Origin of the sequence: Shewanella sp. Arc9-LZ (assembly GCF_010092445.1) — a bacterium.
GTDB lineage: Bacteria > Pseudomonadota > Gammaproteobacteria > Enterobacterales > Shewanellaceae > Shewanella.
This window is the reverse complement of sequence record NZ_CP048031.1, coordinates 2,825,897-2,883,567: the sequence shown is the minus strand read 5'-3', so window position 1 is coordinate 2,883,567 and position 57,671 is coordinate 2,825,897. Positions and strand designations below refer to the sequence as shown.

Annotated in this window: 58 protein-coding genes (1 of these 58 cut by a window edge); 23 read left to right on the top strand and 35 right to left on the bottom strand. The window is 40.5% G+C overall.

Annotated elements, in window-relative coordinates; translation table 11 throughout:
* Positions 1-267: 267 nt before the first annotated feature.
* Positions 268-2,019 (bottom strand): gamma-glutamyltransferase, encoded by a 1,752-nt coding sequence (ggt, locus tag GUY17_RS12350; RefSeq protein ID WP_162023322.1) that lies wholly within the window; start codon positions 2,017-2,019, stop codon positions 268-270.
* A 112-nt stretch (positions 2,020-2,131) separates the two neighbouring features.
* On the opposite strand from ggt, the gene GUY17_RS12345 reads away from it, so the two are divergent.
* Positions 2,132-3,310: a GNAT family N-acetyltransferase gene (locus GUY17_RS12345; RefSeq protein WP_162023321.1), complete on the top strand. Its 1,179-nt coding sequence runs from the start codon at positions 2,132-2,134 to the stop codon at positions 3,308-3,310.
* A 41-nt stretch (positions 3,311-3,351) separates the two neighbouring features.
* Here GUY17_RS12345 and GUY17_RS12340 read toward each other — a convergent pair whose 3' ends face one another.
* From GUY17_RS12340 to GUY17_RS12330, 3 genes are all read right to left on the bottom strand, one after another.
* A complete protein-coding gene (locus GUY17_RS12340; protein ID WP_101086908.1) occupies positions 3,352-3,969 on the bottom strand; it encodes a LysE family translocator in 618 nt (205 codons plus the stop codon).
* 103 nt (positions 3,970-4,072) lie between these two features.
* Positions 4,073-5,113, bottom strand: a complete 1,041-nt coding sequence (hppD, locus tag GUY17_RS12335) for a 4-hydroxyphenylpyruvate dioxygenase (protein WP_162023320.1) — start codon at positions 5,111-5,113, stop codon at positions 4,073-4,075.
* Between the two features lie 70 nt (positions 5,114-5,183).
* Positions 5,184-6,344 (bottom strand): homogentisate 1,2-dioxygenase, encoded by a 1,161-nt coding sequence (locus GUY17_RS12330; RefSeq protein ID WP_101086910.1) that lies wholly within the window; start codon positions 6,342-6,344, stop codon positions 5,184-5,186.
* A 219-nt stretch (positions 6,345-6,563) separates the two neighbouring features.
* On the opposite strand from GUY17_RS12330, the gene GUY17_RS12325 reads away from it, so the two are divergent.
* Positions 6,564-7,493, top strand: coding sequence for a LysR family transcriptional regulator (locus tag GUY17_RS12325; protein WP_162023319.1), 930 nt, complete (start codon positions 6,564-6,566; stop codon positions 7,491-7,493).
* Between the two features lie 179 nt (positions 7,494-7,672).
* Positions 7,673-8,455, top strand: coding sequence for a TIGR00266 family protein (locus GUY17_RS12320; protein ID WP_302476630.1), 783 nt, complete (start codon positions 7,673-7,675; stop codon positions 8,453-8,455).
* 187 nt (positions 8,456-8,642) lie between these two features.
* Here the strand turns inward: GUY17_RS12320 and GUY17_RS12315 are convergent, their stop codons facing one another.
* A complete protein-coding gene (locus tag GUY17_RS12315; protein ID WP_162023317.1) occupies positions 8,643-9,110 on the bottom strand; it encodes an EVE domain-containing protein in 468 nt (155 codons plus the stop codon).
* A 156-nt stretch (positions 9,111-9,266) separates the two neighbouring features.
* Entirely contained in the window at positions 9,267-9,680 is a 414-nt protein-coding gene (locus tag GUY17_RS12310) for a YccF domain-containing protein (RefSeq protein WP_101086914.1), read from the bottom strand.
* A 196-nt stretch (positions 9,681-9,876) separates the two neighbouring features.
* On the opposite strand from GUY17_RS12310, the gene GUY17_RS12305 reads away from it, so the two are divergent.
* Positions 9,877-10,848, top strand: a complete 972-nt coding sequence (locus tag GUY17_RS12305) for a 1-aminocyclopropane-1-carboxylate deaminase/D-cysteine desulfhydrase (protein WP_162023316.1) — start codon at positions 9,877-9,879, stop codon at positions 10,846-10,848.
* 242 nt (positions 10,849-11,090) lie between these two features.
* Here GUY17_RS12305 and GUY17_RS21105 read toward each other — a convergent pair whose 3' ends face one another.
* From GUY17_RS21105 to GUY17_RS12290, 4 genes are all read right to left on the bottom strand, one after another.
* Positions 11,091-11,264: a hypothetical protein gene (locus tag GUY17_RS21105; RefSeq protein ID WP_011637775.1), complete on the bottom strand. Its 174-nt coding sequence runs from the start codon at positions 11,262-11,264 to the stop codon at positions 11,091-11,093.
* Positions 11,265-11,947: 683 nt separating this feature from the next.
* Entirely contained in the window at positions 11,948-12,631 is a 684-nt protein-coding gene (locus tag GUY17_RS12300; RefSeq protein WP_162023315.1) for a ChrR family anti-sigma-E factor, read from the bottom strand.
* On the bottom strand, positions 12,624-13,286 hold the full coding sequence (locus tag GUY17_RS12295) for a sigma-70 family RNA polymerase sigma factor (RefSeq protein WP_101087219.1): 663 nt from the start codon (positions 13,284-13,286) through the stop codon (positions 12,624-12,626). Before GUY17_RS12295 ends, GUY17_RS12300 begins: the two co-directional genes overlap by 8 nt.
* A gap of 137 nt (positions 13,287-13,423) precedes the next feature.
* Entirely contained in the window at positions 13,424-14,014 is a 591-nt protein-coding gene (locus tag GUY17_RS12290; RefSeq protein ID WP_101086917.1) for an LON peptidase substrate-binding domain-containing protein, read from the bottom strand.
* A gap of 516 nt (positions 14,015-14,530) precedes the next feature.
* On the opposite strand from GUY17_RS12290, the gene GUY17_RS12285 reads away from it, so the two are divergent.
* Positions 14,531-15,472: a chemotaxis protein CheV gene (locus GUY17_RS12285; RefSeq protein WP_162023314.1), complete on the top strand. Its 942-nt coding sequence runs from the start codon at positions 14,531-14,533 to the stop codon at positions 15,470-15,472.
* A 25-nt stretch (positions 15,473-15,497) separates the two neighbouring features.
* Here the strand turns inward: GUY17_RS12285 and GUY17_RS12280 are convergent, their stop codons facing one another.
* Both GUY17_RS12280 and GUY17_RS12275 read right to left on the bottom strand, forming a co-directional pair.
* Positions 15,498-16,157 carry a hypothetical protein gene (locus GUY17_RS12280; RefSeq protein WP_162023313.1) on the bottom strand — a complete coding sequence of 220 codons (660 nt, stop codon included), beginning with the start codon at positions 16,155-16,157 and terminating at the stop codon, positions 15,498-15,500.
* A 64-nt stretch (positions 16,158-16,221) separates the two neighbouring features.
* Positions 16,222-16,581 (bottom strand): DUF2750 domain-containing protein, encoded by a 360-nt coding sequence (locus tag GUY17_RS12275; protein ID WP_041413601.1) that lies wholly within the window; start codon positions 16,579-16,581, stop codon positions 16,222-16,224.
* A gap of 485 nt (positions 16,582-17,066) precedes the next feature.
* Here GUY17_RS12275 and GUY17_RS12270 point away from each other — a divergent pair, with 485 nt between their 5' ends.
* The 6 genes from GUY17_RS12270 to GUY17_RS21100 all read left to right on the top strand — a co-directional run bounded on the left by GUY17_RS12270 (position 17,067) and on the right by GUY17_RS21100 (position 22,410).
* Positions 17,067-18,314: a lytic murein transglycosylase gene (locus GUY17_RS12270; protein WP_162023312.1), complete on the top strand. Its 1,248-nt coding sequence runs from the start codon at positions 17,067-17,069 to the stop codon at positions 18,312-18,314.
* Between the two features lie 84 nt (positions 18,315-18,398).
* Complete coding sequence (locus tag GUY17_RS12265; protein WP_101086921.1) at positions 18,399-18,881, top strand: peptidylprolyl isomerase; 483 nt, start codon at positions 18,399-18,401, stop codon at positions 18,879-18,881.
* A gap of 99 nt (positions 18,882-18,980) precedes the next feature.
* Positions 18,981-19,208, top strand: coding sequence for a DUF3389 domain-containing protein (locus GUY17_RS12260; RefSeq protein WP_101086922.1), 228 nt, complete (start codon positions 18,981-18,983; stop codon positions 19,206-19,208).
* 130 nt (positions 19,209-19,338) lie between these two features.
* Positions 19,339-20,007 (top strand): alpha/beta hydrolase, encoded by a 669-nt coding sequence (locus GUY17_RS12255; protein ID WP_162023311.1) that lies wholly within the window; start codon positions 19,339-19,341, stop codon positions 20,005-20,007.
* A 312-nt stretch (positions 20,008-20,319) separates the two neighbouring features.
* Complete coding sequence (ushA, locus tag GUY17_RS12250) at positions 20,320-22,038, top strand: bifunctional UDP-sugar hydrolase/5'-nucleotidase UshA (RefSeq protein ID WP_101086924.1); 1,719 nt, start codon at positions 20,320-20,322, stop codon at positions 22,036-22,038.
* A gap of 198 nt (positions 22,039-22,236) precedes the next feature.
* Positions 22,237-22,410 carry a hypothetical protein gene (locus GUY17_RS21100; protein ID WP_174839642.1) on the top strand — a complete coding sequence of 58 codons (174 nt, stop codon included), beginning with the start codon at positions 22,237-22,239 and terminating at the stop codon, positions 22,408-22,410.
* 182 nt (positions 22,411-22,592) lie between these two features.
* Here GUY17_RS21100 and GUY17_RS12245 read toward each other — a convergent pair whose 3' ends face one another.
* The 7 genes from GUY17_RS12245 to GUY17_RS12215 form a co-directional block, all read right to left on the bottom strand.
* A complete protein-coding gene (locus GUY17_RS12245; RefSeq protein WP_101086925.1) occupies positions 22,593-23,438 on the bottom strand; it encodes a D-hexose-6-phosphate mutarotase in 846 nt (281 codons plus the stop codon).
* A gap of 281 nt (positions 23,439-23,719) precedes the next feature.
* Positions 23,720-24,334, bottom strand: a complete 615-nt coding sequence (locus tag GUY17_RS12240) for a DUF938 domain-containing protein (RefSeq protein ID WP_101086926.1) — start codon at positions 24,332-24,334, stop codon at positions 23,720-23,722.
* Positions 24,334-24,996: a response regulator transcription factor gene (locus GUY17_RS12235; RefSeq protein ID WP_101086927.1), complete on the bottom strand. Its 663-nt coding sequence runs from the start codon at positions 24,994-24,996 to the stop codon at positions 24,334-24,336. Before GUY17_RS12235 ends, GUY17_RS12240 begins: the two co-directional genes overlap by 1 nt.
* A 182-nt stretch (positions 24,997-25,178) precedes the next feature.
* Entirely contained in the window at positions 25,179-25,616 is a 438-nt protein-coding gene (locus tag GUY17_RS12230) for an acyl-CoA thioesterase (RefSeq protein WP_101086928.1), read from the bottom strand.
* Between the two features lie 167 nt (positions 25,617-25,783).
* A complete protein-coding gene (locus tag GUY17_RS12225; RefSeq protein ID WP_162023310.1) occupies positions 25,784-26,050 on the bottom strand; it encodes a Rho-binding antiterminator in 267 nt (88 codons plus the stop codon).
* A 95-nt stretch (positions 26,051-26,145) separates the two neighbouring features.
* A complete protein-coding gene (locus GUY17_RS12220) occupies positions 26,146-26,691 on the bottom strand; it encodes a histidine phosphatase family protein (protein ID WP_162023309.1) in 546 nt (181 codons plus the stop codon).
* A 4-nt stretch (positions 26,692-26,695) separates the two neighbouring features.
* Positions 26,696-27,412, bottom strand: coding sequence for an SIMPL domain-containing protein (locus GUY17_RS12215; protein WP_162023308.1), 717 nt, complete (start codon positions 27,410-27,412; stop codon positions 26,696-26,698).
* A gap of 390 nt (positions 27,413-27,802) precedes the next feature.
* Between GUY17_RS12215 and GUY17_RS12210 the strand changes: the two genes are divergently transcribed.
* Positions 27,803-29,026 (top strand): HD-GYP domain-containing protein, encoded by a 1,224-nt coding sequence (locus GUY17_RS12210; protein WP_162023307.1) that lies wholly within the window; start codon positions 27,803-27,805, stop codon positions 29,024-29,026.
* 146 nt (positions 29,027-29,172) lie between these two features.
* Here GUY17_RS12210 and GUY17_RS12205 read toward each other — a convergent pair whose 3' ends face one another.
* Positions 29,173-30,237 (bottom strand): 3-deoxy-7-phosphoheptulonate synthase, encoded by a 1,065-nt coding sequence (locus GUY17_RS12205; RefSeq protein ID WP_101086933.1) that lies wholly within the window; start codon positions 30,235-30,237, stop codon positions 29,173-29,175.
* Between the two features lie 206 nt (positions 30,238-30,443).
* Positions 30,444-31,256 carry a pyruvate, water dikinase regulatory protein gene (locus GUY17_RS12200; protein ID WP_101086934.1) on the bottom strand — a complete coding sequence of 271 codons (813 nt, stop codon included), beginning with the start codon at positions 31,254-31,256 and terminating at the stop codon, positions 30,444-30,446.
* A gap of 126 nt (positions 31,257-31,382) precedes the next feature.
* Between GUY17_RS12200 and ppsA the strand changes: the two genes are divergently transcribed.
* From ppsA to GUY17_RS12170, 6 genes are all read left to right on the top strand, one after another.
* Positions 31,383-33,752, top strand: coding sequence for a phosphoenolpyruvate synthase (ppsA, locus tag GUY17_RS12195; RefSeq protein WP_101087220.1), 2,370 nt, complete (start codon positions 31,383-31,385; stop codon positions 33,750-33,752).
* Between the two features lie 130 nt (positions 33,753-33,882).
* Entirely contained in the window at positions 33,883-36,930 is a 3,048-nt protein-coding gene (locus tag GUY17_RS12190) for an FAD-binding and (Fe-S)-binding domain-containing protein (RefSeq protein ID WP_162024355.1), read from the top strand.
* Positions 36,931-36,939: 9 nt separating this feature from the next.
* On the top strand, positions 36,940-37,395 hold the full coding sequence (locus tag GUY17_RS12185; RefSeq protein ID WP_162023306.1) for a DUF1285 domain-containing protein: 456 nt from the start codon (positions 36,940-36,942) through the stop codon (positions 37,393-37,395).
* A 128-nt stretch (positions 37,396-37,523) separates the two neighbouring features.
* Complete coding sequence (locus tag GUY17_RS12180) at positions 37,524-37,940, top strand: MarR family winged helix-turn-helix transcriptional regulator (protein WP_101086936.1); 417 nt, start codon at positions 37,524-37,526, stop codon at positions 37,938-37,940.
* Positions 37,941-38,089: 149 nt separating this feature from the next.
* Positions 38,090-38,722 (top strand): 3'-5' exonuclease, encoded by a 633-nt coding sequence (locus GUY17_RS12175; protein WP_254439817.1) that lies wholly within the window; start codon positions 38,090-38,092, stop codon positions 38,720-38,722.
* 373 nt (positions 38,723-39,095) lie between these two features.
* Positions 39,096-39,581, top strand: coding sequence for a VOC family protein (locus GUY17_RS12170; RefSeq protein ID WP_101086938.1), 486 nt, complete (start codon positions 39,096-39,098; stop codon positions 39,579-39,581).
* Between the two features lie 688 nt (positions 39,582-40,269).
* Here the strand turns inward: GUY17_RS12170 and GUY17_RS12165 are convergent.
* Positions 40,270-40,707: a SirB2 family protein gene (locus GUY17_RS12165; RefSeq protein WP_302476609.1), complete on the bottom strand. Its 438-nt coding sequence runs from the start codon at positions 40,705-40,707 to the stop codon at positions 40,270-40,272.
* Between the two features lie 407 nt (positions 40,708-41,114).
* Between GUY17_RS12165 and GUY17_RS12160 the strand changes: the two genes are divergently transcribed.
* Positions 41,115-41,519, top strand: coding sequence for an NUDIX hydrolase (locus GUY17_RS12160; RefSeq protein WP_162023303.1), 405 nt, complete (start codon positions 41,115-41,117; stop codon positions 41,517-41,519).
* Here the strand turns inward: GUY17_RS12160 and GUY17_RS12155 are convergent.
* A complete protein-coding gene (locus GUY17_RS12155) occupies positions 41,481-42,503 on the bottom strand; it encodes a Gfo/Idh/MocA family protein (RefSeq protein WP_217351052.1) in 1,023 nt (340 codons plus the stop codon). The genes GUY17_RS12160 and GUY17_RS12155 overlap by 39 nt on opposite strands.
* Positions 42,504-42,506: 3 nt before the next feature.
* The gene (locus tag GUY17_RS12150; protein WP_242445139.1) at positions 42,507-42,821 is read right to left on the bottom strand and encodes a putative quinol monooxygenase; all 315 of its coding nucleotides are present in this window, start codon (positions 42,819-42,821) and stop codon (positions 42,507-42,509) included.
* A gap of 129 nt (positions 42,822-42,950) precedes the next feature.
* On the opposite strand from GUY17_RS12150, the gene GUY17_RS12145 reads away from it, so the two are divergent.
* Together GUY17_RS12145 and GUY17_RS12140 are read left to right on the top strand one after the other, a co-directional pair.
* A complete protein-coding gene (locus GUY17_RS12145) occupies positions 42,951-43,820 on the top strand; it encodes a LysR family transcriptional regulator (RefSeq protein ID WP_162023302.1) in 870 nt (289 codons plus the stop codon).
* 166 nt (positions 43,821-43,986) lie between these two features.
* Positions 43,987-45,708, top strand: coding sequence for a diguanylate cyclase (locus GUY17_RS12140; protein ID WP_162023301.1), 1,722 nt, complete (start codon positions 43,987-43,989; stop codon positions 45,706-45,708).
* A 76-nt stretch (positions 45,709-45,784) separates the two neighbouring features.
* Here the strand turns inward: GUY17_RS12140 and GUY17_RS12135 are convergent, their stop codons facing one another.
* The 4 genes from GUY17_RS12135 to GUY17_RS12120 are packed head-to-tail and all read right to left on the bottom strand — an operon-like array spanning position 45,785 to position 48,072.
* Complete coding sequence (locus GUY17_RS12135) at positions 45,785-46,186, bottom strand: CBS domain-containing protein (protein ID WP_101086943.1); 402 nt, start codon at positions 46,184-46,186, stop codon at positions 45,785-45,787.
* A complete protein-coding gene (locus GUY17_RS12130) occupies positions 46,183-46,533 on the bottom strand; it encodes a P-II family nitrogen regulator (RefSeq protein WP_011637728.1) in 351 nt (116 codons plus the stop codon). The genes GUY17_RS12135 and GUY17_RS12130 overlap by 4 nt, the downstream gene beginning before the upstream one ends.
* Positions 46,534-46,536: 3 nt before the next feature.
* Positions 46,537-47,310: a DUF1538 domain-containing protein gene (locus GUY17_RS12125; protein WP_101086944.1), complete on the bottom strand. Its 774-nt coding sequence runs from the start codon at positions 47,308-47,310 to the stop codon at positions 46,537-46,539.
* A gap of 24 nt (positions 47,311-47,334) precedes the next feature.
* Positions 47,335-48,072 carry a DUF1538 domain-containing protein gene (locus tag GUY17_RS12120; RefSeq protein WP_101086945.1) on the bottom strand — a complete coding sequence of 246 codons (738 nt, stop codon included), beginning with the start codon at positions 48,070-48,072 and terminating at the stop codon, positions 47,335-47,337.
* Positions 48,073-48,297: 225 nt separating this feature from the next.
* Here GUY17_RS12120 and GUY17_RS12115 point away from each other — a divergent pair, with 225 nt between their 5' ends.
* Positions 48,298-49,404: an energy transducer TonB gene (locus GUY17_RS12115; protein ID WP_162023300.1), complete on the top strand. Its 1,107-nt coding sequence runs from the start codon at positions 48,298-48,300 to the stop codon at positions 49,402-49,404.
* Positions 49,405-49,451: 47 nt separating this feature from the next.
* Here the strand turns inward: GUY17_RS12115 and GUY17_RS12110 are convergent, their stop codons facing one another.
* From GUY17_RS12110 to GUY17_RS12090, 5 genes are all read right to left on the bottom strand, one after another.
* Complete coding sequence (locus GUY17_RS12110) at positions 49,452-49,796, bottom strand: hypothetical protein (protein WP_101086947.1); 345 nt, start codon at positions 49,794-49,796, stop codon at positions 49,452-49,454.
* Between the two features lie 355 nt (positions 49,797-50,151).
* On the bottom strand, positions 50,152-50,610 hold the full coding sequence (locus GUY17_RS12105; protein WP_101086948.1) for a CBS domain-containing protein: 459 nt from the start codon (positions 50,608-50,610) through the stop codon (positions 50,152-50,154).
* Between the two features lie 106 nt (positions 50,611-50,716).
* Entirely contained in the window at positions 50,717-52,456 is a 1,740-nt protein-coding gene (locus GUY17_RS12100) for a lysophospholipid acyltransferase family protein (RefSeq protein WP_162023299.1), read from the bottom strand.
* Positions 52,457-52,469: 13 nt separating this feature from the next.
* Positions 52,470-53,372 carry a UDP-2,3-diacylglucosamine diphosphatase gene (locus tag GUY17_RS12095; RefSeq protein WP_101086950.1) on the bottom strand — a complete coding sequence of 301 codons (903 nt, stop codon included), beginning with the start codon at positions 53,370-53,372 and terminating at the stop codon, positions 52,470-52,472.
* A gap of 260 nt (positions 53,373-53,632) precedes the next feature.
* On the bottom strand, positions 53,633-54,664 hold the full coding sequence (locus tag GUY17_RS12090) for a Glu/Leu/Phe/Val dehydrogenase dimerization domain-containing protein (protein WP_101086951.1): 1,032 nt from the start codon (positions 54,662-54,664) through the stop codon (positions 53,633-53,635).
* Positions 54,665-54,948: 284 nt separating this feature from the next.
* On the opposite strand from GUY17_RS12090, the gene GUY17_RS12085 reads away from it, so the two are divergent.
* Positions 54,949-55,389, top strand: coding sequence for a DUF4826 family protein (locus GUY17_RS12085; protein ID WP_101086952.1), 441 nt, complete (start codon positions 54,949-54,951; stop codon positions 55,387-55,389).
* A gap of 144 nt (positions 55,390-55,533) precedes the next feature.
* Here GUY17_RS12085 and GUY17_RS12080 read toward each other — a convergent pair whose 3' ends face one another.
* Entirely contained in the window at positions 55,534-56,676 is a 1,143-nt protein-coding gene (locus GUY17_RS12080) for a cupin domain-containing protein (protein WP_162024353.1), read from the bottom strand.
* Positions 56,677-56,769: 93 nt separating this feature from the next.
* Positions 56,770-57,671: the 3' portion of an adenylosuccinate lyase gene (gene purB / locus GUY17_RS12075; RefSeq protein ID WP_101086954.1), read on the bottom strand. The gene runs 469 nt beyond the window's last position; the window shows 902 of its 1,371 coding nt (coding positions 470-1,371); its start codon lies off the right edge, out of view; its stop codon occupies positions 56,770-56,772.

Below are 57,671 nucleotides of genomic sequence, written 5' to 3'. Positions count from 1 at the left end.
GTCCATTTAACATTATGATTATAAACAAGTTTGATAGGCGATGAATATGTTATTTTTTGTGAGTTAATATAGTTTATGTTTGATTTAACATATTTTAATTGTGAACCATCAAGATGAACTTTTTATGTATTCGAAATGATTTCGAATTAGGTAAGTACCGCTAGCGTGAGAACGATATTGTTAATGATTTTTGTTACTTTATTATCAATGATAGCGGCTTTAGATTATGTAAAGCCGCTATTGCTTTAAGGGTAATGGTTAATGGTATTAATAGCCGATGGCGGCAGAACCCGCGCGTCTTGGATCTGAAGCGCCAAAAAGACCTTGCTCTGTCATCATTATCGATTGAGTACTGCCAATCGACTCTTGCACTTTCACTTTGTGACCTTTGGCTTCAAGTAATGAAATAGTATCGCGATTCAATGTATGTTCCACCCAAATAAAATCAGGTAACCATTGGTGATGCATACGTGCAGCAGCGGTTGCTTCGGCAATGTTTAAGTTATGATCTATTACATTCATGATCATTTGCAGCGTAATATTAATAATCCGCGAGCCACCAGGGCTGCCGGTAACAATGAAAGGTTTGCCATCTTTCATTACCATGGTTGGACTCATGGAGCTAAGAGGGCGCTTATTTCCTTGCACTGCATTTGCTTCCCCACCAATTAAGCCATAACCATTAGGGGTACCTGGTTTAACCGAAAAGTCATCCATTTCATTGTTTAATAAAATCCCAGTACCTTTAGCGACTAAGCCTGAACCATAACTGAAGTTAAGGGTATAGGTGTTAGCAACAGCATTGCCCCATTTATCGATAACCGAGAAGTGGGTAGTTTGATCGCTCTCATATGGTGCTAGTTTCCCCGGCTTAATTTCGCTGCTAGGGGTGGTTTTATTGATGGCGATTTTACTGGCAATCTCTTTTGCGTATTGTTTGCTAGTCAATTGTTTAACAGGCACAGTAACAAAATCTGGGTCGCCTAAATACTCACTACGATCAGCATAGGCATATTTCATGGTTTCGGCCATAAGATGCAAAGTGTTTGCGCTATTGTGGCCTAATTTATCAATGGGGAATTGCTCGAGTACATTGAGCATTTCGATAATATGAATACCCCCTGAAGATGGCGGCGGCATAGATACCACTTCGTAGCCTCGATAATTACCTCGAACCGGTTCGCGCTCAACAACTTTGTAGTTAGCTAAATCAGTTAAACTCATTACCCCGCCAGCATTTTGGACCGCAGAGACAATTTTTTCAGCCGTTTCACCTTGATAAAACCCTTTACTACCTTTCTGGGCAATCAACGATAAAGACTGTGCTAACTCAGGTTGTTTGAGCAATTCATTGACTTGATAATTACTGCCGTCGGCATGGTAGAAAATTGCTGCTGAACTTGGCCATTGAGTAATACGAGATTTAAGGCCCGCTAATGAGTTTGATAGATCTGAAGTAACAACTATACCGTCTTTGGCGAGCTTAATAGCAGGCTTGATCACTTGCGCCATTTTCATGGTGCCATATTGTTTTAAGGCCAGTTCCATCCCCATAACGGTTCCAGGTACGCCCACAGCTAGTCCATGCTCACGACTGAGTTTGTCAACTGCATTGCCTTGTTCATCAAGGAAGATATCTTTGTGCGCTTTAGCAGGGGCTGTTTCACGGTAATCGATAGCAATGGTTTTATTTTGCTCGGCTAAATGCACTAGCATAAAACCACCACCACCAATATTACCCGCGCGAGGTAAGGTTACTGCAAGTGCATATGCCACTGCTACGGCCGCATCGACCGCGTTGCCACCTTGTTTTAAAATATCAACACCAATTTGGCTAGCTATGGCTTCTTGGCTTGAAACCATGCCATGCTTAGCATAGATTGGCTGAGCCGTTGCCATTTCACTGAAGATTGAAGCTTCATTTGCTTGGCTGTCAGCAATATGAAGCGCAGGATAACAAAGTGTGAGTGTTAATGCGGTGCTCAAAAAAAGCGGTGTTAATTTAGGGAATCGTGTCACGATCAATCCTTGGTGTGTATTGAGAAGATACTGTGATAGAACATGCCACATGATAGCAATAATTGGTATGAGTTTTAGCGGTTGAGTGTTATTTATTATAGGGTAGGTGTGGGTGGAACAAACACAAACGCGAGTTTATCAATATAAATTTGTTAATAGTATTAGCAATATAGATTCTTCAATATGGAATATCTTTTTTGGATCATCTCATCCTTTTACCCGGCATGAATATTTATCCGCTCTGGAAATGAGTCGCTGCGTTAGTGCTGAAACGGGTTGGACGCCGATGCACCTTATGGTGATGGATGGCGATAATATTATTGCATTAATGCCCTTGTACCTTAAAAGTCATTCTTGGGGGGAATATGTGTTTGATTGGGCATGGGCAGAAGCTTATGAGCGTCATAATATAGGCTATTACCCTAAGCTTGTGGGCAGTATACCTTTTACTCCAACAACTGGGCGGCGTATTGGTATTGACCCAAGTTTATCAAAACACGATCAACAGCCCTTGATTGACGGTATTCAAACCTATCTGTCACAAACTGTCATTAAACAGGGCTGGTCATCTTGGCATTGTTTATTTACCAATACCGAGCAGCATCTACAGTTTGCACAAGCAGGGGTAATGGAGCGTGTTGGTTGTCAGTTTCATTGGCACAACCAAAATTATGCTGATTTTAATGACTTTCTGAGTACATTAACGTCACGTAAACGCAAAAACATCACTAAAGAACGAATTTCTGCAAGACAACAGCTACAATTCCGATTTATCGATGGCGATAAGGCGAGTGCAGAGCAATGGCAGGATTTTGTGCGTTGTTATCAAAATACTTATTTAAAGCGTTCTGGTCATAAAGGGTACTTGTCGGCAGCATTCTTTGAGCAGATAGCAGCAACAATGGGCTCAATGATCCGATTATTATTGATTGAAAATAGTGACGCACAATTAGTGGCATCAGCATTATATTTTGTGTCAGACACGCATTTATATGGTCGTTATTGGGGGGCGTTAACAGAATGCGACTATGTCCATTTTGAAGCATGTTATTACCAAGGTATTGAGTACGCTATCGCTAATCAATTATTAGTTTTTGATGCAGGAGCACAAGGCGAACATAAAGTGGCTCGAGGTTTTCGTCCTGTGAAAACCACCTCAAGCCATTTTGTTGCTCATGAAGGTTTTAATGATGCCATCGGTGCTTTTTGTCAACAAGAGCAAGCTCATATCGACATTTATATACAGCAAATGTGCGAACAACTGCCGTATAAATCGATTGAAAATACATAAAATAATATGAGGTTAATTACTCATCAAATGTGCTTTCTGGGTTAGCCTAGCGCTAGCCAAATACCAACCAGTATCATTAAACTTCCGGCGATACGATTCATCCAGCGGATATTATCGCCTCGACTTAAAAATAATCGTAAACTCTTACCGCCGCTGGCATAAGCCAGCATCGACACACTTTCGGTGACCATTATAATACTAAGCAAAACGGCGAGTTGTGGCCCAACGGCATTATCAACATTAATAAACGGCGGTAATAGCGAAATCATAAAAGCCCAACCTTTAGGGTTGGCAATCGCGGTAATAAATCCTTGGCTGATTAAGCTCATGCGACTGGCTTTAACTTCAATACCAGTGATGATGGCCATTTTGCCTTTAGCACGCCACATATTAATGCCAATGTAGCCAAGGTAAGCGCCACCCACCCACTTAAGAATATCGAACACCTGTGGGTAATTTAGCATGATGCTAGCAACCCCAAGTACTGCTGCAATGGCGACCAACGCCACGCCCACTAATTCACCTAACATCATCCATAAGGTTCTGCGTACACCAATACTCATGCCGAGTGTCATGGCTAAAGTCATGCACATACCGGGGGTGATAGACACAAAAAAGAACGTTGGAATAAACACAGCGAGTACGGCGTAATCTGGCATTAGAAAGGTCTTTGATTAGAATGTAGATGGCAGAGTGTAAAGGCCTAAAATGATAAAAACCAGCAATTTGCTGGTTTTTATGTATCACTTCGTGTCTATAAAATTACAGCACGCCGCGTTTCATTTGATCGCGTTCAATCGATTCAAACAACGCGGTAAAGTTACCTTCGCCAAAGCCAAGGTTATTTTTACGTTGAATGATTTCAATGAAGATAGGCCCAAATAGATTTTTGGTGAAAATTTGCAATAAATAACCGTCATCATCGCCATCAACCAAAATCTGGTGATGCTTGATACGGTCGTGATCTTCGGTCACTTGTGGCAACTTCTCGAAAATGGTGTCGTAATATTCAGGAATAATATCCAGTGTTTTGATTGAGGTGCCTTCCATAGCATCGAGTGAGGCCACAATGTCACGACTTCTGAATGCCAGATGTTGAACACCTGGGCCATTGTATTCACCTAAGTATTCATCAATCTGATTTTTGTTATTACCTTTACCTTCGTTAATCGGGATGCAGAAACTGCCGTCTGGAGAGCGTAGCGCATAAGATACCAAAGCAGTTTGAGCGCCGCTGATATCGAAATAACGCACTTCGGTAAAACCAAAAATGTCTTTATAAAAGTTAGCCCATTTTTCCATGGTGCCTTTGTAGACATTATTGGTTAAATGGTCGACTTCCATAAAGCCTTTCTCAGGCGTTACGATAGGCTGTTCTAAATCGACAAAGTCAGTTTGATAAATATTGTTTTGTTCACCAAAAGTGTCAATAAAATAAATCAGACTGTCGCCGATACCGTAAATAGCTGGGTAGGGCATGTCTTTATTGGCATCATCGGCTGGTTTTGCACCACGGGCAACGGCTTCTGTAAATGCAAACTGTGCATCTTCTACACGCCAACCCATTGAACAAATAGCCGGACCATGAGATTTGGCGAATTCTGCAGAAAAGCCTGCACGGCCTTTATTCAATAGAAAGTTAATGTCATTTTGTTTGTAGTAAACAATGTCATTATTTTTGGTTTTTTTTAACATCGAAAAACCAAAATCAATGAATACTTGGTGCATGTATTCTGTATCTGGGCTAGCAAATTCGGTGAATTCAATGCCTAAAAGGCCCAGTGGATTTAGTTCGCTTGCCATTTTGTTTTCCTTTATTTTATGTCAACACGCAATCACTCTTTGGTGACTTGGGTTAGCTATAAATGTGGTCTTAGTTTTCTAACCAAGAGCGGTTGTAATCATCACTCATGCAATTTTTGACATGAGCGGTTAAATTCAGTGGGGCGAAGGTATCAACCATCACCGCATATTCGTATGTTTCGGTTTTGCCGATAGAGGCTTCTGTACGACCAGGTTGAGGCCCATGCGGCACACCTTTTTGGTGTAACGTCATATAGCCCGCTTCAATACCTGTACGGCTCATAAAGTCACCATCGACGTAATACAAGACTTCATCGCTGTCGATGTTGTTGTGGTAATAAGGTGCTGGTATCGATTTCGGATGAAAATCGTATGGGCGTGGCACAAAGTTACAAATGACAAAATTGTGTGCAGTAAACACTAAATGCTCAGACGGTGGTAAATGAATCTTGCCGACTTTGGGTGCATATTCACTGATGTTAAATGCCCAAGGATAAACGCAACCATCCCAGCCTACTAAGTCAAATGGATGCCATTGCAGTGTCATTTTTTGATAGCGATCACCAAATTTACACATTAACGGAAACGCACCTTTTTCAACCACGGCATCAGCCAAGGTTGGCGTACGAATGTCTCGTTCACAGTAAGGTGCAGATTCAAGCATTTGGCCGTATTCGTTTCTGAAATGCTTTGGCACTTCGACCATTGAGGATGATTCAATAACAAACAAGCGTACATTTTGATAATCGTTAAATTTAAGTTGGTACGTGGTCCCGCGTGGAATAATTAAGTAATCCCATTTATTGGTTTCAATGACACCGTATTCACTCAATAATTGGCCTTCACCCTCGTGAATAAACACCACTTCGTCAGCATAGGCATTTCGATAAAATTCATTGGTGTCTTCAGTCACTTTCGCGGTGTACATGGCGACATCATTATTGAAAAATATTTTATTTCGGGCGCTAAAAAAGTTGCCTTGGCAGTCGGCTTGACGCGAGTCTAATTTGTAATTTTGAATTAATGAGTCTTGCCATTGTTCACCATGAGATAACGAGTAAGGTTGAACGTCTATCGCTTTGGTTGGCATATTGTGATGATATTTATTGGAGTAGATATTCGAAAAGCCATGGGTTGAAAATAATTCTTCACGGTACAACTCGCCATTGTCTTTTTCGAAGGCAATGTGACGTTTGGTCGGGATCTGACCTTGTTTAACATAGAATGGCATCTGATTGTCCTAAGGTGAATCGACTGCGAGTGTCGTGGCGTTTATGTTATTTGTTGTTATGGCCTAATCGCATTGGGCAAACCAATATGTGATCTAACTTACAATTTAGTGGTAAAGATCAACAAAAAAAAGAATAATAAATAACTCAACACAATCTATTTTTTAGATTGTTATGTTAACTTTACATTTGTGTATGGATAACGGGACAGTGGAAATCTTATGCGAATAGATATCGATGCCTTTAATGTACTGCAGGTACTTGTTGAAGAAGGAAGTTTTGCAAAAGCTTCAGAGCGATTACACAAGGCACAATCGGCAGTAAGCTATCAGATTAAAAAACTAGAGCAACATCTCGGCGTGACATTATTTAATCGAGATCATTATCGAGCGGAATTAACACCCGAAGGTAAGGTTATTTTGGCCGAAGGGCAACGGCTGTTACAGCATTTAGCCAATATTGAACATCTTGCCAGTCGCTTTAGTCAGGGTTGGGAGCCCAAACTTGAGTTAGTAATAGACGGTGCTTTACCGATGGAACCGATCATGACCGCGCTTAAGCGCATGTCAGAACACAACATACCGACTAAAGTGCAGCTTAATATGGAGTTTTTAGGCGGGGTACAGCATCGCTTTGAGCGCGACCAGGCCGACTTAATGCTGGTTAAGGATTATCGTACTGGCCCCTCTTATCATCCTAAACCGCTACCTGCTATTACCAGCGTGCTTGTCGCGTCATCACAACATCCATTAAGTCAGCTTAAAGACATTAGTTTGCCTGAATTGCAACAACATGTTGAGTTAACCATCGAAGATTCATCTCCTGGTAAACGTGACCGCGATGAAATGCAATTTGGCGGCGATAAAGTCTTTTATTTGTCAGGCTTTATCATGAAAAAAAATGCTTTGCTAAAAGGTCTGGGTTTTGGTTGGATGCCGGATTTTTTAATTGCTGAAGAATTACATCAAGGGCAACTGATCGAGATTGATTTTATTGGTGGTAATCGGTTTAGTTTTACACCGCAATTAGTCTCTACACTTGAACGTCCGCTTGGGCGAGCTGGGCAGTTATTTACCGAGCTTATTTTGCAAGAATTTGCTCAATATCAATTACACCAACAATCAGGATTAAGCGGTGCGGGTTTAGGTTAACGATGGACACAATTGGTAAACAAATGCAGTGGCAACAGAACGCGGATATTTTATTGAAATGTTGTCATGTTAAATGGATGATCATTTTGTTACCTTAAATCATCCATAAGGAATAATGCCTTAATACTGAATTGGGCAACTGCAAACATTAAATAAATTTTTAAGGAATGAAAATGAGCATGAAAAGTCATGAAGTAGATTATGAAATTATAGGTTCTAGTATGCAGCTGGTTGAAGTTGAATTAGACCCAAATGAGTCTGTTATTGCTGAAGCGGGTGCGATGACTTACCTCGAAGAAGACATTATGTTTGAGGCCAGAATGGGTGATGGCTCTGAACCAGAATCCGGTTTTTTTGGCAAGCTACTTGGTGCAGGTAAACACGCCATTTCGGGTGAGGGTATTTTTATGACCCACTTTACTAATGAAGGTCAACAAAAACGAAAAGTGGCATTTGCTGCGCCATTTCCTGGCACTATTTTGGCGATAGACTTAGCTCACCATCAAGGCGAACTTATCTGCCAAAAAGACAGCTTTTTAGCGGCAGCCTTAGGCACGCAAGTAAGCATGAAGTTTAATAAGCGATTAGGCACCGGTTTCTTTGGTGGTGAAGGATTTATTCTACAAAGCCTTAAAGGTGATGGCATGGCGTTTGTGCATGCTGGTGGGACACTGATTAAAAAAGAATTACACGGTGAGACATTGCGAGTCGATACAGGTTGTTTAGTTGGATTCACTCCCGGGATTGATTATGACATACAGCGTGCAGGCTCATTAAAGTCGATGGTATTTGGTGGTGAAGGTTTGTTCCTTGCAACCTTAAAAGGCCATGGGACTGTGTGGTTACAAAGCTTACCGTTTTCTCGTATGGCTGACAGAATTATTGCTCATGCACCATCAAGTGGTGGCAAAGACCAAGGTGAAGGTTCTGTACTTGGCGGAATAGGGCGAATGATTAACTAGTATGGGCATTGCGTGATCTTATCACTGTGCCGTTAGTATTTGAGCTCAGACTATTTATAGCTAATAGTGTTTACGTAGTCTGAGCTGTCTTTAGGAGGCTGATTTAAAGAAGATGTTTACTGGTCGGCTGACAAGCTGGTCTGTTTTAATTCAAGGTTACCGATGCAAGGTCATCAATCTAACGTTATTATTCTAAGGTTGTTAGTTGCATAATGTGTTGGTATTGCAACTGTGTGACGGGCTGAATACTCAGGCGGGCACCTTTAGCCACTAATACCATATCTTGCAGCGCGGGATCGGCTTTCAATTGCTTCAAGCTCACAGGCTTAGAAAATTTGGCCATAAATTGAATATCGACTTGCCACCATCGAGGCGCATTAGCGTTAGATTTTGCATCAAAATACGGTGAACGGTTATCAAAAGCACTGCTATCAATTTGAGCTTCACTGCTAATTTTTGCTAAACCCACAATGGCAGGAACTTTACAACTAGAGTGGTAAAACAACACTACATCGCCAATTGTAATTTGATCGCGAATATAATTACGTGCTTGATAGTTACGAATACCTTGCCAAGCAACAGTTTGCTGCTTACTCATCTGTAGATTATCAATACTAAAGTCGTCTGGTTCAGACTTCATTAACCAATAGTTCATGTGATCCCATTATTGTCTTTAAAGTGACTGAATAACCTTTCAGTGCTTAAGAATGGCAATGTACACGTTGCTGATACGATTAGGCAAATAAAAAGCCGACAGCATTATGCTATCGGCTTTTTACAACAGTGGTCATTCAGCGGTTATTAACGAATGTTAATAAGTCGGTTTGGCAATAACGGTTTGACCGATAGGGGTTAAACTTAATAAGGCCAACTTAAGATGTTGTAACGCGAACGGAATACCTATAATCGTTACAAAACAAGCCAGAGCATGGACTAGATGACCAATCGCGAGCCAAATACCAAAGCATAAAAACCATATTACATTACCCACCAAACCTAACGTGCCAGTGCCAATATCTTCTTGGCCTGAAATGTGTTTCCGGTTAACGGTCTCTTGTCCAAATGGCCAGAAAGCCAGTTCGCCAATAACAAAACAAGCACGACCAAATGGGATGCCAATGATACTGATAAAGCACAGTACTCCAACAAACCACCAAGCTAGTCCCATAACAAAACCACCCATTAAAAACCAAGCAATATTAAAGATTAAGCGTAAAAGAGACATTTTCATTCCCATCAATAGTCAATATTCTCAATATAAAGCCATTTCCATGCCATGTTTTCAATTTGTTGATTATTAAGAATTAAGTGTTGCTGTGGTATTGTATAAATAGAACAGTGCGAGGATTCACGCAAATGAATCGATGAGATTTATCATTTTTTAGTTAAAATGCTCATATTACAGTTGATTGAGACAATTCATGTTTTCGATAAGCCCAGTGCAAACGATGAACTTTGCTGGCCGCAGCATCTACATTAAACGAGATGATTTATTACATGCTGATTTTAGTGGTAATAAAGCACGTAAATTTTATCATTTTTTGCATCATGATTATTCACATATTACCCAACTAGTGGCATCGGGTTCGGCCCAAGCCAACTCATTATATTCCATGTCAGTATTGGCTAAGCGGCAAGGGTGGAAATTTGATTACTATGTAAGCCATATCAGCGAGTTTTTATTACAACATCCTCAAGGCAATTATGCCGCTGCGATACAAAATGGCGCCAATATTATTGATGTTAGTCATTTGACCGATGTTGAAAATCTTCAAAGTATGCATTTAGACGATGCTATGCAATATATTGTTTCATCGAATCCAAGCTACGCAGATAAAAAACAATTACTTTTTATTCCTGAAGGTGGGCGTTGTGAGTATGCCGAAACCGGGATAACACAACTTGCCTGTGAAATTATTCAATGGGCGCAAGATCAACAAAAAAATAAGCTAAAGGTATTTTTACCCTCAGGTACGGGGACCACTGCGGCTTATTTAAATAAACAACTTACTCAACAATTGGCTCATTTATCATTAACGAAAGTTTTTACCATTGAGGTGTTAACTTGCAGTACCGTGGGAGGGGATGAATATTTACGTCAACAATTCTCACAATTAGTCGATGAGGTTTATTTTCCTACAATTATTAATGATGGTCATAAATATCATTTTGGCAAACTATCACGACGTTGTTTTGATATGTGGAATACAGTATGCCAGTCGGGAATTGAATTTGAATTATTGTACGACCCGGTTGGATTTCTAGTGTTACAACATTATTTGAATAGTAAAACTGCCAATGCAACCGATATTCTCTATATACATCAGGGGGGAGTTTTGGGAAATAAAACAATGTTGCCAAGATACCAACGAAAATTTTCGCACTCGGTTTGATTACAGGATGAATGTATGGTTTCTTGTTGTAAGTTGTTGATATTAAGCCGATTATTTCTAAGTGGTAGATTTGGGTTTAAAAAGTTCGATTGGAGTTTAAAACTGAAGAATAACTTAAAATGATGCGAGTGAGTTATTCATTTTGCCCTGTTTTAATAAACATCGGTAAGTGAGAGGAGAATACCGAGAAATGAGTTTATTAAATAACAGAGCAAATGATTAACGCAAAGCGTTAGGGGGTATTACTTATTGGCAGAGATTAACCATTTCATGAAGTTTAATGCTTCAATACGTTTTGAAAAGGTTTTTTTGTTTTTACCTAGGCTGTCGGTAAAAGCAATTGAATTCTTGTTTGACGAGATAGAGTTAACCGGAAAGCTAACTGAAATTTCGTGTCCATTCATGTTGTATGACATAGGTCACACTCCTTCTTATATATTCACCATTAGGTGAGAAAATTGTTCAATAAAATATCCTTGGCATTTTTTAGTGTTGCAAAAGATTAATGTTTCGAGATTTAACTTAACCTATCCTTTACTCACTAATCAAGTGTTGATATGTAAATAGTTGATTAAGGTCTATTTTATGCTTGCAACATTGATGTTGTCACATGACATATAGCCATAAAAAAATTAATACATATTTAGTACTTAACTTTGTAAGTTAAACATAGTTTTATGACAACAAGATGACGTGAATATAATTTAAATTATCATATCAACAGAAATCAATTGAAATCAAAAACGATGTACAGAAGCTTGTCTTGGGTTTATTTACGAAGTGAAGTTGAGCAGACTTACAGGTAGGTAACCAAAATTAACAAGAAAACTAAATCTGTGTGGATAATATACTGAGTGTTTGCATATGGCAATAGTCTTTTTCAATTTTTAATCAAATTAATGCAGTTTTCGATTAAAAAATAGCAATTAGTGACTAATTATCGACAATTCTCACCTTGCTCGGATGTCGATAGTGTTAAAAGGGATGACGAAAATTCACTCATCATCCCTTATTGCTGGTACAACTTAATGATAAATAGCGGCCAAGTTGTCGATACACAAACGTTATTCGTTAACATTTTAAGAAACTAACGTAATGGTTAGTAAAGTAAATCGCCAATTGGGTTTAATAGTTTGCTGAACCCTTTAGTGAAGTATAACGGGGCATCGACAATGGTATAGCACAAACAACCTTCAAGTGTTTTTGGTGAATGTTGGTGCTCTTTATCAAGCAGCATAAAATCACCAGGCTTGTAGGTGTTGTAACAGTCGCTGAACTCACCTGCGAGCAGTAATGTTAGCTCTGCACCTTTGTGTGTATGTTCAGGAATTTCACCATTGGCTGCGATATGCAACAAGCTTGCTCTTGCTTGTGGCTCTCCGGTATCGAGTCTCAAACGGCTGACTTTACCAATACCCTGCCAAGAAGCATTAATTTGCTTACGAAATACCTTAGGCAGCGGATAATGCTGACCTTTAATACTAACGCTATTGTCTTCAATCGGATCAACTGTACTAGCTTGTTCAACCTCTAAAGTATCTAAGGTTGAATTTAATAGCTGCTCGAGTAGTGCGTCTAATTGATTATTATTAGTGTCTACCGACTGAGTTTTTACGGCCGACTCAAACTGTTGCTCAGACAACGCAATTGTCACCTGGTCAAGTTGTTGCTGGCAATGAGGACACAATTCAGCATGAGCGGAGATAGCAATCGACATCGATAGCGGCAACTCGCCTTTAGCATGGAGAGACAGCAAATGCTGGTCTGGGTGGTAATTAATCATAGTGTTTCTCCATAAAGCTTTTTAATTTTTCCAAGCCAAGTCTGAGTCGTGATTTAACCGTTCCAATTGGAATGTTAAGTTTGTCTGCTAACTCTTGTTGAGTAAGCTCTTGCATATAAATACCTTGTACTACTTGGCGTTGTAGAGGAGGTAATTCTTCTACATGCAGCAATAAAGTTGCCGATAATAAAAAATCATCGTCGTTGTTTTCAGCTTCATCAGACTCAAATAAAGGCCAAATATCATCACCGAAAGAATCTTCACGGTTATGTTGTACTTTACGGAGCATGTCAAAACATTGATTACGCATGATGGTAAATACCCAAGTACTTACCGCTGCTTTGTCTGCATTGTAAAGATGGGCTTTTGTCCATACTCGAGTCATTGTCTCTTGAACTAAATCCATGGCTAAGCCCTGTTGGCTTAAGCGCTGAACACCAAAAGAGTTAATTTTTGGGCCAAAATGCGAAAAAAGTTTTGCAAAAGATGCTTTGCATCGATCATTAGCCACCTGCATCATTAATGACGCAAGCTCATCAGCCATTGGATTGGGTTCGTTTGATTTCATAGCACCGCTTAGTTTAATTAGGGATCTTTGTGCAAGATGCCCCTTATCATAACGACTTTGTGTGCTTTGTGATTGAACATTTTCCATTATTTCACCCGCATCCAATAAATAACTCATTGAGCATAAGAGATTACGTCATTATGCTGTGGCTATCCTGAGCTCAAACAAGCTGCAGTATCATTATCTTATACGTGGCATTATTGGGTTCGGATCACAGTTCTGTATTATTTTATTATGTCGGCTAAGAATGATTTAGCTAATTGATGATCATGGCTATTGATACACTGATATTTTTCTTTGGAACTCAATGGGATAATTTCAAGCCATCGCTGACAAACCCACGCAATATCATTAAAGTTTTCTTCAGAATAGTGGGCAAGATGCTGTGGGTATTGCTGTAAAATTTGCTTTAACGTATTGCTAAGTGCTTTATCTTTTTTACGCTCATCAGTGTGATCGTGGCTCTGTTCAGTTTGTCGTTCAATGATATCGCACGGCCAAGAATCAATTAAGCTGACATCGGCGCGCTTTAAACCGTCACTATCAACACTTATTTTGTTAATAATGAACGTTTTTTGCCCTTGCACACTAATACCTAATAAGCCATCTTCAAGAGTTTCAAAGTCGATAATCTGGGTTAATGTGCCCATGGGTAATATGGTTTTTTTATCATCAGCCAACATACATAAGCCAAAACCAACACCACTTTTTAGCGATTCTGATACTAAGCGTTTATATCTAGGTTCAAAAATACGTAACTGGGTATATCCTTGAGGTAACAAGCAAATCGGTAATGGGAATAATGGGATGATCATAACGGCCCCTGAATGACTTTTAACGAATAATCTACACTGTTGTACGTACACAAACAGGTTAATGATCACCTTGATCTGTGGTTTAAACATGCCAAATTATATTGTGTTATGTGTGAAAAGTTATGCTCAAATACATTATCAAGACGGGCTATTCATATGAACGTCTTAAGTATTAATTGAGTTAAATGGTTTTACAACAGTAACAGGCTTATCTATTAGGATAACAGCCGACAGACTTAACAAAGCAAAACCGAGGGTGAATTGATGCCGCGGTTTCAGGAGTCTTTTTATTGGTGTTAACTTTAGTAGGACGTTTATGAGATGAAATAATTCGAGTTTCGAATTAAACATTTTACGTATTAGGGGTGTTTTTTGATCTTGTTTATATATATTTTTTATTTTTGCGGCATAAATCCTGATTCAACACTGTTTAATGATATTTTTTAAGTATAATTACCCTTGTTAATGATGACGCATTTTTGATGTTGCTTGTATGTTTTTAGGTGGAACCTGTTCATGAGAAAAGTGCTCGATACGGTAGATCAAAGAACTAAGTTAGTTGGCGAAAACCGTTTAGAATTGTTGTTGTTTCGCATTAACTCAACCCAGTTGTTTGCCATTAATGTATTTAAAATCAAAGAAGTGGTTAAGTTGCCACCCTTACATAAGTTACCCGGCAGTAATCATAATGTTTATGGAGTAGCCAACATTAGAGGGATGTCGATCCCAGTGATTAATTTACGACAAGCGATTGGTTTCTCGCCGATGCCAGTGAATGACGATTGTAACTTGATTATTACCGAGTATAACCGCAGTGTGCAGGCTTTTTTAGTCGGTAAAGTCGAGAATATCGTTAACATGACCTGGAGTGATATTATGCCGCCGCCCAAAACCACTGGCGGACATAATTACTTAACCGCAATAACGAAAATTGAAGACCAAGGACACTTACGATTAGTGTCTATTATTGATGTTGAGAAGGTATTAGCTGAGATTATTGATTACGATGTGAAGTTATCTGACGGTGTGTTAGATGAAGCGCTCGTTTCTTACATGCCTGGTCGTAAGATATTAATTGTGGATGATTCGTCAACGGCGCGTAAACAAGTAAGGGACACTCTCAATCAACTTGGTATAGAGATTATTGAGGCGTCAGATGGATTACAAGCTTTGCGATTATTACAATCGTGGGCTGATGAAGGCAGACAGGTTGCCGATGAATTGCTAATGATGATTACTGATGCCGAAATGCCCGAAATGGATGGTTATAAGTTGACCTTTGAGGTGCGTAACGATCCTCGAATGGCGGCACTCTTTATTACCCTCAATACTTCTTTAAGCGGTAGCTTTAACCAAGCGATGGTGAAAAAAGTCGGCTGTAATGAGTTTATCTCTAAATTCCAGCCCGACTTATTAGTCAGCGTTGTTCAAGATCGTTTACGGAGTATTCTTAGTTAGGCCACAATTGAATGATTACGTGGTTTTATTGATCCATATCTTCGATTAACTCGTCAAGAATACGACGTTGATGCCCTGGGGTAATACCAATATTGAGTCTCGCTATTTTGACTGCATGGCCAAATTGAGCTTTACCAAGTAAAGTCACCAGTTGTTGTAAAAAACCACTGTCTAAAGATAAGGTCTTGCTATAGTGGCTAATGGCTTTTGTTAAAGAGGTAAACATTATATCGTCAAATTCGAAACCGGTATGATATTGACTACTGTCACCCGCTATTTCGCCTTCAAGTAAAACCCCGTCCAGACTTAATGGCCAGCCCCGTGCATTCATGCGACTTTGGGTTATTTGATACATCATCCAGGCACTTTTTTTAAATCCACCAAAAATCATACAATCAAAATCTGATTCTTCGAGTTCTTGCTCAGTCCAATTAATGCCAATCGCCAAGTCTTTGCTATATAGATGCATTAAATTATCTTTAACCGCATCTCGACAATCCCAAATAGAGGTCAGCAGATTTTTCTTGGCTAACATATGGCATTCTTTACAAGCAGGAATGGCTAGAGAGGGGTGGGGGGTGTGAGTCATTCTATAGTAATCAAAAATATGATTACTGGGTTCGTTGCAAAACCAACAGGTGTGGCGTTTGTCAAAAGGAATATCAATCAGTGTAGGCATGGGCATAATAATATCAAAAAGCTGTTCAATGGCTGAACAGCTTGGGTAGTAAGATCAAATCAATTAATGATTATTCTTTTTCAAAATCAACTAATTCTTTAGCCAATACGATAGGGTCAATTTCTAGGCATTCTTGTTCAGCTTCCCAATCAACACCTATTAATACACCGTCATCATTTAAATCACTTACCCAGTATTCTAAAAACTCAGTCAGTGTAATAGTCACTGGGTTGTAGTCTGCCCACTCATCAGTGCAATGGCTTTTTGCAGCAGCTTCACTTGACCAAAGTGGCATAACATCAGTTTCTTCAAATTCTGATGAGTCACATACAACCCAACCTTCACCTGTTTCATCTTGTAAGCCCCATAAGACTTGATGTTGTTTTACGCTTTCGATAAAGCCTGTTAGTGCTGCTGTTTGTTCTGTCATGATAAATCGCTTAAATGAGTGAGAATTAACATCATTATACGGACTCAATGAATAAGGAAAAGGCTTAATTAATGACAATTTTGTTTATGAGGATCCTTGGTGGTCATTTAGAAACTAAATTGCCCCAGAATCTAGACGCAAATCGGGCATTTAGTCTCTTATTAGAAACTAACACGATTAAATGCGTCAATGTTGTAACTGTATTCGCTGTCGTTCGTTGGGTCATTTAAATCAATCGATAGTCTTGGCGTTATTGACCCGCTTATTTATCAAGCTGTTTGTATGACTCAAATCAAGTGCAGCGATTAAGACGAGTGTCTGTGGTTTTGAGTGACGGCTTCATTATTAATCACTTGTCATCGGTGTTGTTATTTTTCACTTGAATTTGGCATAAATAAACAGGGTTTAATGTTAACAGGTCTTGTTTACTGAAAGCCGATGCGTCACGATATTCAATATTCATTTTTGTAAAATAAGTGTTGTTCATGGCTCATAAAAGACGTTTTTCTGTGTTTATTGCTTCAATGTTTGTATCTAGCACCTTATTGAGTGCCTGTGCTGTGTCGGCATCACCCGATCCTGTTGTTGATGTTACTCCAGTTCAAGAGCATCCCGATTTTGCTACCTGTGTGATTAATTTACAGCAAAAAGCAAAAACGGCAGGGATTTCACAGCAGATTATCGATACAACGGTGGCAAATTTAAAGTTTGTCCCTAGGGTGATTGAATTAGATAATCAGCAGCCAGAATTTACCACAAGCTTTGGTGATTACTTCGACAAACGCGTCACACCATGGCGGGTTGAACAAGGCAGAAAAATGATGGCTAAACATGAGTCATTATTAACTAAGCTAACAAAAGAGTATGGCGTGCCTGGGCAATATATTGTTGCTTTTTGGGGCCTAGAAACCAACTTTGGTAGTTACAAAGGTAGCATGCCAGTGCTCGATTCATTGGCAACGCTAGCATGCGATCCAAGGCGTAGCGATTATTTCACTGGCGAGTTATTACAAGCGTTGAAGTTAAAGCAGCAATATAATTTCGCAGATAACAAAATGGTTGGATCGTGGGCTGGGGCGATGGGGCACACCCAATTTATGCCAACTAACTATCGTAAGTATGCAGTAGATGGTGACGGTGATGGTATTGCCGATTTATGGAATAGTGAAGTGGATGCATTAACTTCTGCAGCTAACTTTCTACAACACCTAGGTTGGAAAGCAGATGAGCGATGGGGACGAGAAGTATTATTACCTGTTGATTACCCGTTTGCTTACTTGGGCGGTAAACACCCGTTACCATTAGTAAAATGGCAAGCGCTTGATATTAAACAATCTAATGGTCAGCCGTTATCGACACCAGATATGCAAGCCGCTTTATATTTACCAGCAGGGCATACGGGTCCAGCTTTCTTAGGGTATGACAACTTTAATGTGATTATGCGTTGGAACCGCTCTGAATTTTATGCCATAGCAGTCGGTCATTTAGCCGACAGAATTAATGGCGGTGCGGAATTAACACGTGCGGTTCCTAAGCAGCCAAGGTTAAGCCGAGAAACGGTAAAGCAGTTACAACAAAAACTGAATGATGCTGGGTTTGATGTCGGTAAGCCAGATGGCATTTTAGGTCGTAATTCAGTGCTAGGTTTGCAAGCTTTTCAGCAGCAAAAAGGGCTAATTGCGGATGGATTTCCTGACGAACAAACATTTAATGCATTAGGCATCAAATTATAATGGCCACCTAAAAGGCTACTTTTTTGTGGATGCATTAGCACGCTTTTGCTAAGCTTCGGCAAATTTTAGAGTTAAGGAACGATAATGATCATTAAAGACGATATGGTAGTGCAGTTTAATTACACGCTACGTGATGAAAAAGGCGATGTGCTTGAATCAAATGAAGGTCGTGAGCCGATTGCATATCTGCATGGGCATGACAACATGATGCCTGGTATCGAAGCTGCTATTAATGGTAAAGAAATTGGCGAAAAGTTTACTATTACTCCGCCAGCCGCTGACACTTATGGTGAACGCCAAGAAGATTCAGAGCAGCGTGTATCAGTTAAACATCTTGTCGGCGCAAAAGTATGGAAACCTGGCATGGCTGCAGTGGTGAACACTGAACAAGGTCAACGTCAAGTTACCATCATTAAAGTGGGTAAATTCATGGCAACGGTTGATGTTAATCATCCACTTTCTGGCCGTGAATTAACATTCGACATCGAAATTGTCGGTGCTCGTGATGCGTCAGATGAAGAAATTGCTCATGGCCACGCCCATGGTGCCGGTGGTCATCACCACTAATGAGATTGATTTGCTGTTAATTCTTAATTTAACAGCAACTTAATTCTTGTATAAATCCCAAGTGAATACTTGGGATTTTTGTTTTTACAGTGAGTTATTATGGTTATTGATTTTTCTTTGGGTAAAATTATTGTCACTGTGCATGAGATTCAATGCCGGTTTCATGATAGTCAACTGGTGCTTGCTGCGTCAGTAGATGATATTAGCTGTTTTCATCAAGGTTTAGTGATTGTTGCCGATGCGGGGACGGTGCGGTGGAGTCTCAAACTTGATAATCCAGCGCAATTAGAGGCGTTACTTGATCACACCGGGATCCACGCACAATAGCCATTAGTCATAAATCTATCTGAATACACTAGATTATTTATGATGTTTAAACGTGAATCGTTCGATGTTAAAAATCAATTAACGTAAGATAGCCACTAATATTGTGACTGTATTGATAGGATTAATAAATATGACTGCTCAGTTAGATAAAATCGTGATTGAACCGCAATCACCTGCAACATCTTGTGTCATTTGGTTACATGGTTTAGGCGATTCTGGTGCTGGTTTTGCACCAGTAGTACCAGTATTAGGCTTAAATAGTCAGCATAGTATTCGTTTTATTTTCCCTCATGCACCAGAGCAAGCTGTGACGATTAATGGCGGGTTTGTGATGCGTTCATGGTACGACATCAAAAGCATGGATTTGCATGACCGTGCAGATATCCAAGGTGTTATGGCGTCTGAGCAAGCAATACGTCAGCTAATCGTCGATCAAATCAGCAGCGGTATACCAGCAGATAAAATAGTCTTAGCGGGTTTTAGTCAAGGCGGAGTAATGAGTTTGTTTACCGGTCTGCGTTTTGAACAAAAACTGGCAGGTATTATGGCATTATCTTGTTATTTACCTGGTGGAGAAGCATTGCCAGAGCAACTTGCTGACGCCAATATTCATACTCCCATCTTCCAAAATCATGGTGAGCAAGATGATGTAGTCCCTATGTTTGCCGGAAAAATGGCAAATGATGCTCTGATAACAGCAGGTTATCAGAGTGTTTGGAAAACCTATCCTATGGCTCACAGCGTATTACCTAATCAACTTGTTGATATTGGTCAATGGTTACAACAAGTTTTGAAATAATGCAAAATAAGTATTGTTCTTGTTTTGGGATAATCGATGGTGTTACGTAGTATTTAAAAAATCAATCTATTTAAATGGCTTAGCAGTAAAAATGCTTAAGCCATTTTTTTACTTTGCATTAACAAGCCCGTTAACATGGTTATTGTTTTTCTCAGGGAATTGTTAAAGGGTAAGCTGCTGTTAAATAGTGTATTTAAAATCACATTCTGTCATAAAAGTGACATCAAAATCCGTCAATCTTTGTTATCATTCTGGCCGTGAATAGGATAATTCACGGATTTAAAAATATAAATTATAACATCGGGGTAAATCATGACAAATATGTTAATTAAAGGATTAGTCGCAACGGCTGTACTAGCAGCGTTAACCGGTTGTGGCAGTGACGACGACAATACAGCAGTCGTAGCACCAACAACATGTGCCGAAGCAGGTGCAGATTGTAAAATATTCACAGTATTACACACCAATGATAACCATGGCCGTTTTTGGTCTAACAGTGATGGCGAATATGGTATGGCAGCGCGTAAGACGTTGATCGACCAAATTCGTGCTGAAGTCAGTTCAAACGGTGGCGAAACGTTATTGCTATCTGGCGGTGACATCAACACAGGTGTTCCAGAATCTGATTTACAAGATGCATTACCAGATTTTATCGGTATGAACGAAATTGCCTATGATGCAATGGCTGTCGGTAATCATGAATTTGATAACCCATTAGCAGTATTAGATTCTCAACGTTCAGTAGCAAACTTCCCAATGCTTGCGGCAAACATTTATAAAGCAGACGGTACTCGTTATTTTGATGCTTATAAAGTGTTTGACGTTAACGGTGTTCGTGTTGCTGTTATCGGTTTAACCACCGAAGACACGGCTAAAATCGGTAACCCAGAATTTATTAAAGATTTAACCTTTACTGACCCAACAACTGAAGCAGCTAAAGTGATTGCAGAAATTAAAGCTGCAGATACCGCTGATTTAATTTTCGCAACGACTCATATGGGTCACTATGCTGATGCGCAAAATGGTAGTAATGCTCCTGGCGATGTAACATTAGCTCGCGCACTAGCTGCAGGTGATTTAAGTGCCATTATTGGTGGTCACTCACAAAACCCTGTATGTATGGAACCAGATACTAACGACTATGCAGAGTTTGCTCCTGGTGACGCTTGTACTCCTGACATGCAAAATGGCACTTACATTATGCAAGCTCATGAATGGGGTAAGTATGTTGGCCGTGCTGATTTTGAATATTTCAACGGTGAGCTTCATCTTGCAAGCTACAAGTTAATTCCGGTTAATTTGAAGAAAACGGTTGAAGATGCTGAAGGTAACAAAACTAAAGTTTTAGTTGCTGATGAAATCACAGCCGATGCAGATTTAAAAGCACTACTTTCTTATTACCAAGAACGTGGTCAAGGCCAACTTGATGAGATTATTGCTACTACAGATGCATTATTAGACGGTGAGCGTGCAAATGTACGTAATATGCAAACTAACTTAGGTCGTTTAGTTGCTGAAGCACAGCGTACTAAAGTGGGTGCAGATATCGGCGTGATGAACTCTGGTGGCGTACGAGCCTCTATTCAAGCTGGTGATATTTCTTATCGTGACGTGTTAACTGTGCAGCCTTTTGGCAACATGGTAACGTTGAGCACTATGACAGGTGCAGAAGTGACTGAGTATCTTAATACTGTAGCATCTTTCCAACGTGGTTCTGGTGCTTATGCCCAAATCACTGGTGTGAAAATGACGGTTGATTGTACTGCGCAAACAGTCGCTATCAGTGAAATTAATGGTAAAGATTACAGTGCCACTGATTCATATAGCTTCACTGTACCAAGCTTTAATGCTGCTGGCGGTGACGGTTATCCAACATTAGACCCAATCCAAACAGGTTATGTTGATGCTGAAGTGTTATACACTTTCTTCAAAGACAAAGGCACTATTGCTGCCGCTGACTATGCGCCAATAGGTGACATTGTTTATGAAAACTCAAACAGCCCACTAGGTTGTGAAGTTACTGCAAACTAATTAAACTCAATTTAGGTTAATAGATGGGGTACCCATTTATTATTCCGAGCTAAGGTTAGATTGCAACAAAGGCAGCTTCGGCTGCCTTTTTTATTGGCGAGAGTTTAGTTGACTCGTGGTTTAATAAAGCGGTAATGTAATCAATAGGTTTTGTTACTATTGTTGAACAGTGCATGTATAGGATTGAGAGAAATTAATATGACAGGTACCTACAGATTATTGTTGTTAGTCACTTTAATTGTGCTTGCACTAACGTGTTATCTAGCCGGTAGCCAAACGGGAGCGGTGACTTTTTTTGTGGCAGGTGGATTGCTTGAAACAGCCTTTTGGTTTGGCTTGTTTAAAAAATCTAAAAATAGAAGCATTAGTTAATATTAACTTAAACAGTTATCGGTTATCAGAGGTTGCTTGTTGAATTGCTTATGATGGTATTGGGCAGAGTATTGAAATCGTAAATGGATATTTGAAAGTAACAAAGGCAACCTAGGTTGCCTTTTCTATTACAAAGCTATGACGTTCTCTGAATGGCTGTTTATCTCACTCAATTAGGTGTGTTATTTCCAGCCAATATGAGTGGTTAATGTATGACTTTGTCCAGGTGCTAACACCACGCAGTCCTCCAACACGTTAGCGGCTTCTAAGCACACCATGGTTAAGTAATCGTCTGCATTAAAGCGTGAAAGGCGCATCGACTTGTCTATCCAAGGGTTCCAAAGTACCGCTGATTGACTGTTTTCGCGACTGACTACAATGGTGCCATTTTGTGTATGTAACTCCTGAGTATCACCTAATAGGGTATAAACCCTGTCGGTTTCTCGTTCAAATTTAACGACATCATCGACTTGTTTAAACGGCCCTTCACCAAATTCAATGTATTGTGACCCGCTAAAGCCACTCGCTTGCAATTGATGAATATCTTCAATAGGAAAGTAGCTATGCAATGCTTGGGTAAGCTTCACGTTATCATTTCCATTATTAGTATTCACCAAGCTGACTGATAAGGTTTCGCCTAAGGTGAATAACACCTTTACTTGGGTATTATGGGGCCAATATTGTTTATCCATTTCACTGGCGGGCAGGGTGAAAACTAAATCTACTAATTGGTTACGCATTTTGACTGATTCAAGCGACCAGGTTTTGTTTCGTGCAAAACCATGCTGCGGAAACCCTGGAGTGTCGCTCATACCAAACCAAGGCCAACAAATGGGGATTCCTCCTCTGATACCATTACCAGGTTGGTAATCATCTGCACTTGAAACCCATAATAGTGGTGCTTTACCTACAGGTATAAATTGATCTATTTGTGCACCTTGCATAAAAATACGTGCTTGGCAAAGTGCTGTGTCAACAGCAACATAATCAAGACCATTGGGATGTCTTTTAGTGGTAACCGAACCCATAGCGAGTGTCCTTGTGTATTTTGATTCTAGTCGATAGCTTACAAGGTTTTTGGCAAGTAAGTCACTAATCGTTTGGATGATTTACGGGTGTGAACGGTCAACTTTAGTCAATAAGTAAACATCAAACCGCTATTGATTCAGTACCAAGCATTGCATCACTTGCCATAGATAAGCGATTACGAGTTCAATTCGCCTTGTGAGCAAAATAACGCGCTTTGATATTACAGATTTGAAATCATCACACTGTATCGATTTAACCCATCTCTAATGTAGAGTTGAGGTTATTTACTAAAATGTAGCAGACGGTTATTGGCTGGCATGGCGATGTCTTCTTGAAGTATTAGCCCTTGTTGTTGTGCTAACTGGCAGATCCATTCAATATCACGGATACCACTATCAGGGTTGTTGTGTTGCAGCCATAAATTGAATTGTTGATTACTGTCACTGGTAAATTGGCCTTGATAATTAAAGGGACCATAAACTGCTAATGAGCCTGAATTAAGCAATACACTACCAACACCAGCAAAGAACGCTTCAACCATTGGCTTACTCATAATGTGCAAGGTGTTAGCACTGAATATGGCATCTATATCAGATACAAGCAGGGGCCATGGTTGAGTGACATCAAGCCCGATTGCCTGTTGTAAGTTGGGTTGTGTTTGCAAATTGAGCCGAGCTTGTAGGGTAGGTAAATAATGTTGTTGGTCACTTGGTTGCCAGCGGACATGAGGAAGGTGTTCAGCGAAATAGACGCTGTGTTGGCCTGTGCCACTGCCTATTTCGAGTATATGTTGCCTATTGGCAAACCACTCTGCCAATAGGGTTAAGATAGGCTGTTTATTATTTTCACACGCTTGTGAAAAAGGCAGCTGTTGTAGCGATAATGATTGAGGCATTACGAGATATCAATTCTGTCCATTTCTAAGTGCTGCAATGCTATCACCGCTTGAGTGCGATTGCGAACACCCAGTTTTCGGAATATCGCCGTGGCATGCGCTTTGATGGTTGCTTCTGATACCCCAAAATCATAAGCAATTTGTTTGTTGAGTAACCCTTCTGCAAACATCTGTAACACGCGATATTGTTGCGGGGTTAAGTCTGATAATCGGCTGGCCATTTTATCGGTTGGGTCATCAGAAACTGGCACGATTTGAGTACCTTTTGGCAACCAAATATCACCGTATAACACCGCATTTAATGCTTCTGCCAACGCTTCCATTGACGCAGATTTAGGAATGAATCCGCTACTGCCATAATGTATCGCTCGGCTGATGGTATTGATGTCTTCATGGGCAGATATCACCACTACGGGGATATCTGGATAATGAGTTCTAAGGTGGATCAGGGTTGAGTAACCGTGCGATCCAGGCATTTGTAGGTCCAGCAGGATTAAGTCAAATGGGGTCTCTTTTTGATCAAGAACCCTTTGTAACGCTTCGGCACTATCGGCCTCAAACCATTGAGTTTGTTCAAACGCATTACTCAGCGCTAGCCTTAAGGCATTACGGAATAATGGATGATCATCTGCAATGATGATGTTTAAATTTTCGAGCTTCATGGCGTTTTTTATTCTATGTTGCACGTGAAGATAAACTCAATGTAACAGAAAAGTAATCGAGTATTCTATTGCTTTATGTCACATTGTGATTGATTTGAATAAAAACCGTAAAATTATAGACTTTAGTCGAGTAAATAAAGTGCTAATGCAGCCATCTATCTGACTACATTAGCAAGGGTGTATTAATTGTGTGGCCACACTTGGGTTGGGTTTCTGTTTTCATCTACCGCAACAAAAGTAAATACTCCGCGTATTGCATGTTCTCGATGATCGTTGTACATATCTTCGACATAAATGTTCACTTCAACTTTGAGTGATGTATTACCAACATGAATCACATTAGCAATCAGCTCTGCTAAGCTGCCTGCGGGTATCGCTTTTTTAAAATCGATACGGTCAGAACTGACGGTCACTAATGATTTACGACAAAAACGGGTGGCGGCGATAAAGGCTGTTTCATCCATCCATGCTAAAGCATCACCACCAAATAAGGTGTTATGGTGATTGGTATTAGACGGGAAAATAGCCTTTATAACGCGCGCTTCTGATTGAGCAATACGTGCAGCAATGTCATCAGGGAAATGGTTTTGAGTTTGAGCAGGGTTTTGAGCAAGGGACATACAACTACCTAATGTTATGCAGTTCAACAAAGAATTCAGCGAAAAAAGCCGCGTATTATACTGTATTGCGCGGATCTCTGTCGATGTCGTAGCGCCTGTTTAGTCACCCAAGGGCCAAATTTCGCGGGCCTTTAGGGTACATATTCCGATGAGTTGGGTAGAGTAAACTATTCGATTAACGAGATATGGCTAAATGAGGCATTTTTGCTGAGAACATCAATTGAAGTGATATCGGTTAATATCACTTCAATCGCTTGCTGTTGTTGATTAATGCCCGCAATGGCTTCATGTTTTTGTTGATTGCGACTGACATACAATGTTCGATCAAATTGACCTTGAAGATGGGTTCCATCTGTTAATGTTAGTTTGACCCTATAGCGATACAAACAGATGATCTCAATATAATCGTAAATCTCACATTTAATTGGGTTCATGTCCGTCTCCTATTTGTCTGCTCTATATTTTGCTAAAAACCATCACTCACTCACAATCATTTACCAGCTATCATTTACTCACTTTCAATGACCCGTTAATAGCGTAACAACACAGTAGAAACCATTTGCTTGTTGGCATTGAGGGTCACTATGTATAAGCGATCAAACTCACTTGCATCTGCAATGGGTATTTGTTTTTCTGCCCCGAGACCTTCAACTAAATCTGTTGAAGTATTACTGTGTCCGACCACTAAAATACTACCCTGTTGAGTTAATAGATGTTGGGTAAATGCCGCCATATCACGTGGGTCATAAACACTTAAATCCACTTGCTGATCTTGCGTTACGGCGGTGGCTGTCTCACGGGTGCGATTATAGTCGGTTGTGTACACTTTATCTAAATGCGTACTGGACAGTACTTTAGCTAAACGCAGGGCTCTTAATTGTCCTTGTGCGGATAAGCTAGGGTCTTTGCCTGCAAGTTTTTCGGCATGTCTGACAATAAAAATAACTTGATTGCTCTTGCTATCTACGGCGGTATTGTTAAGCGCAATCGGAGCAACGATTGGCGTCTGTGCCATTAGTGATACGCTGATTAAACTCATACAGCCGAAAACGGCTCTAATGATTGATTGTTTCATGGTGTTAATCCGCTAAATAATATTCGATGGTAGATACGACCCGTACCTGTTTAATATATGGCGTGTTTTTATCTCTATTGTTAATGCTGAATTGTCCTTGAGTCGCTTTTTTTATCTTACCTAATCGGCTTTGTGAATCGGTAGCAAATTTTTCAGCAACTGAACGTGCATTAGTGGTCGACTCTTCGATCATTTTCGGTTTAACGTCATTTAAGCGGCTGAAAATATATTCGACTTGGGCATCATAGTTATTTTGTGAGAAAACAATTCCCATTTTACCTAGCTCAGTTAATTGAGGCATAGCCCCGCGAACTTTATCTATGTCATTAGAATATACCGTAATGGTTTGCGACGCCGTATAGCGCAATTCTATTGGTTGATTTCCACCATACTGTTGCGCCAATTTATCGGTAATAGTGGGCGCGGCGAGAGTGATCTGTTTGGGATCGATATTTTGTTCGGCTAAAAAGTTAACCACTTGGTTGTTTTGTGTTTCAAGCTGTTTGTAGAGTTCATCGAGATTATTATTGGCTGCGGTGAATTGTATCGGCCAAATGACGATGTCGGCAGGATATTCATTTTCTGCCAGGCCTTTTACCGTGACGCTGCGGTCGAGTAACTTGTACTCAACAATGGCTTGTTTGAGTAATACGCCTAATGCGCCTAAGCCCAGTGCAATTAATATTCCGAAAATAGCAGCACTACGAGACGAACTTTGCATAACAACATCCTTATTATAGGTGGGGAGTGATGGAGTAACGTTGGCTTTGTGGCTAACGTTACTTTTTGTTATAGCGTGTTAATTGTCGCATCACACCGTCATGAAACGTCAATATTTTCGCTAATATTATGGATTATTGGCAATGGTAAGCACCCAAATTAATGACAATCATAATCGAATATGAGTTGAATATTGGTTTTATGGATTAATTTTAATCCTAGTTTTGCTTAATGCTTGTCTAGCAACAATACTTAGGTTGGCGTATTACTGACTCATATTGTTATTTAAATCGATCTGACATTTATACGACTCGGTCATCTAAATAAGTCTGTTTGCGCGATTAATGGAATGTAATGGTGTTAGATTTACATCGTTTTAAAAGGAATTAATATGTCATCTCGGTTAACAGCACCGCTTATTCAACATGGTTTTGATGATGGTTTACCAATATGGCGTCGGATCATTTTCACGCGACTGTTTAGTGTGTTGGCTTTGTTATGTATCCCGATTTACATCACCAGCGTATATCTGTGTATTGTTCAAAACCTTTGGGGCATGGCACTATTTGATACTGTGGCTTACGGGGTATTATTATTCATTTTGTTTTATCCACGAATTAGCGATACACAAAAATTTACCATAGGGTGTTATCTTGCATTTGGTATCGGCATCGGGTTTTTACTCGCTATTGGCCCTTCTGGGGCAGGTTTTTTCTGGTTATTCGTTTTCCCTCCTTTGAGCAGTATTCTTCTTGGCGAAAAAATGGCGGTATGGGCCCTGGTGGCTAATGGTATATCGTTATTATTAATCGGTATCGCTTATCATTATGAGCTTGTTGTATGGCCTGATATAAACGGGTTTTCAACCTTAATTTGGTACGTAGTGGTGATTAACTTTCTCGTCACTAATGCAATAGTGACTCAGTCGACCTCTTATTTATTGGGTAAGTTAACTCACTCATTAGAGTCCACTTTAGCCTCTCGTACGGCAACGGTTATGGGCTTAGCTAAATTGGCAGAGTATCGTGATAATGAAACCGGTGCGCATCTGATTAGAATGCAGCAGTATGCCAATATGCTGGCAAAACAAAGATTAACCGATGAACATGTTCCAGAAGAGTTAACTGACGCTTTTATTCAAGAAATTAGCCTCTCAGCCATTTTGCATGATATTGGCAAAGTGGGTATCGCCGATCATATTTTGTTAAAACCAGGGCGCTTATCGGTAGAAGAATTTGAGCAGATTAAGGCTCATCCAGTGATTGGAGAAAAAGTGCTTAACAGTTTATTAGCGTATGCCCCTCAGTGCACATTTATACGAATGGGACGTGACATTGCCGGCGCTCACCATGAAAAGTGGGATGGCAGTGGTTATCCTAATGGGTTAGCAGGCGAATCTATCCCGTTGTCAGCCAGAATTGTAGCCTTAGTCGATGTGTACGATGCATTAACCTCACCACGATGTTACAAAAGGCCTTTTAGTCATGAAGAAGCGATGGCGTTGATTCTTGAAGGAAAAGGCAAACACTTTGACCCTAAATTGGTCGATAGCTTTATGGTCATTAGTGAACAATTTTCTGTGTTGTCAAAAGCATCTTTACTCGAAGAGGATTAACGTTATTGATAGAGATGTATAAACAACAATGCCAGTCCTGGGGACTGGCATTGTTAAACAATATTATACAGTGTCGATATCAGCCGATATATAAACAGGATTGAGTTAGCTTTGGTGTGCTAGCCCATTAACCGGTAGTAGGGCGATTACTGTGCTAGTAAGGCTTTGCGTTCTTTCGAAGCTTGAGCTAAATCACGTAAAAGTTTTTCAGAATCAGCCCAATGCAAACACGCATCGGTAATACTTTGGCCATACACTAATGGTTCGTCTTTAACCACTTTCTGGTTGCCTTCAATCATAAAGCTTTCTGCCATAATACCAGCAATTGCGGTACTACCACTGCGCAGCTGCGCCATAATGCTATCGGCAACATTTAACTGATTTTTATGCTGTTTCTCACTGTTACCATGGCTAAAATCAACCACCATACGTTGAGTTACGCCCACTTGTTCAAGCTGTGCGCGTGCAACTTCAATATCTTCAGCTGAATAATTTGGGGTTTTACCACCACGCAAAATAATATGTCCAAATGGGTTGCCGTGGGTACGGTAAACCGCCATAGCGCCGTCTTTATCTGGAGAGTAAAAAATATGCGGCGCCTGTGCGGCACGTACTGCATCAACAGCGATATTGATGTTACCGTCAGTACCATTTTTAAAGCCAACAGGGCAAGACAATGCAGAAGCCATTTCGCGGTGAATTTGGCTTTCAGTAGTACGTGCACCAATAGCACCCCAGGTAATAAGGTCTGCGATGTACTGGCCGTTCACCATGTCTAAAAACTCAGTGGCGATAGGTAACTTGAGTTCAGTGATTTGTTGTAATAACTGACGTGCCATACGCAAGCCTTTATTCGGGCTAAAGCTGCCGTCCAAATCTGGATCTGAAATTAAGCCTTTCCAACCAACAATGGTACGAGGTTTTTCAAAGTACACCCGCATTAAAATGCACAAGTCATCTTTTAGTTCGTGATGTAAGGCCGACAAACGCTCTGCATATTCGAGTGCTGCTTTAGTGTCATGGATTGAGCAAGGGCCAATGATGACCAGTAAGCGCTGATCTTCTCCGGCAATAATTGCTTCTACTTCACGACGTTGCGCAACCAAGTAGTCTGCAGCATTTTGCGTTAATGGATATTCTGAAGCCAACTGAGCAGGAGAAATAACTTTGCTTAATAAGGTTGTTCTGAGTTCATCTGTTTTAATTGTCATGCATATTACCGAGAAATCGTGAGATGCATCTGCATCATATTGAACGGGATTATATACCCAAAGAAGTTCAAGATGCGAGGCTTAGCCTCGGATTCTAACGGTTAAAAAACAGATTGCCGTAAAAGGCAAAGACGAATCAACCTGGGTTAAGTTCGTCTTTTGGTGGTTTTTCATTCTATTTCATGCAAAAAATGATTGTTTATAAATTAGAACATATGACGTTCTAAACCGGTGATATCAAGAATTTTGGTGGCAATTTCTTCAACCGAATGGTTGGTGGTATTTACAAAGGGAATACGTTCTTTTTTATACAGCATTTCGACTTCTTTCACTTCAAGTCGACATTGTCTTAATGAAGAGTAGCGGCTATTTTCCATGCGGCTTTGACGTATCTCATGCAAACGATGAGGATCGATGGTTAAGCCAAAGAGCTTTGATTTGTTGCGTTTCAATGCTTCAGGTAACTTGAGGTTATCCATGTCATCTTCAGTAAACGGGTAGTTTGCAGCCTTTATACCAAACTGCATTGACAGATATAAGCTTGATGGCGTTTTACCGCAACGAGACACGCCTAATAAAATAATGTCAGCTTTATCCATGTGTTTCATGGTTTGGCCGTCATCATTCTCCATGGTGTAGTTAATCGCATCGATACGTGTTTCATAACCATGGTTACTTTTACCATGAGTTCGGTGTAATAAAGGCTTAGCTTGTACCCCTAAGTGTTGTTCTAGTGGCGCAACAAAGGTGTTCAAAAAGTCATAATCGACACATTCACTCGAAAAAATCACATTGCGGATCTCAGGATTAATGATTGAGTGGAACACAAGCGGCCTTTCGCCTGTTGTAATAAAACAATCATTTATTTGTTGCTTAACTTTTTGAGCTCGCTGAATTGTTTCAACGAATGGAATCGTAAGTGCTTCAAATTCTATAGGAAATTGCGAAAGTACGGCATGTCCAAAAACCTCTGCTGTGATCGCGGTCCCATCTGAAATATAGAATACTTTTGGTGTCATTCTGACCTCTTGTAGTAATAAAATTACAAATAAAATTATAGATTTACGCTTGTTGTATGGGAGTGTAAGATGCTCTTGCCCTCGTGTGAAGTGGCCACTGAAATAAAAACTTGCGGAGATAAAACTGTGCAGCAATACGTACTCTGGTATCAAGAATTAGGCATGGGCGATGTAAACAAGGTTGGCGGTAAAAATGCATCCCTTGGAGAGATGATCAGCAATCTGGCTAATGCAGGGGTTCAAGTTCCTGGCGGTTTTGCAACGACCTCGCATGCGTTCAATGAGTTCCTTGAACAAAGTGGAGTTAACCAGAAGATTTTTGACATTCTGGCGACATTGGATGTTGATGATGTCAATAAACTGGCAAAAGTAGGTGCGCAGATCAGACAGTGGGTTATTGAAACCCCATTCCAGCCGGCATTAGAAGACGCTATTCGTGAAGCTTACGAGCAGTTGTCAAGCGAAACTCAAGAAGCGTCATTTGCAGTGCGTTCATCAGCTACCGCTGAAGACATGCCAGATGCCTCTTTTGCAGGCCAACAAGAAACATTCCTAAACGTTAAAGGTTTTGATGCGGTCATGCTAGCAATTAAGCATGTTTATGCCTCACTCTTTAACGACCGTGCAATTTCTTATCGTGTTCATCAAGGTTACGAACATCAAGGTGTGGCTTTATCTGCTGGCGTACAACGTATGGTACGTTCAGACAAAGCAGCTTCTGGTGTGATGTTTACCATGGACACTGAGTCAGGAAACAATGACGTTGTCTTTATCACTTCATCTTTTGGTTTAGGTGAAATGGTTGTACAAGGCGCAGTTAACCCAGACGAATTCTATGTGCACAAACCGATTTTAGCGCAAGGGCATAAAGCTGTTGTGCGCCGAAATATCGGCAGTAAGTTGATTCAGATGGTTTACTCTGATGATGCTGGCCATGGCAAGCAAGTTAAAATTGAAGATGTTTCTGCTGAACAGCGTCGTATTTTCTCTATTAACGATGACGAAGTCATGGAGCTTGCTAAGCAAGCAATGGTTATTGAAAAGCATTATGGCCGTGCGATGGACATTGAATGGGCAAAAGACGGTAACGACGGTAAGTTGTATATTGTTCAAGCTCGTCCAGAAACGGTTCGTAGTCGTGAAGATGTCCAGTTAATTGAACGTTATCACTTAAAAACGAAGGGTGACGTGATCTGTGAAGGTCGTGCAATTGGTCATAAAATTGGTACCGGTATCGCGAAGGTATTAACCTCGATTGATCAAATGGACCAAATTGAACCCGGTGACGTGTTAGTGACCGACATGACAGACCCAGATTGGGAACCTATCATGAAACGTGCTAGTGCGATTGTGACCAACCGTGGTGGTCGTACTTGCCATGCTGCAATTATTGCACGTGAATTAGGTGTACCCGCTGTAGTAGGTTGTGGTGATGTTACCGACCGTATCAAAACGGGCGACATCGTCACAGTATCTTGTGCAGAAGGCGATACCGGTTTAATTTATTCAGGTAAGCAAGATTTTGAAATCATCACTAACCGTGTTGATACATTACCTCCTTTGCCAATGAAAATTATGATGAACGTGGGTAACCCAGATCGCGCATTTGATTTTGCACGTTTGCCTAACGAAGGTGTCGGTTTAGCGCGTTTAGAGTTCATCATTAACCGCATGATTGGTATTCACCCTAAAGCTTTGCTAGATTTCAACGGTCAGACTGCTGAACTGCAAAATGAAATCAACGAAATGATCGCGGGTTATGACTCGCCTGTTGAGTTTTATGTTGCGCGTTTAGTTGAAGGTATTGCCACTATTGCATCGGCTTTCTATCCGAAGAAAGTTATCGTACGTATGTCTGACTTTAAGTCGAACGAGTACGCAAACTTAGTGGGTGGTGACCGTTACGAGCCAGATGAAGAAAACCCAATGTTGGGCTTCCGTGGTGCTAGCCGTTATATTTCTGAATCATTCCGCGATTGTTTCGCGCTTGAATGTGAAGCGATTAAACGTGTTCGTAACCAAATGGGCTTAACCAACGTTGAAGTGATGATTCCATTTGTTCGTACCGTCAATGAAGCATCTCAAGTCATTGAGTTACTGAAAGAGCAAGGCTTAGAGCGCGGTAAAGATGGCTTACGCGTTATCATGATGTGTGAACTACCTTCAAATGCCTTGCTAGCTGACCAGTTCCTTGAGCATTTTGATGGTTTCTCTATCGGCTCAAATGACTTAACTCAGTTAACATTAGGGCTTGATCGTGACTCAGGAATCATCAGTCACTTGTTTGACGAGCGTAATGATGCAGTAAAAGCATTGCTTTCAATGGCCATTAAAGCGGCTAAAGCAAAAGGTGCTTATGTGGGAATTTGTGGCCAAGGCCCATCAGATCATTCCGACTTTGCTGCATGGTTAGTTGAACAAGGTATTGATTCTGTATCACTTAATCCTGATACGGTCATTGACACTTGGTTATATTTAGCCGAAGCACATGGCTAAATAAGAGTAAAAATTACAGGTTTATTTATTCTCCAACCTGTATTTTTATCAAGTTGTAATAAAAGCCGCTTTTTAGCGGCTTTTTTTTGTTTATAATGGTTACAATATGCCAATAAATAATAAGTCCTCTATGTTACCTTTGCTATCACATAAACAAACATTAGAACCTATCTATCTTGAGTATCTTGACGCGCTTGAACAAAGCGAGTTTGAAGGTGAAATAGACAAGCGTTACAGTGCGCGGCTTATTCAGGCAACCGATAATTCGGTGTATCAATTTTTGCCCCAAGCGGTGATATATCCTCTACATCAACAAGATGTCGAGCTGGTATTATCGTTAGCGGCACAACCACAATATAAACAAGTGACCTTTAGTGCGCGTGGCGGCGGAACGGGGACAAATGGCCAATCGCTTACCCACGGATTAATTTTAGATGTGTCACGCCACTTAAACCAAGTGCTAGAAATTAATGCCGAGGAAGGTTGGGCTAGGGTACAAGCCGGTGTGGTTAAAGATGCGTTAAATGATGCTTTGCGCCCGCACGGCTTCTTTTTTAGTCCAGATTTATCTACGTCAAACCGCGCGACAGTTGGCGGCATGGTTAACACCGATGCCTCTGGTGCGGGGTCACTGGTTTACGGTAAAACATCGGATCATGTGTTAGGACTGACCAGTGTTCTCATTGATGGCAGTGTACTCACTACTACGCCGATAGATCATGACAAAGTTGATCAACACCCTTTTGCTGCTAATCAACTTGGCAATGCCATTGCTAGTCAAGTAGCAGCTTTATGCTTACAAAAACGTGACACCATTATTGAACGTTTCCCTAAATTGAACCGATTTTTAACTGGTTATGATTTAAAGCATGTGTGGAACGATGATTTAAGCCAGTTTGATTTATCGCGTATTTTAACGGGCTCAGAAGGTACGCTTGCGGTGATCACTGAAACCAAGCTAAACCTGACCCCATTGCCGAAAACCCGCATGATGGTCAACATCAAATATGATTCATTTGAATCTGCGCTGCGTCATGCCCCATCATTGGTACAAGCTAAAGCAACGGTAGTCGAAACGGTTGACTCAAAAGTACTAAACCTTGCCCGCGAAGACATTATTTGGCATTCAGTTGCCGAGCAAATTAAAGCGGTACCTAATAAGACCATTGAAGGGCTTAATATGGTCGAGTTTGCTGGCGAAGATGACGATGTGAAACAGAAAGTCGCTTTGCTAGAAGAGATGCTCAGTGGGCAGCTCAGCCAACAACAATTTGGTTTAGTGGGTTTTCAAGTTATTACCGACAGAACGGATATTGACAGTATCTATGCCATGCGCAAAAAGGCCGTTGGCTTATTGGGTGCAACAAAAGGCAGTCGTAAACCATTAGCGTTTGCCGAAGATACCGCCGTACCACCTGAAAACTTAGCCGACTATATTATGGAGTTTCGTGCACTGCTCGATAGCCATAATTTACAATACGGTATGTTTGGTCATGTGGATGCAGGTGTACTGCACGTGCGACCAGCATTAGATATGTGTGATGTTGCCGACGAGCAATTGCTGAAAGTGATATCTGATCAAGTTGCCGCCTTAACGCTTAAGTATGGCGGTTTAATGTGGGGCGAACACGGTAAAGGTGTCCGTGGTGAATATGGCCCTGCGGTATTTGGTGATGAGCTTTATGCTGTGCTTGAGCAAATCAAAGGCTTGTTTGATCCTGATAATCGCCTTAATCCAGGTAAATTAGTGGCGCCTCCTAAATCTGGCCCATTAATGTTTAACGTCGACAGCGCAAAACGCGGCAGTTTCGACAGACAAATCCCCGTTAAAGTACGTGATGCTTTTCCAGATGTGATGAACTGTAACGGTAATGGCTTATGTTTTAATTACAGTAGTTATTCACCTATGTGTCCGTCATTTAAAGTGACTGGCGATAGAGTGCAATCACCTAAAGGCCGTGCTGGATTAATGCGCGAATGGTTACGTTTACTTGAAGCCGAAGGTGTTGATGTTGACGCGTTAGCAAAATCTAAACCACTAGGGTGGATGCAGCGTACTCAAAATACCCTCAATAACCAGCGTGACTATGATTATTCGCATGAAGTCATGGAATCACTTAAAGGCTGTTTAGCCTGTAAAGCCTGTTCGGGTCAGTGCCCGGTTAAAGTCGATGTGCCTAAGTTTAGAGCCCAGTTCTTTAATATTTATTACAAACGCTATTTACGCCCAGCCAAAGACTATTTAGTTGCAGGTATCGAAGATTCCTTACCACTGATGGCCGCGATGCCTAAATTGACTAATTTGGCCTCGCAAAATCCGCTGAGCAAGTGGGTGATTAAAAAAGCCATTGGTTATGTCGATGCGCCTAAGTTATCCGTGCCGACACTAAAACAGCGTTTAGATGGTCATGCTAGCCGTGGTTACGATTTAGAAGCCTTGTGCGCAATTCCGCAAGCGCAGCGCAGTAAACATGTATTAGTAGTGCAAGATCCATTTAACAGTTTTTACGATGCAGGTTTGGTTTATCGGTTTATTCAATTAATCGAAAAGTTAGGCTTTAAACCCGTATTACTGCCATTCAAGCCCAATGGCAAACCGACTCATATTAAAGGCTTTTTAGACAAATTTGCTAAAACAGCGCAAAACAGTGCCGATTTCTTAAACCGCGTACATGCCCTTGGCATGCCGATGGTGGGGTTAGATCCTGCATTAGTGTTATGTTATCGCGACGAATACAAAGAGGTCTTAGGTCAGCGTCGTGGGCCATTTGAGGTGCTATTGGCCAATGAGTGGTTAACCGATGTAGTAGTAAACCGAAGTGAAGCATCTGCTTTAGCAACAGATGCACCGCAATTCACCTGGTTTAGTCATTGTACTGAATCGACAGCCAAACCTAATACGGCTAATGAATGGAAAGCGATATTTAGCCACTTTGGTGCCAAACTAAGCAGCGTTAATTTAGGTTGTTGTGGTATGGCGGGCACCTATGGCCATGAACTGGAAAACCTTGAACGCTCAGAGCAGTTATTTGAAATGTCTTGGCAACCAAGCATTGAGAAAATTGCTGAGCATAGCCAAGTATTAGTATCTGGTTATTCATGTCGTAGCCAAGTTAAACGCTTTGCTGGTTTTAAACCGCAACACCCTATAGAAGCGCTACTTAAATTACTCGGATAGGTAAGCATAATGACAGATGAAACAGCAGCATTAGGTTCGTATACTCACCCTCAAGGTGTGGCACTTTGCAGTGATGAAGCGCTGTTTCATATTCAAGCTAATGGCGATTGGCTTTACCTCAATAGTCCGTTGCCTGCAAAGTTTGCGGCTTTGTTCAGTAGTATTTTGCACTGTATCGACAATGAGTATTTATTAATCACCCCGGTCGAAAAAGTCAAAGTCACCGTTGAAGCCTATCCATTCCTGCTGGTGGACTACCATCAAGCTGCATCAACGGAAGTTCAGGTAAATGATAGTCAATTGATATTTACCAGCAGCATAGGTACGCAGCTCTCAGCTATTAATATCGCAGATATTATCGTCACAGATGATGGCATATACGCGCCATTAATCAGAGGCTTGGTGGGGCAATTAAACCGAGCCTGTTATTATCGTTATATCAATGAATACTTATCTTTTGACTAAAAGAGCTTTTCTTAACGTATAGAGATGGTAATCTAAAATCTGTTCAAGTGTGGTTGAACTGCAGTGTAGGCATTAGTATTTGTCTTAACACAGTCAATTTATCTCACTGACGATGTAGGAGGTATCATTTGAAACGCTTTGAAAGTTTAAGTTACCTGATTTCTCATCTTAATATTGCCTTGCAGCAAGAAATTGATACGCGCTTAAAGCGCTACGACTTAGACAGTAAACTTTGGCCGGTATTATTTACCTTATGGCAAGAAGAAGGTTTAAGCCAAACTGAGTTATCTAAACGTTGTGATGTGGCTAATTACACCATGACTCGTCTGCTGGACCATCTGCAAGTCCAGGGATTTATCACCCGTCATCAAGAAGCGGATAACCGCCGCGCATTCCAAATATTTTTAACCGACAACGGTAAAGCGCTTCAACAAGATTTAATTCATGAAGCTGAGTGGGTCAATCAACGTTTTTTAGCGGCATTAGCTGATGACGAGCAAGATGAGTTTATGCGGCTGTTGAATAAAGTGAATCAGTTTAGTTAATAATTTTTTAACGGTGACTAGCGCTCTTTATGGCCTAAGATCATGCAATTTGTCGTGTAAAGTAAGCAGGTTAAGTAAACCGTTACCTAATAATTTGGATGTGGCATCGGGCAAATCCAAGAAGCGATTTATGCCTTGTAAATAGCACAATGAATACTGACTCTCTGGAAAATAAGGATCCAATGGAAAGGCCAACAAAGGAACAAATTCGTGATTTACCCATTTATAATGGTATTAGTCTAGATAATATAATCGTTGTCACAAACAAAGCAGACTCGATAAGTGCAATAGCGGAGTTAAGAACACACTCTTGTTTAGGGTTTGACACAGAGAGTAAACCTTGTTTTATAAAAGGTGAGGTCAGTGATGGACCTCATCTAATTCAGCTAGCCACAAAATCTAAAGTATTCTTATTTCCTACTAAATTTTATGAAAACTTTACTGCAATCGCAGAAATATTATCTGACCCAACAATTAGGAAGGTAGGTTTTGGGTTGAAAGAAGATAAAAAAATTCTTTTTAGAAAATTTGGAATTAAATTAGTCAATACAGAAGAACTATCTTCAAAAGTGATGCGTTTTACGCAAATTAAACAACGCGTTGGCGCTAGAGTTGCGGTTGCGATATTTTTTAATCAACGGCTCTCAAAGAGCGCACAACAATCAAATTGGTCAATATTTCCTCTACACGATCATCAAAAAAAATACGCAGCAAATGATGCACATACCGCACTATTAATAGAACTAGAAATAGAACTAGAAATAGAAAGACAGAGCCATTAATCTCCCTAAAGCATGTGAGTCTCTCACCAATCAATAGACAATATACTGACCTGGCCAAGTGAATATAGCTGATCGCGATGAGTTAGGTGCTTATAAACTGTCCGCTTTGGCTCTGCGCTTACCTACTCATTTATAAAACCTGCTATTTGATTTCTACTTGATTGCTTTCAAGCTTCTTTGCTGTGCTGAATCTGTCATATTAACTCTGGCTAAGCCATTACTTGATAAAACTAACTTTTTTGACCAATCAATTGTCATAAATTTAAGTTATTAATTTGATAATATTTGATAATTTTTATTTATTATTAGTTCACTGTAAGATTACTCCATCGAAACAAATGACGAATCAATCAATAGTTTTTAGGGGTAAGTTATGAAAATGAATCACGTAGGTTTGATGGTTGGCGACATGGATAAAGCGGTTGAGTTTTATACTAAAGCGCTGGGTCTAAGAGTGGTAATGGGTAACACTAAGGTTCAAGAAGAACGTGAAACGGCTATTGGCAGAATGTGTGTGGCAGTATTTGGTGAAGGCTTCAAAGGCTTTAACATTGCACATTTAGTCACGACTGACGGTATTGGTGTTGAGATGTTTGAAATGAAAGATCGTCAAGAACGTCATGAAGTTGATTTCACCCGTCTTGGTATCTTCCACTTTTGTTTGCAAACAGATGATTTTGAGGGAGCAATTGCACGTACTGTGCAATATGGCGGTAAAGCTCGTATGGATATCATGCGCTACCACCCAGAAGACGACAACAATCTAACCCAAATGGTGTACTTAGAAGATCCGTTTGGTAACTTGTTTGAACTTTACTCGCACACCTATGAAGAAACTTATTCTACTGATTACGAGTAATTTTTTAAGCTTCTCTGCGCAACATGAAAAAGTTACCAAAAGGTAGCTTTTTTATGTCTGGCGGTAAATTTTCTAGGCTACATTGGAGTATTTCAGGATTAGAAACTCCGTTCACATTAACCCATCAAGCAAGTGGTAAAGCTTAATTAAGGTAATGCTTAGCTTCTCATCGCATATAAACCGAAAACTAACATGGCCAACGAAAGCTAGCCTGACTCTGATACGCAGGATGCCTTGAAGCACAGGGTCAATGATGTTCCCGATATCATAACGACATTTCCAATATCCATATAGGTCAGATGTGCGAGAAAGGCCAGTCCGGCTCATGCATTCTATTGTAAAGAGTCTTCAACGTCCTCAAATTCACAGTTGAATTTGTCCATTTCTAAGTCAAGCAAACTAACTCGTTTATGTGCAATTCTGAGTTTGATGGCTGACACATTTATGTTCCTAAACGTGTTTGGACTATGGCCTGCTATCACTATCGCCGTGGCGCTTCACCCACACCAGACCAAGAGGAAGCCCACAGTTGTCCTAAATACTTGCGTAGACGTGACACACTCATGCCTAAAACAAGTGACTAATTATTATAAACATCTTAAATCGGCCTAATGAATAAACACCGAGCGCATAAGCATTTGTCTTATTAATAGTGGCTAAAATTAATTAACCACTTTAATAAAACAGCTTAGCAAATAGCAGTTAGCATAGACTGGCCTAAGTCATAAAAAATATTAGCACCTTCTTCAATTCCTTTTGATTTAAGATGGTCGGCAAAACCAAGTCGTGCAGTCATTGCTAACCAAAATATTGTGCTCAGTAAGCCGACAATACGCCACGGTGTTGACTTGGCCCACTTAAGTGCAAAAGTAATAGAGAGCACATACAGTACGAAACCACCTAATTTAGATGAAGCCCAACCATTCACAAAGGGGTACAGGTTAAGTGGATTTGTTACAACCAGATAAATAAAGGTGCAGATAAAGAGAGTATATAAAACATGCGGCCCGATTTTTAGTAATTTATGATTGACCTTGTCAGACCCTTTCATCGTTAACACAAAGTTAATCATAAAAAATATAAACGTAATCGCAATTATTGTTAGATGGGTGTGCTTAACTATCATGTACATATTGTTGTTTCCTAAAAGTAATTTTCATTTAAGACTTATACCGTCTCTAATTTAAAGCAAACCTTGTAACAAACAAGCGTTAGTAAGGTAGCTACTTTTTAAGCATCTTTACCTTTTTAATTAAAATTAATGCCATATGATTACGCAAAATGCTGAACTTAAGATTAATCAGGTTGACTTGTCCTAATCAACATACCATGAGTATCGAATATGTGTATGTTTAGAAAAGAAATTCTTTCATAAATGTTAGTTGTTTTTATCTATATTACTATGTTCTCAATTACTTATTGAGTAGAGTTGATTTGATGTCGTATTCTGAACGATAGATAAAAGTCTAATGCGATTGTTTGAGTGTAGTAATCATCATCGCAATCACAACTAATTTAAAATGGAAAATCATCATGGCATTTAATGATTTATTTAGACTCAGTTCCCACGCTGTTATCACCAATGACGATGGGCAAGTGCTGTTGTTAAAAGCCAATTATGCTGACAAACATTGGGGCTTGCCGGGTGGTGGACTTGACCCTAATGAAACGATTCATCAGGCATTACAGCGAGAATGTTTAGAGGAGTTGGGTTGTGAGGTTGATGTGCAATATCTGTCTGGAGTGTATTTTCACAGTGCATATCAGTCGCAAGCGTTTATCTTTCGCTGTCAGTTACCGCAAGGCGTGCAAATACAGCTTAGTGATGAACACAGCGAATATGCTTACGTTGCTGTTGCTGAATTATCGACGATTCAGCAACAGCGGGTGAACGAGTGTTTATCGTTCAGTGGTGTTGTTCGCAGCGCAGCTTTCTAACGCGGCTTGATGCCATGTGGTTAGCATTTGCATGACATCCACAGAGTCACTGAGTTGTACCAAAGGTCTTGGTACTGTGTATTGCTTAGTGTCTAATGCGTTAAGCACAGCTTCAACTTGATAGTAAAAACCATTGCCTTTGGCTTCAACGTCTACTACTTCAACATCTTGTTCATATAACCTAACGGTAAAATGATTACCCTGAGATTCTGGTAACCAAGGGTTTGAGGTGAACTCAATACATCCTAAGCTGCCCAAGATAGTAAAGCCTGCGTGCAGACCATAGTCTTCAGCGGTGTGAAGATGACATTGCACGCCATTGCTGTAACTGACGATGGCAGTCGATTCGCAAATATTACCGTCTTGACCACGTCTTCCGGTCGCTTCTATGTGGTATTGCTGGCTCAGCTCGGTGCCAAATTGTTGCTGCATCACTAGCTGCATTAATGATGCAGGGTAACAACCTAGGTTAAATAATGCCCCAAGGCTGGCAGGGTTAACAAACTGGCTAATGGCAGCGCAATATTGGCCGCGGATACTTTTAACTTCACCTATTACACCACTTGCTAGCGTTTTGCTTAGCTGTTGCATAAATGGGTGAGCTAGATACATTAAGCCTTCAAGGAAAAACACCTTGTTTTGATCTACTGCCGCAAGACTTTCGATGGTTTTTGGCATATCTACGGACAGTGATTTTTCACATAAAATCGCTTTGCCAGCATTAGCCGCTTTTACCACGTATTCATGATGTAAGTGATTTGGCAGGGCAATGTATATAACATCGACTTCAGGGTTGTTGATTAACGCATCAAAATCAGTAAATTGATGTGGAATTTGATACTGATTCGCAAACTCTGCCAATGTTGTGGTGTTGCGTCCTGCAACGCCATAAATTGTACTTTGACCTTGTGCTTTAATCGCATCGGCCATTACACCAGAGATAAAACTGGTGCCTAATATTGCCCACTTAATTGATCCAGACATTCATTATCCCTCAGTGGTTAATAGTTGATAGTCAAACGCTTGCTGTAGATCGGTTAATGCCGATTTGATAAATGCTTGGGTATGATCGGCTGCAAAGTGGGCATCAAACGCAGCTTGGTCATCATAACGTTCCCAAAAAACAAACTGTTTAGGGTTGGTTTTATTTTGCAGCGCCATTGCAAGCGAACAGCCTGGTTCGCTATTCATATCCACACAAAATTGACGGACAGCTGCGATTCCCTGTGCTAATGGCACTTGGTCTTTAATGTGAATTTCGGCGGTGATGAACACGCCTTGTTGATCCAGTTTGTTATCCATATCGACCCCTTAATAATAATGGGTCATCGTAAACCAGTTCGGCGCAAGGCAAAATGGCTTGATGGTGTTTACAGAAAACACCATAGGTTTATAATTAACACTGGTTTGATGCAGGATTAGGGATATTCAGTGGATAAATTAACCGCGATGCAGGTGTTTAGTCATGTGGCTGAGCAGGGCAACTATGGCACAGCTGCGCATAAATTTAATATCAGCCGGACTATGGTCAGTAAACACATTAATCAGTTAGAGGCCTACCTTGGAATTAAGCTGATTAACCGTACCACCCGCCAGCAAGAACTCACTGAGTCTGGGTTAGTGTATTATCAAGAATGTAAAACGATTTTAGCGTCTATTACAGAAGTTGAAAATACCTTACAGACGATGACAGGCACGCCGCGAGGTAGTATTAGAATTAATGCGCCTGTCAGCTTTGGTAATACCGTGTTAGCACCGATAGTGAATCAATTTTTACTGCAATATCCTCAAATTGATGTGGAATTACGCCTTGATAATCATCTCATCGATCCTATTCACAATAATGTGGATTTAGTGGTGAGAATAGGTGCGTTGGATGATTCGGCGTTAATTGGACGCCATATTATGAATTATGAAATGCAATTTTGTGCGTCATCGCAGTACTTAGCACAACATCCAGTAATACAATCGCGTGACAATTTACGCCACCATCAGTGTCTGGGCTTCAGCTATTCTACCAATGGGTCATTGTCTATTGCACATCAACAAATTTTTGGTAAACGTCATTTCAGATTATTATCAAACAGCGGTGTGGTACTCACCCGGGCAGCCATTGATGGCTTAGGGGTTATTTTACAACCGACTATTGTCGTGAGTGAGGCGATAGCTGCGGGCTTACTGGTGAATATTGATTGTTTAATCCCGCCAGAAGCCATGCCAATTCACTTACTGTATAAAGACAAAAACCTGCCGCTTAAAACCAGAGCATTAATTGATTTTATTGTGGAGCAATTAGCCTAACGGTTGGTATCTAATGGCTCCTTTAATGGCATTATTAATCATATTAATATTGTTTATAAGATCGAACAAAAATATGTTTGATGTTGCCTGTTTGTTAGACAAAAAGTACATCAGAGGCTAATCTAATATCAAACAATTCGATTGAGTATTTACTATTCGCTTCTTAATGATCTTTTTATTCTTTTATAGTTTTCACGTTACAAGTAAACCTATTGAATTATCAGATGTTGTTGAAGAGTTATTCATTAACGAACACGTCAGTATTCTGCAGGTTGCGAGTGATGATGTTTCGTTTGAGAATGCGTTTATCCAATACCAGCAAGGACAGTTTGCTCCAAATATTGACGGAAAAGTCAGTTTTGGTTTTACTCATGATGTACTTTGGGTGTCTGCGTTGATTAATAATTCAACAAAAAAACCACTAAAAAAGTTTTTTTATCTCGACTCTGCTTGGTTAGATCATGCAGATTTCTATTTTATTCGACAGAGTCAGGTAATAGAAAAAGCATTTACGGGTGACGCCATCCCCTTTAGCCTGCGAACAAATCAAACTCGAATGGTAGCTCAACCGCATGTATTTAAACCCGGTATAACTCAGGTGTTAATGCGGTTTGAGTCAAAAGACCCTTTGTTGATCCCACTGTATTTAACGACCGAAGAAATCATTCAAAGTAATTTAGACGTGACGAATTATTTTTATGGTTTTTTATACGGCGCTTTTTTTATCTTATTCGTTTATAACATTGTGCTTTCTGTAAGCTTAAAAGACAGTAGCTATATATATTATTCTTTGTATTTATTGTCATTTTTAAGTTTAAATATCGCTTACACGGGCCATGGTTTTAAAGTTATCTGGCCAGAAAATTTGTTTGTGCAGCGCTGGGCAATGATACTTTTTTTATATTGTTACATCATTTTCGGTATCGCGTTTTGCTTTGAGTTCCTTAAATTAAAAGTCTATTTACTTAACGTATATCGTTTTAATAAAACGATATACGCCTGTCTGGTGTTGTTAGTTGTGTCGCTGTTTATATACGCAGATCAATTACTCGCCGTTAATGTTGGTGTGGCATTGACTTCATTATTAGTCGTTATTTTTATTAGCTTAGGTTTTTTAGCCTTAAGAAATGGCCATGCAATGGTCAAATTTTTTATCCCTGCGGTATTTTTAGGTGCGGGTGGTGCAGCCCTTTCTGCCGCAACAACTTGGGGTGCTATTCCGTATAACACGATGTTATTTCACAGTATTGAAGTAGGCATGCTGATTGAAATGTTTATTTTAGCCTTGGCGTTAGCGTTTAATTTAAAACAAGTTGATAAAGCGCGGATTACAGCCGAAGTCATCGCGCAAGTAGATCATTTAACCGGGTTATATAATCGTCGTGCTTTTATTGTCAATGCCAGTCCTCTGTGGGATCTTGGCATGAGAGAACAAAAAACATTTTCGATGATCCTGTTAGATATCGATTGGTTTAAAACAATAAACGATGATTATGGTCATGCTGTAGGTGATGCCACCCTTAAAAGTATTGCCGATACACTAAAGCAACATATTAGAAATAGTGACGTGTTAGCGCGTTGGGGTGGAGAAGAATTTATTATTTTTTTACCTAATACCGACAAATTAGCGGCTATTCAACTGGCTAATTTTATTCGTAAAAAAATTGAAAAAATGGTTGTGTTACATGATGGATGTTCGTTATCAATAACCGCAAGCTTTGGTGTTGCAGAGTGTAATAATCAAATGACAAAATTAGAAGACCTCACCAAAATTGCCGATATAGCATTATACAGAGCTAAAAATAGTGGACGTAATATTGTCTGTGAAATACCGGAAAATTTAACAAGCATAGATCGAGTTGTAGGGCAAAGTCAGCCAATCAGTTAGGTTGCGGTTAGGCTCACTGATCATGAAGTCTGTTCCGCTTCATCATGCTAAAATGCCCCGCTGTAGTATATTGATATTATTTTTTAATCATGCCCTTAAGTACAATATTGTCATAAGTGACAAAACCTAAAATCTCACCCGCTTCAATCACCGGCGCTTTATTGATATTAAAACGTTCAAAAAGTCGAGCCGTGTAGCGTACGTCCATATCAGCAGACAATGAAAGCACTGGCTTTATCATGATTTCGTAAATGTTGGTACGCTCTGGTGACTTGTCTTTGGCTAACACTTTGCGGGCGATATCGCTCATGAGTACCATGCCGAATTCGTCATGCTCATTGCGTTTATTTACCACTAATATATTCACGTTATTGCTAATGGCTTCTTGGATCGCTTCGGCCACTGTGTGCATACCATCAACCATGACGTACTGGTTATTCATGACGTCGCGGTTACGTATAGGGGTTGTGCTACTCATATTTGATCCTCAATGTCTTTACTCAACTTTTGAACCTGATGGGCCACACCAACGGCATCCTCAACATCAATTTGTATCGCAATACCTTTGCCTGAATTAGTGTCAAATTCACCTACATTTGAAATGGTTTCGAGAATGTTGCGGCTCATGTGTTCTTCTACCAACCATAAAATCACATCACGCTGAACATCTAAGGTAAGCCCCATAAAGGTTTTCTTTTTTTCTAAGCCTTCACCGCGAGCATGATTAATTACCGTGGCACCCGTTGCACCTGCAACACGCGCTGCATCAAGTACCTTATCGGTACAGTCATCGTCGACAAAGGCGACAATTAATTTAAAGCGCATAGGTTACTCCTTAGTGGCTTTTCGTTTGGATAAATAGTCAACCGCTTGGGCGTAACCCATTACAGTGATCATCGGAAATAAACTGGCAAAGGCAATCAAGCCAAAGCCATCAATTAATGGATTACGGCCTTCAACATTGGTGGCAAGCCCAAGTCCTAATGCCGCGACTAACGGTACCGTTACCGTTGAGGTGGTTACGCCACCAGAGTCATAAGCTAAAGGGACAATCATTTTGGGGGCATAAAAGGTTTGAATGACCACCACAACATAGCCGGCCATAATGTAATAGTGAATGGGATCACCAACCACAATACGAAAACAGCCTAACGTAATCCCAATCGCCACGCCAAATGCCACTGACATTCGCAGACCTTGAATGCCAATGGTGCCACCAGAGACTTGGTTGGCTTTGATGGCCACTGCAATTAATGACGGTTCTGCGATGGTGGTGCTAAAACCGATTGCGGCGGCAAACACATAAACCCAAAAGTAGTCTTGCCAAATATACGGCTCATTGCCACCATCAGGGTGTAAAAACTCGCTGGTGGTCAATTGATTGGCCATGCTCTCACCGATAGGGAATAGCGCCAATTGTAAACCCACGAGAAAGAAGGTGAGGCCAATAATGACATAAACAAATCCGAGCAATACTTTACGCCATTGGTTTATTGGGCGTTTAAGCACGCCCAGCTGAAAGCCAAATAGAATTATCGCAATAGGTATGACATCACGAGCAGTCAGTAATAAAGTGCTAATCAGTTCATTGAGCAAAACCACTCCTCATTTTATTGGCGATAGTGATCACTGCAAAAACACCATGCCGTATAGCAATACAAAAATCATTGGACTAAGGCTTGCAAAAGCAATTAATCCAAAGCCATCTACCATCGGATTACGGCCTTTAATGACGCTTGCCAGGCCAACCCCTAGTGCAGTGACTAAAGGCACCGTAATGGTCGATGTGGTGACGCCACCAGAATCATAAGCGATACCAATAATGTTGGCTGGTGCAAAGCTGGTGAGGATCATCACCAACACGTAACCGCCAATAATGAGGTAATGGATTGGCCATCCCTTAAGAATACGAATGACCCCAAGTAAAATGGCCAGACCAACCGAGATAGCGACGGTTAATCGTAAGCCCATTGCATAGGAACTCATGGCTTGTTGGTTTGACTCTATCGCACCAGCATTCGCGGCAACCTGCGCTGCTTCGTTTGCAACAGCCGTAAGAGCAGGTTCCGCTAATGTGGTGCCAAAACCTAACGAGAATGAGAAAATAACTAACCAAAATACACTGCCTTTTCGTGCTAATGCTTCAGCCAGTGATTCGCCAATCGGAAATAAACCCATTTCCAAACCAAATACAAAAAATGTCAGTCCCAATACAATAAACACCACACCCACAAGAATAGATCCAAGTTGTGCAGGCGCTTGATGAAGCACAAATATTTCAAAAAAACTGACCACTAAGATAATGGGTATAAGGTCTTTGAAGCTGCTTAACATCGCTTGGAGCAATTTGATGATGGCTGACATCTTAGCTCCTGTAATGGTTTCGCTGACATAAATAGCCAGCAACTAAATTAGTGTGCCTATGGAACAATATTTCACAACATATTGTTTACAATTATTTGCAGTAAGTTGACGTAGGTCATAAAAATGGGTAAAAGTGGAGGGCTGTTTATTAAAATATTACTCGACCAGTATTTTGCGAAGTGCGAGAAAAGGTTAAGGATAAAATCAAAAAGGATTTAGAACGTTATGAAGACACTTTTACGCTTATCGATAGCAGCGGCTTTTATGAGCCAATTTGCTTATGCTGAACCAGCAAATACAGAAGCTTTTTCACACGCTTACCAGCAATACAATGTTTCTGTTGAAAACCACAACAACCAAGATACGCTGAAATATGCGCAGCAAGCCTATGAGTTAGGTCAAATTAAATTCGGTCAAGACAGCTTTGATAGCGCTAAGTTAGCCATTAATTATGCAAATGCGGTAATGGTTGAACCTAAGAAAAAGAATCAAGGCCGTGTTATTGAAGATGAAGCGACGCTTAAGGCGCATCAATTATTTACTTCTGCATTAGCTGTATACCGTGAAAACGTGACCGATAATGGTATCGAGTTAATCGATCCTTTGATTGGGTTAGCTGAATCGACAACAGATGATAAATACGCGAAAACGTTATTATTTGAAGCAATAGAGATTGCAGAAAAAGCTGACAATGAGTTAACGGTTGCCGAAGTAAAACTCATTACGTTTCATCGCTTATCGCATACCGAGTATTATACCCGCACAGTGAGAACTTTGGCGTTTGACGCTTACGATATTTATACCAGTAAGTTACCAGAGGATGCCATTAAACGAGTTGATGCTACTTACCTCGTTGCTGCGTTATATGATTCCATGGGTAAGCCAAGTCAAGCTATTACGAATTTAGTTGAAGTTATCAAACAATATCAGGCATTACCTTATAGCCATCCCTATGAACTTCGTGCGCATGCCTTGTTAGTGAAACTGTATGAGCAAAAAGGCCTAGGAGATAAAGCCACTGAGCATTGTATTGCGATTGGTAAAATGACGCCATGGAATGACCAACAAGAACAAACCCCGTTATTTAGAAAACCACCAAAATACCCGCAATCATATGCCCAAAGAAGAAAATCTGGTTGGGTGCAAGTTGAGTTTACAGTTGATGAAAATGGTTTTGTTAAATCACCTGAGATCATTGACTCTAAAGGTGGCACCCAGTTTGAAAAAGAATCGATAGAAGCGCTTAGTCAATGGCGTTATGCGCCTAAATTTGTTGATGGTAAGCCAACAGAAGCAAAATCTACCGTTCAGCTTGATTTCACCATAGGTTAATACCTAAGTCAGCTTGTGTTATACCAATCTCATTGGTTATGTTTAACTTAAGTTAACCAATACAAGCTGAGCATGCCAACACACACGACAACGAAGCTAGTTTCGATTAGGAACTGGCTTTTTTGTAGCTGTTTTTTACCTTGATTTAAAATAGTCACCAATTGGTTTTGTTTGTAAATACGGCAAGAGACTAATTCTGTTTGTGGATCGACTATTAATTGAAAACGACACTTTTTGCCATTATTAAGCAGTACATCATGCATGCTTTGTAAACCAAAGTTGAACTTGCGTGACACCACTTTGCCATTAATAAATACTCGTTCTAGTCCGCACCAATTACTCGCTTGCAACTCAATGTTGTCTTGATTGAGGTGGTATGTAAACTTAATCATAATGCTGTCCTTATCACATGATAGCCACGAGCCCTGTGTCTAATAAAAGCAGAGTAATGTGACATTTTCCAGCATATAAATATGAACAATTTACGAAATGAAGCTATCTAGTTGGCAAGCTTAGTAATATTTATTTTTTGGAAGAGCTATTGCCAAAATATGATTTTTCGGCATTTAAATATTAGCGGTTGATGATAAATGAAGTAGGGTTGTATGTCGGAATATACGGATAATATACGGAACTTATACATGAGTATTCGATCAAAAGGACAGTTCAAAAGAACAGTTCAAAAATACAGTAGTAACAGGCAGGTTGTTTTGTTGTTAATGATTAAATAGATGAAAAGCAGACCATTTACTTCACGTAATAGGCCTTCAATAGATCTTTCCAAGTAATAATGCCCACGATGGTGTTGTTGTCTAATACCGGTAAACACCCTATATCGTGGTCTAAAATAAGTCTGGTTGCTTGGTTGATATCGCAATGAGGGGCGATAGTGAATGGATTGTGAGTCATGACTTGATGAACCCTTTTATGCAGGGTTTCAGTGTCTCGAATTAATTCAGCAGCGGTACCGATATTAGGACTGAGCGCCCGTAGAAAGTCCCGATGAGACAATATGCCACTCAATTGCTCGTTATCAACCACGAGTAGATGATGAAAGCTGACATTGTCAAAAATTTCTTTGGCCAGTGTCAGCCGATCATCCATCTCTATGGTAACCACTCGCGTAGTCATGATGTCCGCGACACAGAGATGTTTAGTCGGGTTATCAGGTAATGTCTCTGTCAACAATTCAGTAGCAGTTGTCATAAGCGATTCTCCACGTATTTATTCTTTTATATCAGATAAATATCAGTGTAACAATCATTTAACGGCCAATGACAACGACTTACTCACGTTATAAGCTTGTATCTGGTCAAGATGCAATTTTGTTTTCAGGTAAATGACCAGCCAAGTATTTTTGATATTTTATCGGCTTTAACTGATGAATATCGACTAACACTAAACCATCGATACAGTCACCAAACTCTGCATCAATACCAAAGTCGAGAAACTGTACGCCATTGTTGTCGCACAATTCGCCATATTGCTTAAATAACGTCGGTACTGATACACCCATATTCGATAGCGTCCGTTTGAGTATTTTAAAGTTCTCAGCATAGTCATCGCCATTAAATAACTGATGCAATTGATGCTGACGTTCGTCGGTGAATTGATATGAATTAAATGAAGTCGCTAAAACGTGTTTGGTGGCGAAGTGGTGTTGGTAAAAAAACACCAGCATCTCTTTGGCGGGGACAGGTAGACTATCGCTTAGCGACACAGGCCCAAAGAGGTAACGATACTGTGGGTTTTTAATCAAAAACGCACCAATACCTTGCCACAAATATTCTAAACTACGGCGGCCCCAATATTTAGGTTGCACAAAGCTGCGGCCAAGTTCGAGTCCTTGGTCAAAATAGGGAGCAAACGCATCGTGGTATTCAAATAGTGATTGGCTATACAGCGCATTTTTACCAATGGATTCGTGGAGCATTTTGGCACTGGCAAAACGATAGGCACCCACAATCTCTAATTCGTCTTTATCCCATAACACTAAATGAAAATAGTGATTATCATATTTATCGGTATCGCGACGTTTACCGGTACCTTCGCCCACGGCTCTGAAGGCGATTTCACGAAGCCGGCCAATCTCACGCATAATAGGACTGCTGTGAGTATGCTTGTATAAATAGATTTGTTTATTGTCTTGGGTTTTACCGAGCAATTCGCATTGTTGTAATGCTTGTTGTAGCTCACTGCGTTTTTCAGGATGAGCAATGGCATTTTGGGTAATGAATAACGGACTGCGATTTTTACCAATGCGATATAAATGATTTTTAAGCAGATTCACTTTAGTTTTAAGCGGAAAGTCTTGAGTGCTGACAACTTCTTTTGCTATTAATTGGCCAATCCGCACTGGCATCACATGATCCATTTGTTTAAACATTTCTTTGACCAGCAATAACGTCGCTAATGGTTTGTAAATCATTGAAGCACCATAAAATGTAGCGGAGTTCTTTGCATCAACATACATAGGTAAAAGCGGCGCATTACAGGCGCGAGCCATTTTTAAAAATCCGCTGTGCCAATGTAAGTCAGTGACACCCGTAGGGCGTAAACGCGATACTTCACCTGAGGGGAAAATCAATACCGCACCTTCATTTTTGAGGTGATGATGAATTTCATTTAAGTGCTGTTTCGGTGTTCCACCAGTCATGTTACGTACTGGCAATAAAATGGAATGAAGCGGTTTAATGGCCATTAGTAATTCATTGGCAACGACCTTGATGTCTGGTCTCACCTGACTAATCAGTTTGATTAATGCCAGCGCATCAAGTGAACCGATAGGGTGATTGGCGTAGATCACCACTCGACCTTCAATGGGAATATTTTCAATTTCGTTATTGGGGACGCTGTAACTGAAATTCAAACAGGCAAGAATTTGTTCAACAAAATCGACCCCGGATAAATGCGCATGTTCGTTGGCAATGTCATTACACTGCTTTTCATGAAGCAAGTAACGCAACATGGCTTTAGTCGGCACGGCTAACCAAGGCTTGTTATGCACATTTGGCAGGTTTTTTTCGACCATATTATCAACAGTAAATATCATATTTTAGCCTTATTTATGCAACGTGCTGTTTTTGGGGCGTGATGATTGATGTAGCCTCTGAACTGCCAAAATCAATCGTGTTTACTGCTGTAGCTTGCAACGTTTGTTCATCCCACTTAAGCAACTGCACATCTCCAGATTCTGTCTCTGCTATGAGAGTACAATTTTCAACCCAATCACCATCATTTGCGTAAGTGATGATGTGGTTATTAATCGTATGCTGTGATAATTCTGGCTGATGAATATGGCCACATATCACCATGTCGACTTGTTTTTTAATGGCATAGCGCAGTACGGCATCTCGGTATTGGTTAATGGCTTGCTGAGCTTTGTTGACGCGGAGTTTTATGTAGCTGGCTAGTGACCAATATGGATATCCTAGGCGGCTTCTTACTCTGTGTAACTGACGATTTAGCCACAACAACACATCATATAAATGGTCGCCTAATTTTGCGTAGGTACGACTAACACATACTTGTGAGTCAAATTGATCGCCATGAAGTATTAAAAAACGTTTACCACTCAGAGACTGATGAATATGCTGTTTAACGAGGGTAATACCTCTGAAATGACTGTCGGCATAATCTTTGAAAGCCTCATCATGATTACCTGGTATGTAAATAACTTGGGTGCCACTACTGGCCAGTTCGAGGATTTTTTGTATCACTTTATTGTGGCTGTCGGGCCAATAAACACGTTTTTTCAGTGCCCAGATATCGACAATGTCACCGACTAAATACAAGTATTGGCATTGGCTATGATTGAGGAAATGTAATAAAAAGTCTGCTTTACAATCAATGCTGCCTAGATGAACATCCGATATCCACAACGCATGAAAATGCTGAATTTTGTCACTATGCGTTAAGTGAGATAAAGGTTGCCGTTGTTGATTGCTTTTTTTGCTGTGTGAGATCATCCGTCATTCACCCTAATACACAGATTGCGTCAGTGTTGATGTAGAGTAGGGCAGTTATTTGACGCTAAGGTGAACGATTTGTTGCAACTTGATGAACCCGTAACCAGCAATATCTGGAGGGAAGAGTAATAAAAAAGGAAATGCACAGGCATTTCCTTTTAGCTTTTTTTATAAAGTTATGTTTATAAATTGATTTTTATAAATGCATGTTTATAAAGTTATATTAAGGGATTCAAAAGCCTTAATATCAAGCTGATTAACTATCTTGCGGCATCAATAATTGCTTTAGCCATTTCATCGGCTACAGAACCGGTAGTGCGGTTCTCGCTATCAGCACGTTCAAAAATAGTCAGCAGGGTATTGTAAATCTGCTCAACCTTGGCGGTAGAGGCTGCAGCGTCATAGTTTTTCTCAAATGACACATTGATAATACCGCCAGCATTAATCACATAATCTGGCGCGTACAGAATACCCATTTGCTTGAGTTTTTCACCGTGGCGAACTTCAGCTAACTGGTTATTGGCACAACCGGCAACAATGGTCGCTTTTAGTAATGGCAAGGTTGTGTCGTTAAGTGTTGCACCTAATGCACAAGGCGCATAGACATCAACATCCTGGGTATAGATATCTTGTGGAGCAACAACGGTTGCACCAAATTCGGTTGCAACACGGTCAAGCGAGGCTTGATGAATGTCGGTAACAATGAGTTCAGCGCCTGCATCATGTAAATGCTTACACAAGTAATAACCAACGTGTCCCACGCCTTGCACAGAGACTTTAATTCCCTTTAGGCTATCAATGCCGCGTTGATGTTTTACGGCGGCTTTAATGCCAAGGTACGTGCCTAACGCGGTAAGTGGCGATGGATCGCCTGATTTACCTTCAAGTCCAGCAACAAATTCAGTTTCACGACTGGCTATCATGATGTCTGATGTCGATACGCCAACGTCTTCTGCAGAATAATATTTGCCACCTAAACTGTTCACAAAGCGCCCAAATGCAAGGAATAACGCTTCGCGGTCGGTTGTTTTAGGATCGGCGATGATCACTGCTTTACCGCCACCCATGGTGAGACCGGCTAACGCATTTTTATAAGTCATTCCACGAGAAAGACGTAATACGTCTGTTAAGGCTTCATCATCCGATTGATAGTTCCACATACGACAACCACCTACGGCAGGGCCTAGGTTAGTGTTATGGACTGCAATTATGGCTTTTAAACCACTTTGTTTATCATGACAAAAGACCACTTGTTCGTGTTCATCGAACGAAACATGATTAAAAACTGCCACGTGACATCTCCGCTTGCTAGCTTGTTAAAGTAAAGTTCTCACACCTTCTGTTAATTGAGTACAAAAGGCGCAAACGACTGCTTGTTATATTTATTGCAGCACGATAGCATTTAGCGATACTCTCAACAAAGCATGATTTAGTTATTTTTGTCATTGATGTGGAAATTTAGCTTGCCACCTTACGTAAACGTAAAGTAACTTATGTTGCATCAGTGTTTTTGAGATTGAATATCAGGTTGCATTTTTGTTCTAACCTGTAATATAACAATAAGATAGGAAGTATTATGACTGAAGAAGTAGCAGAGCCGGTTGCACAGCCAACACCAGAGCCTGAGGCATTAAGACAAGAGTGGGTTCGTACTCAATTTCAAAAGGCGAACCGTTTTTTGGCTGAGAAAGGGGTGATCCCAAGTAAAGTACTTGCTGACGAAAGCCGTTATCTTGCTCCTTATTTAGCCATTTGGAAGATGGAATCGAAGCAACCTAAAAAACAAACATTTTGGGTAATGTCTGGTGATTTACCTTCGGATTATGTTGATGTGAAAGTCGCGGCAACAGCTCGTGATGCGATTAGACATTTTTCAATGATGTGGCAACTTAAAGCAGAGAACTTGCACAAGTCGGGTGTAACCAAAGATCCTACTCAACTTAAGTTTGCACAATTATTGGTGTCGCGAGCAGAAAGCTTATATAAAATGAATCAAGATGAGAAACTGTGGGGGTAATGCCCTAAGCCACTAGTAACTTGACGTAATAAACATAAAAAAGGCACTCACAGTGCCTTTTTTTATTATCTTGAGCTTGATGGATCATATCGATGAGCTCTTGTTGATAGCCGCCATCAAGCTCAGTGACTTATATGCTAATGATTACTCGCAATCGTCTTCGGCTAAATAGAATAACCCTTGATTGAGTAATTCGGTTAGAACATCCATTGCCGCTGGGTTGGCTGTGAATAAACCAGCCTCTTCAGGCGTGATCCTTACCTGGTTAGCCAATAGTTGTAACATGTCATTTGTAACATTAGTAAAGGTGTACACTTCACCATTAATAAACAAACGCTGCTCATTATCATTTTCTAACTGCAATACTTTCAAACCACCAATGCGTTGAATTATCGCGCCTTGCTCAATCGCTTCCAATAACTCATCGGCCGTTAATGGCTCTTCGCCTTCACAGATATCAAGTTCGAAACGATTTTGACTCAGTAGCTTACCTAGCATGGTTTGATAGCTGGCTGGATCTTGAGCCAATTGGGTCAATAAATCCATAATACCCTGCTGGTGTGATTGGCTAATCATCCCTGGTGTTGCTGGCTCATCCACAGAATTAAAACGTTTTTGGCCTTGGTTGCTGTCGATTAAACTATCCGCGAGTTCAGTTAATAATTCTTGTTGGCTAGGCGCTCTAAAACCAATCGAATATGACAAGGCGAGCGATAGTGTTTCGCCGCAATGTGGGTATCCTGGTGGAATGTAGAGCACGTCGCCTTTTTGCAATACCACATCGATAATCGGTTCAAAGTCGTCAACTAGCGGTGAGTTAGGGTTATCGCCGCGACGCTTATGTTGACCTTTGTCGCCCACTTTCCAACGACGTTCGCCATCGCCTTGAATGATAAACACATCGTAGTTATCGATATGCGGCCCAACACCACCACCTGGCGTGGCAAATGATGCCATTAGGTCATCAAAGCGCCAGTCTGGTAAAAATCGAAATGCTTCGACTAAAGCCTGTGAGTCAGGGTACCAATGGTTGACGGCTTGAACTAATAGCTGCCAGTTGTCTTCACCAAATTGGTCATAGTCTTCAAATGGACCTTGGACTACGTCCCAGTCATCACCTTTTGTGACCACAACGCGTGATGATATTTCTTCTTCACAGGCTAGGCCGGCAAGTTCATCTGCTGCGATAGGATCTTCAAAGTCGATAAAAGCCTGTTTGATAACAAGTGGTTTTTGCTGCCAATGCTGTTTAATAAAGGCTTGGGTATCAATATTTAATGTGTACATCATTGACCTCAGGTCGAGATAATTAACGAGTGGTAATACAATAAAAAAGCGGCCACATATGCGACCGCTAATGTTATGTATAAGCTTATAAGACTATTTTAGCTCATCAACAAAGGCTTCTGCGCGGCCAATGTAGTTTGCTGGGGTCATCTTTTTCAATTCAATTTTTACGTGTTCTGGTAATTCAAGACCATCGATGAATACTGCAAGTTGTGCAGCATCAATACGTTTGCCACGCGTCAGTTCTTTTAACTTCTCATACGGTTTTTCAATACCGTAACGACGCATTACGGTTTGTACTGGCTCTGCCAATACTTCCCAGTTTTTGTCTAATTCAGCTAAAAGTTGTGCTTCATTCACTTCTAACTTGCTAATGCCTTTCAAGGTTGCTTGATATGCAATTAACGAGTGAGCCATACCAACGCCTAAGTTACGTAACACGGTTGAGTCAGTTAGGTCACGTTGCCATCTTGAAACGGGTAATTTAGCGGCTAAATGTTGCATTAGCGCGTTAGCGATACCTAAGTTACCTTCCGAGTTTTCAAAATCAATTGGATTGACTTTGTGCGGCATCGTTGATGAACCAATTTCGCCTGCGATAGTGCGCTGCTTAAAGTGGCCTAGTGCAACATAACCCCAAATATCACGATCAAAATCGATTAGGATGGTGTTGAAACGAGCAATGGCATCGAACAATTCAGCAATGTAATCATGTGGCTCAATCTGAGTGGTATACGCGTTCCAATTAATGCCAAGGCTGGTGACAAAACGCTGTGACAACTCATGCCAGTTTACTTCTGGGTATGCAGAGATGTGTGCGTTGTAGTTACCGACTGCACCGTTAATTTTACCCATAATTTCAACAGCGTTGATTTGGTTTAATTGACGATCTAAACGTACTGCAACGTTAGCCATCTCTTTACCAAGTGTAGATGGTGATGCTGGTTGGCCGTGGGTGCGTGACATTAACGGCACGCTTTTATTGTCATGCGCTA

Coding starts and splice junctions, on each gene's coding strand:
- GUY17_RS12340 (WP_101086908.1), bottom strand. CDS start 3,969: ATGCCAGATTACGCCGTACTCGCTGTGTTTATTCCAACGTTCTTTTTT.
- hppD (WP_162023320.1), bottom strand. CDS start 5,113: ATGGCAAGCGAACTAAATCCACTGGGCCTTTTAGGCATTGAATTCACC.
- GUY17_RS12330 (WP_101086910.1), bottom strand. CDS start 6,344: ATGCCATTCTATGTTAAACAAGGTCAGATCCCGACCAAACGTCACATT.
- GUY17_RS12325 (WP_162023319.1), top strand. CDS start 6,564: ATGCGAATAGATATCGATGCCTTTAATGTACTGCAGGTACTTGTTGAA.
- GUY17_RS12320 (WP_302476630.1), top strand. CDS start 7,673: ATGAAAAGTCATGAAGTAGATTATGAAATTATAGGTTCTAGTATGCAG.
- GUY17_RS12315 (WP_162023317.1), bottom strand. CDS start 9,110: ATGAACTATTGGTTAATGAAGTCTGAACCAGACGACTTTAGTATTGAT.
- GUY17_RS12310 (WP_101086914.1), bottom strand. CDS start 9,680: ATGTCTCTTTTACGCTTAATCTTTAATATTGCTTGGTTTTTAATGGGT.
- GUY17_RS12305 (WP_162023316.1), top strand. CDS start 9,877: ATGTTTTCGATAAGCCCAGTGCAAACGATGAACTTTGCTGGCCGCAGC.
- GUY17_RS21105 (WP_011637775.1), bottom strand. CDS start 11,264: ATGTCATACAACATGAATGGACACGAAATTTCAGTTAGCTTTCCGGTT.
- GUY17_RS12300 (WP_162023315.1), bottom strand. CDS start 12,631: ATGATTAATTACCACCCAGACCAGCATTTGCTGTCTCTCCATGCTAAA.
- GUY17_RS12295 (WP_101087219.1), bottom strand. CDS start 13,286: ATGGAAAATGTTCAATCACAAAGCACACAAAGTCGTTATGATAAGGGG.
- GUY17_RS12290 (WP_101086917.1), bottom strand. CDS start 14,014: ATGATCATCCCATTATTCCCATTACCGATTTGCTTGTTACCTCAAGGA.
- GUY17_RS12285 (WP_162023314.1), top strand. CDS start 14,531: ATGAGAAAAGTGCTCGATACGGTAGATCAAAGAACTAAGTTAGTTGGC.
- GUY17_RS12280 (WP_162023313.1), bottom strand. CDS start 16,157: ATGCCCATGCCTACACTGATTGATATTCCTTTTGACAAACGCCACACC.
- GUY17_RS12275 (WP_041413601.1), bottom strand. CDS start 16,581: ATGACAGAACAAACAGCAGCACTAACAGGCTTTATCGAAAGCGTAAAA.
- GUY17_RS12270 (WP_162023312.1), top strand. CDS start 17,067: ATGGCTCATAAAAGACGTTTTTCTGTGTTTATTGCTTCAATGTTTGTA.
- GUY17_RS12265 (WP_101086921.1), top strand. CDS start 18,399: ATGATCATTAAAGACGATATGGTAGTGCAGTTTAATTACACGCTACGT.
- GUY17_RS12260 (WP_101086922.1), top strand. CDS start 18,981: ATGGTTATTGATTTTTCTTTGGGTAAAATTATTGTCACTGTGCATGAG.
- GUY17_RS12255 (WP_162023311.1), top strand. CDS start 19,339: ATGACTGCTCAGTTAGATAAAATCGTGATTGAACCGCAATCACCTGCA.
- ushA (WP_101086924.1), top strand. CDS start 20,320: ATGACAAATATGTTAATTAAAGGATTAGTCGCAACGGCTGTACTAGCA.
- GUY17_RS21100 (WP_174839642.1), top strand. CDS start 22,237: ATGACAGGTACCTACAGATTATTGTTGTTAGTCACTTTAATTGTGCTT.
- GUY17_RS12245 (WP_101086925.1), bottom strand. CDS start 23,438: ATGGGTTCGGTTACCACTAAAAGACATCCCAATGGTCTTGATTATGTT.
- GUY17_RS12240 (WP_101086926.1), bottom strand. CDS start 24,334: ATGCCTCAATCATTATCGCTACAACAGCTGCCTTTTTCACAAGCGTGT.
- GUY17_RS12235 (WP_101086927.1), bottom strand. CDS start 24,996: ATGAAGCTCGAAAATTTAAACATCATCATTGCAGATGATCATCCATTA.
- GUY17_RS12230 (WP_101086928.1), bottom strand. CDS start 25,616: ATGTCCCTTGCTCAAAACCCTGCTCAAACTCAAAACCATTTCCCTGAT.
- GUY17_RS12225 (WP_162023310.1), bottom strand. CDS start 26,050: ATGAACCCAATTAAATGTGAGATTTACGATTATATTGAGATCATCTGT.
- GUY17_RS12220 (WP_162023309.1), bottom strand. CDS start 26,691: ATGAAACAATCAATCATTAGAGCCGTTTTCGGCTGTATGAGTTTAATC.
- GUY17_RS12215 (WP_162023308.1), bottom strand. CDS start 27,412: ATGCAAAGTTCGTCTCGTAGTGCTGCTATTTTCGGAATATTAATTGCA.
- GUY17_RS12210 (WP_162023307.1), top strand. CDS start 27,803: ATGTCATCTCGGTTAACAGCACCGCTTATTCAACATGGTTTTGATGAT.
- GUY17_RS12205 (WP_101086933.1), bottom strand. CDS start 30,237: ATGACAATTAAAACAGATGAACTCAGAACAACCTTATTAAGCAAAGTT.
- GUY17_RS12200 (WP_101086934.1), bottom strand. CDS start 31,256: ATGACACCAAAAGTATTCTATATTTCAGATGGGACCGCGATCACAGCA.
- GUY17_RS12190 (WP_162024355.1), top strand. CDS start 33,883: ATGTTACCTTTGCTATCACATAAACAAACATTAGAACCTATCTATCTT.
- GUY17_RS12185 (WP_162023306.1), top strand. CDS start 36,940: ATGACAGATGAAACAGCAGCATTAGGTTCGTATACTCACCCTCAAGGT.
- GUY17_RS12175 (WP_254439817.1), top strand. CDS start 38,090: ATGAATACTGACTCTCTGGAAAATAAGGATCCAATGGAAAGGCCAACA.
- GUY17_RS12170 (WP_101086938.1), top strand. CDS start 39,096: ATGAAAATGAATCACGTAGGTTTGATGGTTGGCGACATGGATAAAGCG.
- GUY17_RS12165 (WP_302476609.1), bottom strand. CDS start 40,707: ATGATAGTTAAGCACACCCATCTAACAATAATTGCGATTACGTTTATA.
- GUY17_RS12160 (WP_162023303.1), top strand. CDS start 41,115: ATGGCATTTAATGATTTATTTAGACTCAGTTCCCACGCTGTTATCACC.
- GUY17_RS12155 (WP_217351052.1), bottom strand. CDS start 42,503: ATGTCTGGATCAATTAAGTGGGCAATATTAGGCACCAGTTTTATCTCT.
- GUY17_RS12150 (WP_242445139.1), bottom strand. CDS start 42,821: ATGGATAACAAACTGGATCAACAAGGCGTGTTCATCACCGCCGAAATT.
- GUY17_RS12140 (WP_162023301.1), top strand. CDS start 43,987: ATGATCTTTTTATTCTTTTATAGTTTTCACGTTACAAGTAAACCTATT.
- GUY17_RS12135 (WP_101086943.1), bottom strand. CDS start 46,186: ATGAGTAGCACAACCCCTATACGTAACCGCGACGTCATGAATAACCAG.
- GUY17_RS12130 (WP_011637728.1), bottom strand. CDS start 46,533: ATGCGCTTTAAATTAATTGTCGCCTTTGTCGACGATGACTGTACCGAT.
- GUY17_RS12120 (WP_101086945.1), bottom strand. CDS start 48,072: ATGTCAGCCATCATCAAATTGCTCCAAGCGATGTTAAGCAGCTTCAAA.
- GUY17_RS12115 (WP_162023300.1), top strand. CDS start 48,298: ATGAAGACACTTTTACGCTTATCGATAGCAGCGGCTTTTATGAGCCAA.
- GUY17_RS12110 (WP_101086947.1), bottom strand. CDS start 49,796: ATGATTAAGTTTACATACCACCTCAATCAAGACAACATTGAGTTGCAA.
- GUY17_RS12105 (WP_101086948.1), bottom strand. CDS start 50,610: ATGACAACTGCTACTGAATTGTTGACAGAGACATTACCTGATAACCCG.
- GUY17_RS12100 (WP_162023299.1), bottom strand. CDS start 52,456: ATGATATTTACTGTTGATAATATGGTCGAAAAAAACCTGCCAAATGTG.
- GUY17_RS12095 (WP_101086950.1), bottom strand. CDS start 53,372: ATGATCTCACACAGCAAAAAAAGCAATCAACAACGGCAACCTTTATCT.
- GUY17_RS12085 (WP_101086952.1), top strand. CDS start 54,949: ATGACTGAAGAAGTAGCAGAGCCGGTTGCACAGCCAACACCAGAGCCT.
- GUY17_RS12080 (WP_162024353.1), bottom strand. CDS start 56,676: ATGTACACATTAAATATTGATACCCAAGCCTTTATTAAACAGCATTGG.